52 protein-coding genes, 5 tRNA genes and 1 other RNA gene (1 of these 58 cut by a window edge) are annotated in these 56,647 nt (G+C 61.2%); 37 read left to right on the forward strand and 21 right to left on the reverse strand.

Annotation, left to right across the window (positions count from 1 at the left end; translation table 11 throughout):
• Positions 1 to 526 precede the first annotated feature (526 nt).
• The 8 genes from MOD31_RS17095 (at position 527) to MOD31_RS17130 (ending at position 7,705) form a co-directional block, all read left to right on the forward strand.
• The gene (locus MOD31_RS17095) at positions 527 to 946 is read left to right on the forward strand and encodes a DUF3052 domain-containing protein (RefSeq protein ID WP_024817136.1); all 420 of its coding nucleotides are present in this window, start codon (positions 527 to 529) and stop codon (positions 944 to 946) included.
• Positions 943 to 1,440 (forward strand): peroxiredoxin, encoded by a 498-nt coding sequence (locus tag MOD31_RS17100; RefSeq protein WP_250821191.1) that lies wholly within the window; start codon positions 943 to 945, stop codon positions 1,438 to 1,440. Before MOD31_RS17095 ends, MOD31_RS17100 begins: the two co-directional genes overlap by 4 nt.
• Before the next feature lie 29 nt (positions 1,441 to 1,469).
• Positions 1,470 to 2,399 carry an NAD-dependent protein deacetylase gene (locus MOD31_RS17105; RefSeq protein ID WP_250821192.1) on the forward strand — a complete coding sequence of 310 codons (930 nt, stop codon included), beginning with the start codon at positions 1,470 to 1,472 and terminating at the stop codon, positions 2,397 to 2,399.
• Positions 2,400 to 2,465: 66 nt separating this feature from the next.
• Positions 2,466 to 2,541 (forward strand) — tRNA-Val (locus tag MOD31_RS17110).
• A 124-nt stretch (positions 2,542 to 2,665) separates the two neighbouring features.
• Entirely contained in the window at positions 2,666 to 2,956 is a 291-nt protein-coding gene (locus MOD31_RS17115; protein WP_142938960.1) for a hypothetical protein, read from the forward strand.
• A gap of 221 nt (positions 2,957 to 3,177) precedes the next feature.
• Positions 3,178 to 3,972 (forward strand): IclR family transcriptional regulator, encoded by a 795-nt coding sequence (locus tag MOD31_RS17120; protein WP_142938961.1) that lies wholly within the window; start codon positions 3,178 to 3,180, stop codon positions 3,970 to 3,972.
• 141 nt (positions 3,973 to 4,113) lie between these two features.
• On the forward strand, positions 4,114 to 5,472 hold the full coding sequence (locus tag MOD31_RS17125) for an MFS transporter (protein ID WP_142938962.1): 1,359 nt from the start codon (positions 4,114 to 4,116) through the stop codon (positions 5,470 to 5,472).
• Positions 5,473 to 5,647: 175 nt separating this feature from the next.
• Positions 5,648 to 7,705, forward strand: a complete 2,058-nt coding sequence (locus MOD31_RS17130) for an acyltransferase family protein (RefSeq protein WP_250821193.1) — start codon at positions 5,648 to 5,650, stop codon at positions 7,703 to 7,705.
• 8 nt (positions 7,706 to 7,713) lie between these two features.
• On the opposite strand, the gene MOD31_RS17135 is transcribed toward MOD31_RS17130, so the two are convergent.
• Positions 7,714 to 8,781: a D-2-hydroxyacid dehydrogenase gene (locus MOD31_RS17135; protein ID WP_250821194.1), complete on the reverse strand. Its 1,068-nt coding sequence runs from the start codon at positions 8,779 to 8,781 to the stop codon at positions 7,714 to 7,716.
• Positions 8,782 to 8,849: 68 nt separating this feature from the next.
• On the opposite strand from MOD31_RS17135, the gene MOD31_RS17140 reads away from it, so the two are divergent.
• Genes MOD31_RS17140 through MOD31_RS17150 form a run of 3 tightly spaced genes read left to right on the forward strand, consistent with a single transcriptional unit; the run spans position 8,850 to position 11,617 of the window.
• Positions 8,850 to 9,761, forward strand: a complete 912-nt coding sequence (locus tag MOD31_RS17140; protein ID WP_250821195.1) for an NAD(P)-dependent oxidoreductase — start codon at positions 8,850 to 8,852, stop codon at positions 9,759 to 9,761.
• Between the two features lie 36 nt (positions 9,762 to 9,797).
• Complete coding sequence (locus MOD31_RS17145; protein WP_250821227.1) at positions 9,798 to 10,568, forward strand: SDR family oxidoreductase; 771 nt, start codon at positions 9,798 to 9,800, stop codon at positions 10,566 to 10,568.
• Positions 10,568 to 11,617: an L-idonate 5-dehydrogenase gene (locus MOD31_RS17150; RefSeq protein ID WP_250821196.1), complete on the forward strand. Its 1,050-nt coding sequence runs from the start codon at positions 10,568 to 10,570 to the stop codon at positions 11,615 to 11,617. The genes MOD31_RS17145 and MOD31_RS17150 overlap by 1 nt, the downstream gene beginning before the upstream one ends.
• A gap of 3 nt (positions 11,618 to 11,620) precedes the next feature.
• Here MOD31_RS17150 and MOD31_RS17155 read toward each other — a convergent pair whose 3' ends face one another.
• Entirely contained in the window at positions 11,621 to 12,349 is a 729-nt protein-coding gene (locus tag MOD31_RS17155; RefSeq protein WP_142938967.1) for a FadR/GntR family transcriptional regulator, read from the reverse strand.
• Between the two features lie 233 nt (positions 12,350 to 12,582).
• On the opposite strand from MOD31_RS17155, the gene gndA reads away from it, so the two are divergent.
• Positions 12,583 to 14,019 (forward strand): NADP-dependent phosphogluconate dehydrogenase, encoded by a 1,437-nt coding sequence (gene gndA / locus MOD31_RS17160; protein WP_250821197.1) that lies wholly within the window; start codon positions 12,583 to 12,585, stop codon positions 14,017 to 14,019.
• Positions 14,020 to 14,124: 105 nt separating this feature from the next.
• Entirely contained in the window at positions 14,125 to 14,964 is an 840-nt protein-coding gene (locus MOD31_RS17165; protein ID WP_250821198.1) for an oxidoreductase, read from the forward strand.
• On the opposite strand, the gene epsC is transcribed toward MOD31_RS17165, so the two are convergent.
• From epsC to msrA, 3 genes are all read right to left on the reverse strand, one after another.
• On the reverse strand, positions 14,961 to 15,545 hold the full coding sequence (epsC, locus tag MOD31_RS17170) for a serine O-acetyltransferase EpsC (protein ID WP_062069163.1): 585 nt from the start codon (positions 15,543 to 15,545) through the stop codon (positions 14,961 to 14,963). The two genes, MOD31_RS17165 and epsC, sit on opposite strands and share 4 nt — an antisense overlap.
• Before the next feature lie 41 nt (positions 15,546 to 15,586).
• On the reverse strand, positions 15,587 to 16,522 hold the full coding sequence (gene cysK, locus MOD31_RS17175; protein WP_250821199.1) for a cysteine synthase A: 936 nt from the start codon (positions 16,520 to 16,522) through the stop codon (positions 15,587 to 15,589).
• A gap of 66 nt (positions 16,523 to 16,588) precedes the next feature.
• A complete protein-coding gene (msrA, locus tag MOD31_RS17180; RefSeq protein WP_142938971.1) occupies positions 16,589 to 17,113 on the reverse strand; it encodes a peptide-methionine (S)-S-oxide reductase MsrA in 525 nt (174 codons plus the stop codon).
• A 145-nt stretch (positions 17,114 to 17,258) separates the two neighbouring features.
• Between msrA and MOD31_RS17185 the strand changes: the two genes are divergently transcribed.
• On the forward strand, positions 17,259 to 18,170 hold the full coding sequence (locus MOD31_RS17185; RefSeq protein WP_223940441.1) for a Nif3-like dinuclear metal center hexameric protein: 912 nt from the start codon (positions 17,259 to 17,261) through the stop codon (positions 18,168 to 18,170).
• Positions 18,171 to 18,258: 88 nt separating this feature from the next.
• A complete protein-coding gene (locus MOD31_RS17190; RefSeq protein ID WP_166840484.1) occupies positions 18,259 to 18,996 on the forward strand; it encodes a zinc ribbon domain-containing protein in 738 nt (245 codons plus the stop codon).
• A gap of 24 nt (positions 18,997 to 19,020) precedes the next feature.
• On the opposite strand, the gene MOD31_RS17195 is transcribed toward MOD31_RS17190, so the two are convergent.
• Positions 19,021 to 19,785 (reverse strand): peroxide stress protein YaaA, encoded by a 765-nt coding sequence (locus tag MOD31_RS17195; RefSeq protein ID WP_166840486.1) that lies wholly within the window; start codon positions 19,783 to 19,785, stop codon positions 19,021 to 19,023.
• Positions 19,786 to 19,842: 57 nt separating this feature from the next.
• Between MOD31_RS17195 and rnpB the strand changes: the two genes are divergently transcribed.
• The 4 genes from rnpB to MOD31_RS17215 all read left to right on the forward strand — a co-directional run bounded on the left by rnpB (position 19,843) and on the right by MOD31_RS17215 (position 23,191).
• Positions 19,843 to 20,235, forward strand: an RNA gene (rnpB, locus tag MOD31_RS17200) — RNase P RNA component class A.
• Positions 20,236 to 20,498: 263 nt separating this feature from the next.
• Entirely contained in the window at positions 20,499 to 21,986 is a 1,488-nt protein-coding gene (locus MOD31_RS17205) for a glyceraldehyde-3-phosphate dehydrogenase (RefSeq protein WP_142938975.1), read from the forward strand.
• Positions 21,987 to 22,059: 73 nt separating this feature from the next.
• Entirely contained in the window at positions 22,060 to 22,269 is a 210-nt protein-coding gene (locus MOD31_RS17210) for a hypothetical protein (protein ID WP_142938976.1), read from the forward strand.
• A gap of 121 nt (positions 22,270 to 22,390) precedes the next feature.
• Positions 22,391 to 23,191: an HNH endonuclease family protein gene (locus tag MOD31_RS17215; protein ID WP_250821200.1), complete on the forward strand. Its 801-nt coding sequence runs from the start codon at positions 22,391 to 22,393 to the stop codon at positions 23,189 to 23,191.
• Here MOD31_RS17215 and MOD31_RS22075 read toward each other — a convergent pair.
• From MOD31_RS22075 to orn, 4 genes are all read right to left on the reverse strand, one after another.
• Positions 23,176 to 23,988, reverse strand: coding sequence for an acyltransferase domain-containing protein (locus tag MOD31_RS22075; protein ID WP_250821201.1), 813 nt, complete (start codon positions 23,986 to 23,988; stop codon positions 23,176 to 23,178). The genes MOD31_RS17215 and MOD31_RS22075 overlap by 16 nt on opposite strands.
• Before the next feature lie 3 nt (positions 23,989 to 23,991).
• The gene (def, locus tag MOD31_RS17225; protein WP_142938979.1) at positions 23,992 to 24,564 is read right to left on the reverse strand and encodes a peptide deformylase; all 573 of its coding nucleotides are present in this window, start codon (positions 24,562 to 24,564) and stop codon (positions 23,992 to 23,994) included.
• Positions 24,565 to 24,715: 151 nt separating this feature from the next.
• A tRNA-His gene (locus MOD31_RS17230) sits at positions 24,716 to 24,791 on the reverse strand.
• Positions 24,792 to 24,924: 133 nt separating this feature from the next.
• Positions 24,925 to 25,560: an oligoribonuclease gene (gene orn / locus MOD31_RS17235; RefSeq protein WP_142938980.1), complete on the reverse strand. Its 636-nt coding sequence runs from the start codon at positions 25,558 to 25,560 to the stop codon at positions 24,925 to 24,927.
• A 147-nt stretch (positions 25,561 to 25,707) separates the two neighbouring features.
• Here orn and mptB point away from each other — a divergent pair, with 147 nt between their 5' ends.
• Positions 25,708 to 27,264, forward strand: coding sequence for a polyprenol phosphomannose-dependent alpha 1,6 mannosyltransferase MptB (gene mptB / locus MOD31_RS17240; RefSeq protein WP_374206999.1), 1,557 nt, complete (start codon positions 25,708 to 25,710; stop codon positions 27,262 to 27,264).
• A gap of 33 nt (positions 27,265 to 27,297) precedes the next feature.
• Here mptB and MOD31_RS17245 read toward each other — a convergent pair whose 3' ends face one another.
• Complete coding sequence (locus MOD31_RS17245) at positions 27,298 to 27,984, reverse strand: DNA alkylation repair protein (RefSeq protein ID WP_250821203.1); 687 nt, start codon at positions 27,982 to 27,984, stop codon at positions 27,298 to 27,300.
• A gap of 98 nt (positions 27,985 to 28,082) precedes the next feature.
• Here MOD31_RS17245 and map point away from each other — a divergent pair, with 98 nt between their 5' ends.
• Positions 28,083 to 28,850, forward strand: coding sequence for a type I methionyl aminopeptidase (map, locus tag MOD31_RS17250; RefSeq protein WP_166840495.1), 768 nt, complete (start codon positions 28,083 to 28,085; stop codon positions 28,848 to 28,850).
• Positions 28,851 to 29,118: 268 nt separating this feature from the next.
• Here map and MOD31_RS17255 read toward each other — a convergent pair whose 3' ends face one another.
• Positions 29,119 to 29,673 carry a single-stranded DNA-binding protein gene (locus MOD31_RS17255; RefSeq protein ID WP_142938983.1) on the reverse strand — a complete coding sequence of 185 codons (555 nt, stop codon included), beginning with the start codon at positions 29,671 to 29,673 and terminating at the stop codon, positions 29,119 to 29,121.
• 219 nt (positions 29,674 to 29,892) lie between these two features.
• Between MOD31_RS17255 and MOD31_RS17260 the strand changes: the two genes are divergently transcribed.
• The 3 genes from MOD31_RS17260 (at position 29,893) to ettA (ending at position 32,356) form a co-directional block, all read left to right on the forward strand.
• A tRNA-Arg gene (locus MOD31_RS17260) sits at positions 29,893 to 29,965 on the forward strand.
• 136 nt (positions 29,966 to 30,101) lie between these two features.
• Positions 30,102 to 30,617, forward strand: a complete 516-nt coding sequence (locus tag MOD31_RS17265) for a hypothetical protein (RefSeq protein ID WP_238703414.1) — start codon at positions 30,102 to 30,104, stop codon at positions 30,615 to 30,617.
• 56 nt (positions 30,618 to 30,673) lie between these two features.
• Complete coding sequence (ettA, locus tag MOD31_RS17270) at positions 30,674 to 32,356, forward strand: energy-dependent translational throttle protein EttA (RefSeq protein ID WP_250821204.1); 1,683 nt, start codon at positions 30,674 to 30,676, stop codon at positions 32,354 to 32,356.
• A gap of 96 nt (positions 32,357 to 32,452) precedes the next feature.
• Here ettA and MOD31_RS17275 read toward each other — a convergent pair whose 3' ends face one another.
• Positions 32,453 to 33,358, reverse strand: a complete 906-nt coding sequence (locus MOD31_RS17275) for an acyl-CoA thioesterase II (protein ID WP_166840498.1) — start codon at positions 33,356 to 33,358, stop codon at positions 32,453 to 32,455.
• Between the two features lie 63 nt (positions 33,359 to 33,421).
• On the opposite strand from MOD31_RS17275, the gene MOD31_RS17280 reads away from it, so the two are divergent.
• A complete protein-coding gene (locus tag MOD31_RS17280; protein WP_250821205.1) occupies positions 33,422 to 34,093 on the forward strand; it encodes a hypothetical protein in 672 nt (223 codons plus the stop codon).
• 3 nt (positions 34,094 to 34,096) lie between these two features.
• On the opposite strand, the gene MOD31_RS17285 is transcribed toward MOD31_RS17280, so the two are convergent.
• Together MOD31_RS17285 and MOD31_RS17290 are read right to left on the reverse strand one after the other, a co-directional pair.
• Positions 34,097 to 34,573 (reverse strand): globin, encoded by a 477-nt coding sequence (locus tag MOD31_RS17285; protein ID WP_284705487.1) that lies wholly within the window; start codon positions 34,571 to 34,573, stop codon positions 34,097 to 34,099.
• Entirely contained in the window at positions 34,566 to 35,264 is a 699-nt protein-coding gene (locus MOD31_RS17290; RefSeq protein WP_142938988.1) for a mechanosensitive ion channel family protein, read from the reverse strand. Before MOD31_RS17290 ends, MOD31_RS17285 begins: the two co-directional genes overlap by 8 nt.
• Positions 35,265 to 35,351: 87 nt before the next feature.
• Between MOD31_RS17290 and MOD31_RS17295 the strand changes: the two genes are divergently transcribed.
• Complete coding sequence (locus MOD31_RS17295; protein WP_250821206.1) at positions 35,352 to 36,365, forward strand: NAD-dependent epimerase/dehydratase family protein; 1,014 nt, start codon at positions 35,352 to 35,354, stop codon at positions 36,363 to 36,365.
• On the opposite strand, the gene MOD31_RS17300 is transcribed toward MOD31_RS17295, so the two are convergent.
• On the reverse strand, positions 36,362 to 36,841 hold the full coding sequence (locus tag MOD31_RS17300; RefSeq protein ID WP_142938990.1) for an OsmC family protein: 480 nt from the start codon (positions 36,839 to 36,841) through the stop codon (positions 36,362 to 36,364). The genes MOD31_RS17295 and MOD31_RS17300 overlap by 4 nt on opposite strands.
• Before the next feature lie 58 nt (positions 36,842 to 36,899).
• Positions 36,900 to 39,461 carry an aminopeptidase N gene (gene pepN, locus MOD31_RS17305; protein WP_223940432.1) on the reverse strand — a complete coding sequence of 854 codons (2,562 nt, stop codon included), beginning with the start codon at positions 39,459 to 39,461 and terminating at the stop codon, positions 36,900 to 36,902.
• A 131-nt stretch (positions 39,462 to 39,592) separates the two neighbouring features.
• Between pepN and MOD31_RS17310 the strand changes: the two genes are divergently transcribed.
• From MOD31_RS17310 to MOD31_RS17320, 3 genes are all read left to right on the forward strand, one after another.
• Positions 39,593 to 40,588: a hypothetical protein gene (locus MOD31_RS17310; RefSeq protein ID WP_166840503.1), complete on the forward strand. Its 996-nt coding sequence runs from the start codon at positions 39,593 to 39,595 to the stop codon at positions 40,586 to 40,588.
• An 88-nt stretch (positions 40,589 to 40,676) separates the two neighbouring features.
• The gene (locus MOD31_RS17315; RefSeq protein WP_011775062.1) at positions 40,677 to 41,159 is read left to right on the forward strand and encodes a ribose-5-phosphate isomerase; all 483 of its coding nucleotides are present in this window, start codon (positions 40,677 to 40,679) and stop codon (positions 41,157 to 41,159) included.
• Complete coding sequence (locus MOD31_RS17320; RefSeq protein WP_250821207.1) at positions 41,159 to 42,046, forward strand: DNA glycosylase; 888 nt, start codon at positions 41,159 to 41,161, stop codon at positions 42,044 to 42,046. The genes MOD31_RS17315 and MOD31_RS17320 overlap by 1 nt, the downstream gene beginning before the upstream one ends.
• A gap of 55 nt (positions 42,047 to 42,101) precedes the next feature.
• Here the strand turns inward: MOD31_RS17320 and MOD31_RS17325 are convergent.
• Positions 42,102 to 42,175 (reverse strand) — tRNA-Gly (locus MOD31_RS17325).
• Positions 42,176 to 42,303: 128 nt separating this feature from the next.
• On the opposite strand from MOD31_RS17325, the gene MOD31_RS17330 reads away from it, so the two are divergent.
• The 6 genes from MOD31_RS17330 (at position 42,304) to MOD31_RS17355 (ending at position 47,554) form a co-directional block, all read left to right on the forward strand.
• A tRNA-Pro gene (locus tag MOD31_RS17330) sits at positions 42,304 to 42,378 on the forward strand.
• A gap of 68 nt (positions 42,379 to 42,446) precedes the next feature.
• The gene (gene tig / locus MOD31_RS17335; protein ID WP_250821208.1) at positions 42,447 to 43,829 is read left to right on the forward strand and encodes a trigger factor; all 1,383 of its coding nucleotides are present in this window, start codon (positions 42,447 to 42,449) and stop codon (positions 43,827 to 43,829) included.
• 220 nt (positions 43,830 to 44,049) lie between these two features.
• Positions 44,050 to 44,661: an ATP-dependent Clp protease proteolytic subunit gene (locus MOD31_RS17340; RefSeq protein WP_014922040.1), complete on the forward strand. Its 612-nt coding sequence runs from the start codon at positions 44,050 to 44,052 to the stop codon at positions 44,659 to 44,661.
• A gap of 38 nt (positions 44,662 to 44,699) precedes the next feature.
• Positions 44,700 to 45,359, forward strand: a complete 660-nt coding sequence (locus MOD31_RS17345) for an ATP-dependent Clp protease proteolytic subunit (RefSeq protein ID WP_142938995.1) — start codon at positions 44,700 to 44,702, stop codon at positions 45,357 to 45,359.
• Between the two features lie 182 nt (positions 45,360 to 45,541).
• Complete coding sequence (clpX, locus tag MOD31_RS17350; RefSeq protein WP_024816917.1) at positions 45,542 to 46,831, forward strand: ATP-dependent Clp protease ATP-binding subunit ClpX; 1,290 nt, start codon at positions 45,542 to 45,544, stop codon at positions 46,829 to 46,831.
• Positions 46,832 to 46,909: 78 nt separating this feature from the next.
• Positions 46,910 to 47,554 (forward strand): DsbA family protein, encoded by a 645-nt coding sequence (locus MOD31_RS17355; RefSeq protein ID WP_142938996.1) that lies wholly within the window; start codon positions 46,910 to 46,912, stop codon positions 47,552 to 47,554.
• Positions 47,555 to 47,586: 32 nt separating this feature from the next.
• Here the strand turns inward: MOD31_RS17355 and MOD31_RS17360 are convergent, their stop codons facing one another.
• A complete protein-coding gene (locus MOD31_RS17360) occupies positions 47,587 to 48,462 on the reverse strand; it encodes an Fpg/Nei family DNA glycosylase (protein WP_250821209.1) in 876 nt (291 codons plus the stop codon).
• 343 nt (positions 48,463 to 48,805) lie between these two features.
• Positions 48,806 to 51,427 carry a valine--tRNA ligase gene (valS, locus tag MOD31_RS17365; RefSeq protein WP_250821210.1) on the reverse strand — a complete coding sequence of 874 codons (2,622 nt, stop codon included), beginning with the start codon at positions 51,425 to 51,427 and terminating at the stop codon, positions 48,806 to 48,808.
• A gap of 73 nt (positions 51,428 to 51,500) precedes the next feature.
• Here valS and MOD31_RS17370 point away from each other — a divergent pair, with 73 nt between their 5' ends.
• On the forward strand, positions 51,501 to 52,292 hold the full coding sequence (locus tag MOD31_RS17370) for an SDR family oxidoreductase (RefSeq protein ID WP_142938999.1): 792 nt from the start codon (positions 51,501 to 51,503) through the stop codon (positions 52,290 to 52,292).
• A 61-nt stretch (positions 52,293 to 52,353) separates the two neighbouring features.
• Here the strand turns inward: MOD31_RS17370 and MOD31_RS17375 are convergent, their stop codons facing one another.
• A complete protein-coding gene (locus MOD31_RS17375) occupies positions 52,354 to 53,418 on the reverse strand; it encodes an endonuclease/exonuclease/phosphatase family protein (RefSeq protein ID WP_250821211.1) in 1,065 nt (354 codons plus the stop codon).
• 325 nt (positions 53,419 to 53,743) lie between these two features.
• On the opposite strand from MOD31_RS17375, the gene ileS reads away from it, so the two are divergent.
• A protein-coding gene (gene ileS / locus MOD31_RS17380) for an isoleucine--tRNA ligase (RefSeq protein WP_250821212.1) crosses the window boundary here: on the forward strand, positions 53,744 to 56,647 show its 5' portion. Its footprint extends 393 nt past the window's final position; only the first 2,904 of its 3,297 coding nucleotides appear in the window; it begins with the start codon at positions 53,744 to 53,746; its stop codon lies off the right edge, out of view.

Here is a 56,647-nt window from a genome sequence, read left to right on the forward strand (position 1 = left end):
GCTCCGCGATCAACGCATCAAGGGACTCAATCCACTCCGCGGTCTCTTCCGGATCACGATCAGGCAGCTGGGCAGTCAACCCGCTGAGGATGTGTGAGGTCTCTTCTCCTGCAGCCACGTCCAACCTTCCTTTAGGCGCATGCATCGGCGCCTCAAGTGCGGCAGGGTATCTGCCCGTCGTGAACGCGTCGTGTGCGACATCTCTGTTTCAACAGCCCGGTCGGATGCGCCGGGCAGGTCTTGTGAGCGCGTGGCTGCCTTTGGGAACTTCCCGGGGCGATCGCCCTGCAGCCGTAGCGCTCATGGCCACTCTAGCTTTCGCGGCGTCGCGATGCGTAGCCGCGGGACCTGAGGAGCGTTGTATGTCACAGTCCGGGCCCCTCCGTGACGCAAAGCACGCGATCTTCGAGGACCCAAAACACCGTGTGGAATGCGGAATATGGCCGCTGGCTGGGACAATGGCTTGAAGCACACGCCCAAAGGGTGTTGGCTGTTAGTAATGGAAGTCACTGCAAAAGGAGGAAACGTGAGCGAGGCCGACGCCGCCACATCGGTAAATGTGGCGGAAAGAATGGGTTTCAAAGATGGGGATCTGATTCAGGAACGCGGCTACGACGACGACGTCGATTTCGACTTGCGTGAGGACATCGAAGATGTCACAGGCTCCGAGTTGTTGGATGAAGATGATCATGACGTCGTGGATGCTGTTGTTTTCTGGTGGCGTGACGGCGATGGTGACCTTGTTGATGCCCTCATGGACTCTCTCACCAACCTGAAGGAAGGCGGAGTTGTTTGGGTGCTGACGCCAAAGTCAGGCCGTGACAACTACGTATCTCCGGCAGATATCCAGGATGCCGCACCCACCTCCGGGTTGCACCTAACTACATCGGCAGGGGTTTCTAAGGACTGGAGCGCCACGCGTTTGGTGCCCAAGAAGAACAAGTGACCGAAGTCCAGCAGGCACCTGCCTCCGTGCTCGCTCCCCAAGTAGGGCAGCTCGCACCGGATTTTGAACTGCTGAACCAGTACGGTGAGCCTGTGCGCTTGACCGACTTCCAAGGCCGCAACGTTGTTGTCGTGTTCTTTCCTTTTGCCTTCTCCGGGATTTGCACAGGGGAACTTTGTGAGATTCGCGACAACATCGCTGCCTTCAAGGATTCGAACGCCACGGTATTGGCCATTTCCGTTGACAGTAAGTTCGCCCAGCGGGCTTACGCTGAGCGCGAGCAGTTCGGCTTTGATCTCTTGGCAGACTTTTGGCCACACGGGGCGGTAGCAAGAAACTACGGTGTCTTCGACGAAGCGAGTGGCATGGCGTTGAGGGGGACTTTTATCATCGACGCTTCGGGAATCGTCCAATATGTGGTTATCAACCCACGCGGCCAGGCAAGGGATTTCGCCGAGTACCGTCGGGCGTTGTCGGCGTTGGCAGGGCAGTAGTCGTGAGCCCTCACAGCCCCGGGGTGGGTATGACTGGATTTGCCAGCATGGCCCCTGCACCGGCCGCGCAACTGAGCCCCAAGGAACTGGAAGAACTGAGGGCTGCCTTGGATCTCCTAGGGGGGAAGCGCTTGGCTGTTCTCACGGGGGCCGGGTTGAGTACCGATTCCGGAATTCCTGACTACCGAGGACCGGGTTCTACGCCTCGGAACCCCATGACCTACCAGGAGTTCATAGGGAGTGAGCCGAATCGTCGCCGTTATTGGGCGCGGAACCACCTCGGGTGGTCCCATCTCAGGCACGCCGATCCTAACGCCGGGCATGTGGCCGTCGCCCTTCTGGAGCGGCGAGGTTTGCTGACAGGTCTTATCACCCAAAACGTTGACAGGTTGCACGAGGACGCCGGAAGCCTCAACGTGGTGGATCTGCACGGGCGCTTTGACCAGGTCATTTGTCTGGATAACGGGCACACCTTCAGCAGGCGCTTGATCGCAGCAATCCTTGAAGAAATCAATCCCGGTTTCCTGGAAGCCGCGTTGGAATCCGGAGTGGTGGAAATGGCTCCGGATGCCGATGCCACGGTGGAGGATTCTGAGCTCATCACCTCGTTCGTTATGGCTGTGTGCCCCATCTGCGGCGGGACGTTGAAGCCGGACTTTGTGTACTTCGGAGAGAACGTCCCCAAGGACCGTGTGGCCCGCGCTTACGGGATGGTGGATGATGCGGAGGCACTCCTTGTGGCGGGGTCGTCGCTGACGGTTCAGAGTGGACTACGGTTCGTGCGGCACGCAGCTAAAGCGGAAAAGCCAGTGGTCATCATCAACCGCGGAACTACCCGTGGGGATGACTTTGCACAGCTGAAACTGGAGCTGGGTGTCAGCGGCGCTTTGGACTACCTGGCACGCTCTTTGCCGGATCTTCCCCGGGCTCATGAGCCGATTGGTGTTTCCGGCGGTTGATCATGTAGAGTCATTGTTCGTTGGTTGAAGCGCGGAGGAAGTTGCGAAGCGCGGAAACAGTACATTGGGTCTTTAGCTCAGCTGGTAGAGCGCCACGTTTACACCGTGGATGTCATCGGTTCGATCCCGGTAGGACCCACCAAGGAAAACCCCGCTGTTCAAGTCATAAGGCTTGGACGGCGGGGTTTTTTGTGCCTCCGAATCCCGGCTCGGATCGATAGCTTCCGCAAACCTTTAATGTCAGAGCCGCCCCTTAGGTTCTTTGCATGGAGCAGGTATACATCCCCACAGTTGAGCAAGGTGCCCCGGCAGTAATAGTGCGGGGAGGTAGGGAGTGGCCCATGGTTGTGGAACCTGTCCGCTGGTTTGAGCGGGTTGCCTGGTGGGAGGATTCCCGGCGGATGCCGCGGGGGCAGGGGCGGGTAGATGTTGAAGTCTGGCAGGTTCAGATTCGCTTGGGAGACAACCCGGAGTCTGGCATCGTCACCTGGGAATTGGTGCGGGACGGTTCCGGTGGCAGCTGGTCCGTACGGGGTGAGGAACTCGCTGCTGCGTAGAACTGGTCGGGGAAGTGGATGAGCTCTCCACCACGACTATTGGGGGATGCCGCGGTGGAGAGCTCGAAGATGAATATACAGAGAACTTTTGGGTTTGAAAAGTATGGCCCATGCCCAAGGGTTAGGGCGGTCGGGTTCCAGCCCTTCTCGCGGTCCTCATTCCACTATGATGAGTAATGTTCAGCAGAATGGACACCGAATTGCGATGTTGAAGGAGAATCATGGCCGATTCCCGCTCCTCCCGTTCCGAAGGGCTGGGCGCCTCATCGCCGGCGCCCGCCGTCACTCGTGCCGCTGCGGTGCTGGAGGCGCTTGCGGAGTCGCCTGCAGGCCGCTTGACGCTCAGCGACCTCTCGCGTGAACTCGGCATCCCCAAGTCTTCTACCTCCAATTTGCTGTTGGCGCTCGAAGAGGCCCGCCTCATCACCAGGCAGGGCGCGGATTTTGCCTTGGGTAGAAAGCTCGTTGAACTCGGTGCTGCTTATCTCAGTCGACTCGACGAGGTCCAGGAGTTCTATAAATACTGTGAGCAGGCCCCTACGCTCTCCGGGGAGACCGTAAGGATCGCGATGCTCGACGGTGATCACGTCATCTACCTGGCCCGGTACGAGGGTCACCCGGCCGTTAGGTTAACGTCCAATATCGGCGACAAGATGCCCGTCTCGCTGTGCAGCGTAGGTAAGGCGCTCATTGCGCAGCTGCACGATCACGATATCGACTCCATGTTCCCTGATGGCATGGCGCTCCCCACCATGACTGCCAACTCCCTCAAGACTGCTGAGGAGCTCAAGGCGCAGATTTCCGCTATCCGTAAGCAGGGGTACGCGTTCGAAGACGAAGAGTCCACCGTGGGGGTGGTGTGCCTGGCCGTTCCTGTCCCCACTCATGGAGCCCATGGCCCCAGCCTCGGTCTGTCCGTGACAGCACTGAAGGCTACGTATTCGGACGAGCAAGGCGCGCTCATGGTCAAGGAACTCAAGGAGTTGGCACGGTCATTGGGCAACCCCATGGGCTAGTCTGACCGGCCGAATTAATAAATCTGATTACAACCTTGGCAGCGCGTTCAACAAGCTGTACGCTGTTCATCATAGTGATCTTGGCGGTGATGCCATCACTATCTCACTGGGCCAACGGGGGCCCGGGGTGATTTTGAGGGAGTGCTTGTGATAACTCGTGCAAATGAAAAGCTCGCAGCCGAGGCTGACGACGCCGTAGTTGAGCCGGAACAGCTCCGCAGGGCTACATTGGCCAGCTCTGTGGGATCGGCGCTGGAGTACTACGACTTCTACATTTATGGCTTGGCGTCGGCGCTGATCTTTGGTCCACTGTTCTTTTCGCCGCTGGGCCCCGATGGCGCACTGATTGCTTCCTTCGCAACCTACGGCGTTGGCTTCGCCGCACGGCCGTTTGGTGGTTTGATCTTCGGCTACATCGGGGACAGGTTTGGCAGGAAGATGGTGCTGATCCTGACCATCGCGTTGATGGGGACGGCGAGCTTTGCCATCGGCCTGCTCCCTACGTTCGAGCAGGCCGGAATGCTCGGCGCTGTTCTGCTGGTGACGCTGCGAATCGTTCAGGGACTGGGAGCCGGGGCGGAGCAGGCCGGCGCAACAACTTTGATCTCGGAAGTGGCTCCGCGTCGCCGTCGTGGGTTCTTCGCTTCGCTGCCGTTCGTCGGCATCCAGTTAGGCACGCTCCTCGGTGCCGGAACTTTTGCTCTTATTGCGATGGCGGATAAGTCCGTCCTGCAGGGCTGGTTGTGGCGAGTGCCCTTCCTTGCCAGCTTCATTCTGATCGCAGTAGCCATCTTCATCCGCCTCAAGCTCAAGGAAACCCCGGCCTTCCAGGAGCTGGAGAAGCACAAGAACGTGGTCAAGAATCCGATTGGCGCGCTCTGGAAGCACTCAAAGAAGAATGTCCTGCTGGGCATTGGTCTTCGCATGGGAGAGAACGGCAACTCATCGATCTACTCCGCACTGCTGGTGTCATTCATGAGCATGCCGGCAGGTGTTTTTGCAGGCAACAACTCGATTGGTCCTATTGGGTTGTTGATTGCGGCCGGGTTCGCCGCCGTTCTGGTGGTCACGTTCGGCGCGCTATCCGATAGGTTTGGTCGAGTGCCTGTCTACCGCTATGGAGCTCTCTTCCAGGCGATCATCGCGGTTCCCGCCTTCTATCTGGTCACTCTCGGAAACGTCACTCTGGTCTGGGTAGTCATGGCGGTGGGCATTGCAATCGGTGTCCAGTCGATGCTCGGCCCACAGTGCCCTCTGCTCCCCGAACTCTTCGGATCGCAATACCGTTTCACCGGCGTGGCCATGAGCCGCGAAATTTCAGCGGTTCTGGCTGGTGGCTTGGCGCCGCTGCTTGGCGCGCTCATGTTGGCTGCTACAAACCACTCATGGCTGGTCCTGGCCATCTACTCGCTGGTCCTGGCTCTTATCTCCTTCGTGACCACGTTCTTCACGCCTGAAACTGCAGGCAGGGACCTCGTCAGCACGGAAGACGCTAAGTAGTTCCCCAACGAACAACCGGGCGCAGAGTACCTGAAAACCAACAGAAACAGCGCGGCACCTTCCTTGTGGAGGGTGCCGCGCTGCTTTGTCTTGGACACAAAAACGCGTCCGAGGAGTGTGATGGCAAAACCCCGGTGGCAGTGCAGAATTGGTGCAGCGAATGAGGAGCGTGTCCATGACGGCTACCAAGGGCCTCACATCACCGGAAAGTCCTGGTCAGGTCCGGGCGGGCGGACGGGGTACAAAGTTTAGGCCTGAGATTCAGGGCCTTCGATCTTTGGCCGTGCTCATGGTCGTCACCTACCACATCTGGTTTGGCCGGGTTTCCGGTGGGGTGGATGTCTTCCTGCTGATTTCGGCGTTCCTCATGACCCTGCAATTCGTGAGCCGTTTCGAGGATGCCCGGCCGGTATCACTGGTGCGGCACTGGTTGCACCTGTTCTGGCGACTGCTGCCCGCCGTCGTGGTGGTGCTGCTTGGCACGTTGGCGGCCACGTATGTGGTCATTCCCCGCACGCGATGGATTGAGATAGTCAACCAAGGCTGGGCGTCCCTCTTCTACGTTCAAAATTGGCTGCTTCAGCGCCAGGTGGTCAACTACTACGCAGCAGACCACAGCGTGGCAAGCCCTTTTCAGCACTTCTGGTCCCTGTCCATTCAGGGGCAAGTGTTCATCCTGTGGCCTGCCATTTTTGTTGCTACGGCTTGGGCGTGCCGCCGGTTCAGCTTGCGGTATCGGGCCGTGCTGCTAGGAGTGTTCGGACTGATTTTTGTAGTTTCGCTGGCCTATTCGGTCTATTTCACGGCCGCCCATCAGGAACTTGCATATTTCGATACGTTTGCCCGGCTGTGGGAGTTTGCGTTGGGAACCCTGGTGGCGCTGTTGCTTCCCTATCTTCGGCCCGGCCGCGGGCTGAGGGGCGTGCTGGGGTGGGTGGGCATAGCCGCCATGCTGAGCTGTGGTGCTGTCCTGCAGGTCCAGACCGCGTTTCCGGGTTTCGTGGCGCTGTGGCCGACCTTCGCGGCCGTGGCTGTCATCGTCGCGGGGCAATCTGGAAGCCGCTTCGGAGTTGACAGGATCCTGTCGTCCAAGCTGCTGGTGGGGCTGGGCTCCACCTCATATGCCCTTTACCTGTGGCATTGGCCGCTGTTGGTGATCACCTTGGTGTGGATCGGCCAAGACCACGCAGATGCGATCACCGGCACCTTGATTGTGGGTGCGTCCTTGGTGTTGGCGTTTCTCACCACCAGGTTTGTGGAGCAGCCCCTGCGTGCATGGAGGTGGCCGGAAGCAAGGAAACGTCGTCTGGCTGTGGCTGTGCTGGTTTGCCTGGCAGTGGCTGCAGCCCCGATGGCGCAGTTTGGATTCCAGCAACAGGCGGAGAAGAACCTTATTGCCAAGCAAAGTGATGATGACAACCCCGGAGCGCGGGCCCTGCTACCTGGCTACGTTGACCGGGTTGGCGACGGCGTACGGACACTGCCCACCCCTGAGCAGCTTCCGGAAGATTGGGGAAAGCTCGATGGCCCGTGTACCGGTGAACTCCGCCCCACGGATCCGGTGCTTTTTGCAGAGTGCCAGCAGAACGACGTCGGCGCTGACGCGGAGAAGACCGTCTTTGTGGTGGGTCAGTCCCATTCGCTGCAATGGCTCGGAGCGATCGGTCCGCTGGCCAAGGAGAACCGCTGGCGTGTCCAGGCAGTCACCTTCGGTGCCTGCCCTTTCATGACTGAAACCGATGAGGTAGGGGACGAATGCAATGCGTTCAACAGGAACGTCAGGGAACACATCCGTATCCATCGGCCCGATGCTGTCTTCCTGGTAGGAACAGCGGCAGTTCCCGACTCACCTGACGAGGACCTCACGTGGGGGCTCGACGAGTTGGTGGGTGAAATTACTGATCAGGGCGTGGAAGTCATCGCCATGCGGGACAACCCGCGTTTCTCCTTTAGCCCCAGTGAATGTGCCATGGCCTCCGGAGTGGATGATCCGCGGTGCCGACCTGCCCTGTCTTCGGTGCTCGCCGAGACCAATCCTTTGGATCAGTTGGAAGGGACTTTCACGGGATTGTCCATCCTGGACATGACGGACCTGATCTGTGACGGCACGGCCTGTCCAGGCATTGTGGGCAACGTTTATGTATACCTCGACGACAACCACCTCTCGAGCACTTATGTCAGGACCATGACCGACACGTTGTCCGAGAGGTGGTTTGACGCCACGGGTTGGTAGTTGCCGGCTTAGTAGAAGTGGACCGGATCAACCAGATGGGGGAGTTCGCCGCCGTCCAGGAAGGTGCGCAGGTTGCTGCAGAAGCGTTCGGCGATGAGCCGGTTCTCGGCAGCACTCAATGCAGAAGTGTGCGGGGACACCAGGACCTTGGGGTGGTTCCATAAGGGGCTGTCCTGGGGGAGCGGTTCCACCGCGAAAACGTCCAGGCAGGCGTATGAAAGCTGGCCGTTGTTCAGCGCCTCCAGCAAGGCGTCTTCATCCACCACGGTTCCGCGGCCCACGTTCACAAACACGGTGCCCGGTTTCATGGCGGAGAAAATGTCACTGTTGAAAAGATTCTCCGTGTACGGCGTGCCGGGAAGTGTATTGATCACGGCATCGGCATCAGCCACCAGGCGGGGAAGACCATCATTGTTGGTGACCTCCTCGATTCCCTCGATGGATTCCACAGTGCGCTTGGTTCCGCTGACTTTCATGCCCAGCGCCCGCACGATTCGGGCAGTTTCCATGCCAATTTCACCGAGGCCGGCGATAACCACTTTCGAGCCGTTGGCCAGTTTGGTGGGTGTTCTCAGCTCTGGCCAAACCTTGGCGGCTTGATCCCGCGCCATTTCGGCGCTGCGCTTGAAGCCGTTGAGGATGCCGAAGGCTGAAAACTCTGCCAGCGGCAGCGCGTGGACACCTGCGGACGTGGTCACGCGGAACTTCTGCAGGGTTTCGGTGTCGAGCCCTGAAGCCTTGACCGCGCCACCGGCTCCTGCCGCCATGGCGTGAATCCACTGCAAGTGCGGGTTGCTCGCAGCGATGCGCGCTAATCCGGCTGGACTTTCATTGGGGAAGCCGTACAGGACCTGTGCCCGGTTGAGCATGTCCCAGTAACGTTCCTCCTGCTCGGGTGTGCGCGTGAATTCCGGATCGCCGGCGTGATCGGCCGGGAAGCGTTCCGGCGGCAGGAGCTCGGGTTCGTAGAGAACTGTTATGGAAGGATCTACGGCGCGGATCAGCTCTACATGCTCGGCTTCGAGGGGTACAGCGATGGCGATGGTAAGTTCATCAGTCGTCATAGTGTTCATCATACTGAATGACGGCTAGGATATTGAACAGAATTTCTATAGATGACCACAAAGAAGTGAGGTTACCCACCATGACAAGCAAACGCGTAGGCTTCGTAGGCTTAGGTCTCATGGGAGCCCCCATGGCATCAAAAATCGCCATTGCCGGTTGGGACGTCACTGCCTGGAATCGCTCCGGGGCCGCCTTTGAAGGCCTCTCCGGCGTGCGGCGCGCAGCAGCCGTGGCGGAGCTGCGGGACGAAGACACCATCATCTTTATGCTCCCCGATCTGCCCTTCATCGAGGAAGCCGCCGCGGACCTTCTCGAATCATGGCGGAACAAGGCACCCCGGCCGGGTACCGCCGTCGTCGTCATGAGCAGCGTTTCCCCCACCGCGGTCCAACTATTTGGCGAAACTGTTCATGAGGCATCCGGCGGCAATGCCGTGGTGGTGGATGCGCCGGTCAGCGGCGGTACCGCCGGGGCGCACAGCGGAAGCCTTGCCATCATGGTGGGCGGCACCCAAAGCCAGTTCGAAGCGCTCAAGCCGCTTCTGGAAACCATGGGGACCACGGTCCGGCGCATGGGGCCGCTGGGTTCGGGGTCGCTCGCCAAAGCCTGCAACCAACTCATCGTAGGGACAACGACGGCGGCCCTCGCCGAAGCGGCTGAACTCGCGGAACGCTCCGGCATGGACGTGCAGGCACTCTTTGAGGTCCTTTCCGGAGGGCTGGCCGGAAGCCGGGTGCTGGAGAACGTTGGCCCACGCCTTGCCGCCAAGGACTATGCGCCCACCGGGCCGGCAAAGTTCATGCACAAGGACCTCGGCTTCGTGCTCACCAGCGCACAAGCCGTTGGTTCCGCGGTCCCCGTGGCATCGGCAGCAATCGACCTTTACGCCGAACTCAAACGCCAAGGACTCGGTGATCAAGACCTCGCCGTTGTCCGTCAGGCCATCGCAAACCTCAGCCTTTCACCAGCCGCGACGTCGAACAGCAACTGAACCGGCGCAACACCAGAAGGAATGAAGAACAAAACTATGAATGGACTTTTTGATCTGACCGGGCGGGTTGCCTTGGTCACTGGTTCAAGCCGCGGTATCGGCAATGCCCTGGCCAGGGGCCTTGCCGATGCCGGCGCGACGGTGGTGCTCAATGGCATCAGCACTGAACGCCTGGAGAAAGCCCACCAGGCCATGGCCGCTGACTATCCGGATGAAAGGGTCCATAGCCGGGCTTTCGATGTCACCGATGCAACGGACGCTGCTGAGGGTGTGGCTTGGATTGAACAGAACGTGGGGCCTTTGGACATCCTGGTTAACAACGCTGGAATTCAGCACCGTGTCCCCATGCTGGAGCTCGACGTCAAGGACTGGGACCGCGTCATTACCACGGACCTCACCAGCGCCTTCCTGGTAGGCCGGGAAGCGGCACGGCATATGATCCCCCGGGGTCACGGCAAGATCATCAACATCTGCTCGGTTCAAACGGACCTGGCGCGCCCCACCATCGCCCCCTATGTGGCTGCCAAGGGCGGTCTCCGTAACCTCACCCGCGCCATGACGGCAGAATGGGCCGCCTCCGGTTTGCAGATCAACGGAATCGCGCCGGGGTACATCCACACGGAAATGACCCAAAACCTGGTGGACGATGCTGACTTCAATTCCTGGATCCTTGGCCGGACCCCGGCCAATCGCTGGGGCACTACGGCAGACCTTGCCGGGCCCACCGTATGGCTCGCCTCCCAGGCCTCGAACTTCGTGAACGGCCAGACGATCTTCGTCGACGGTGGAATGACGGTGGTGGTCTGATGAGCATTATTCTCCCGGCCTCAGGCCCCGCCGTGGTTGCCCATGGCAAGGGCGACCTTAGGATTGAAGACATCCCCTTGGCAATACCGGCTACGGATGAAGCGATCGTGGAGATTGCCTACGGCGGGATCTGTGGATCGGACCTTCACTACTGGCTGCACGGAGCAGCAGGGGAGTCGATCCTCAAAGAGCCCATGGTCCTTGGACACGAAATCGTGGGCGTAGTGGTCCAGCAGGCAGCCGACGGTACCGGCCCCGCCGAGGGAACCCCCGTGGCCGTCCACCCGGCAACCCCGGCACCCGGCGACGTCAGATACCCCCAGGAACGGCCCAACCTCTCCCCGGGCTGCACCTACCTTGGCAGTGCTGCCCGGTACCCCCACACAGACGGCGCGTTCAGCCGCTACGCAAACCTTCCCTCAAGGATGCTGCGCCCGCTTCCGGAGAACCTGAATCTCCGTACTGCCGCCCTGGTTGAGCCCGCCAGTGTCGCTTGGCACGCCGTAGGCCGCGCGGGAGACGTCAGGGGAAAGACAGCCCTGGTGATTGGCAGCGGTCCGATCGGTGCACTCGCCGTTGCCGTCCTGAAGCGTGCCGGCGCGGCCCGGATTGTCGCCGTCGACATGCATGACAAGCCTCTGGAAATCGCCGTTGCCGTTGGCGCCGATGAGATCCTCAAGGGCGACGATGCCGCGGCTATTGCGGCGGTGGACGCAGACGTGGTGATTGAATCCTCTGGAAGCCATTTTGGCCTTGCCTCGGCCATCAAGGGCGCTACCCGCGGCGGCAAGGTGGTGATGGTGGGACTCCTGCCGTCCGGACCCCAGCCCGTGTTCATCTCCCTCGCCATCACCCGCGAGCTGGAACTCCTTGGCTCGTTCCGCTTCAACGACGAGATCGATGAGGTCATTGCTGCCCTGGCCGATGGTTCGCTGTTCGTCGACCCCGTGGTGACGCACGAGTTCGGCCTTGCCCAGGGCCTGGAGGCTTTTGAGGTGGCGAAGAACTCCGCTGAATCCGGAAAAGTGCTGCTGAACTTTCAGGGATAAAGACTAGTTCCTGGCGACGGGGACGAACACGCGGGGCTGGTCATTCCAACTGGGTGCCAGCTCCGCAATGGTCTGCTTCATGATTTTTGCAGCGGCTTCGCGCGCGACGGACCCGTCGCCCGCATCAATCGCGTGGGCGACGTCCATGTGCCACTGAAGCGCTTGCTTTTGGGGATGTTCCGGCATAAGTCCGTGCACAGTTCTACCTGTGAGGGTCTCCGTGACCTGGCCAATCAGGTTGGCGAACATTTCGTTGCCGGAGCCGGAGAGGACCAACGCGTGGAACCTGATGTCGAGGTCAAGGAACCGGGCCATGTCACCGGCATCGCCGGCTTCCTTCATGGCAAGGGAGATGCCCACCAGCTCCTTCCGAAGACTTTCCGGGGCGTTCCCGGCGGCCAGTTCCGCTGCTACAGGTTCGACGGCGGAACGCAGCTCAGCGAGCGACCTCAACTGGGCGCCGCGCCCTTCGCCGGCCAGCCGCCAACGAATCACCAGAGGATCGAAAGGGTTCCAACGATGTGCCGGCAAGACCCTGATGCCTACTCGCTTGATGGTCTCCACAAGTCCCAGCGACTGCAGCACACGGACGGCTTCACGGACCACTGAACGCGAAACTTTGAGTTCGTCTTCCAAGTGCTCGGCCAGCATGACATGGCCCGTGGGCAGGGCGCCGCCGACGATTTTGGTGCCCAAGTGCTCTACGGCGCGGTGGTGGAGGCTGGTTGACATAGAGGTAAGCATAGTGGCGCGGCGACCTCAGGTGCGCAGAGGAATCCGGGGCGGCATCATAGACTGTTTATGACGCGGCACCGTTCCAAAACGTGGGCGCCGCTTTCCCGCACTTGGCTTAAATACGTATGGTTTATTACAGCCCCTGGTTTTGAAATCGCTTCCCGCGTGCCCCATTGGGTATCGGGCGACTGTTTGTACACGAACTTGTACAAGAACGAAATGGAGTTTTGATGTCAGCACACATCGGTGTCACCGGCCTTGCGGTGATGGGCGCCAACCTGGCCCGCAACCTTGCCCGCAACGGCTTCACCGTGGCTCTCCACAACCGCTCCGTGGAAAAGACTGACGCCCTGCTGGAAAAGCACGGCACGGACGGCGACTTCATCCGCACGGAAACACTGCAGGATCTCGTCGACTCCCTTGAAAAGCCCCGCCGCGTCCTCATCATGGTCAAGGCAGGCGCTCCCGTTGACAACGTGATCGAGCAGCTCGAGCCGTTGCTTGAAGCCGGGGACATCATCATCGATGCCGGTAACTCGCACTACGAGGACACCCGCCGCCGCGAAGCTGCCCTGGCCAAGAAGGATCTGCACTTTGTCGGCGTCGGTGTCTCCGGTGGCGAAGAAGGCGCCCTGAACGGCCCGTCCATCATGCCCGGCGGCTCCAAGGAGTCCTACGACGCCCTCGGACCCCTGCTGGAGAAAATCTCCGCCAAGGTGGACGGCGAACCGTGCTGTGCATGGATCGGCACCGACGGCGCCGGCCACTTCGTCAAGATGGTCCACAATGGCATCGAGTACGCCGACATGCAGGTTATTGGTGAAGCATTCGACCTCCTCCGCTCCGGTGCAGGCATTGAGCCCGCCGAGCAGTCCAAGATCTTCGCTGAGTGGAACAAGGGCGATCTGTCCTCCTTCCTGATCGAAATCTCCGCAGAGGTCCTGGGCCACGTTGATGCCAAGACCGGCAAGCCGTTTGTTGACGTCGTGGTGGATGCCGCAGGTCAGAAGGGCACCGGACGCTGGACGGTCATCTCCGCTCTGGAACTGGGTTCCCCGGTCTCCGGCATCGCTGAGTCCGTTTTCGCCCGCGCACTGTCCTCCCAGACAGAGCAGCGCAAGCTCGGCCAGGAACTGCTCGCCGGTGAAGAAGCTTCCGTGGAAATCCCCGAAACCTTCGTCGAGGACGTCCGCCAGGCTCTCTACGCCTCCAAGCTGGTCTCCTACGCCCAGGGCCTGGACATGCTGACCTCCGCCGCCAAGGAGTACGGCTGGGACCTCAAGCTGGACGAGATCGCTTCCCTGTGGCGCGCCGGCTGCATCATCCGCGCAGAACTGCTCAAGGACATCACCAAGGCCTACGCTGCCGATGAGAAGCCCGCCAACCTGCTGTTTGCGCCGGCCTTCACCAAGGCCATCGCTGAAGCGCTTCCGGCTTGGCGCCGGGTTGTAGCCACGGCTGTCCAGCTGGGCATCCCCGTTCCGGTGTTCTCGTCCTCCCTGGCGTACTACGACGGCCTGCGCCGCAAGCGCGTTGCCGCCGCCCTGATCCAGGGCCAGCGCGACCTCTTCGGTGCACACACCTACGGTCGTGTGGACACCGAGGGTACGTTCCACACCCTCTGGGGCGAAGACAAGTCCGAGATCTCGGCCGTCGACACCCACTAGCAACACCCTTCCCGCAAGGCCGGTTCCTCCCAGATACTCTGGGATGGACCGGCCTTTGCCGTAGTGAATTGTTTTCCGTTCCTTACCGAACTCAAGGAGACCACCATGGCAGCCCGGACTGCGCTGGTTACCGGAGCCTCCACCGGAATCGGTTTTGACACGGCCCTTGCACTCCAAGCTGCCGGATTCACTGTCTACGCAGGCGCACGTCGTGTGGACAAGATGGAGCCGTTGAAGCAACACGGCATTACTGTTCTGTCTTTGGATGTCACGTCGGAGGAATCGATGGCGTCCGCGGTGGCGCTGATCGAAGCTGCCCATGGACCAATTGACGTGCTGGTCAACAACGCGGGTTACGGTTCCTATGGCTCACTGGAGGAAGTTCCTCTGGCTGAGGGCAGGCGGCAATTTGAGGTCAATGTCATGGGTCTGGCGAGGATGAGCCAACTCGTCATTCCCGGGATGCGCAGGGCCGGATCAGGCCGGATCATCAACATCACCTCAATAGGCGGCAAAATATATGAGCCGTTGGGCGCCTGGTACCACGGCACCAAGTTTGCGGTGGAGGGCATGAGCGATTCGTTGCGGCTTGAGTTGAAGCCACACGGAATCGACGTGGTCATTATTGAACCATCGGGAACAGCCAGTGAGTGGGGCGGCATTGCGGGGGAGGGCCTGCTCATGGCCTCGGGCAGCGGGCCCTACAGGCAACAAGCGCACGTTGTGGCTGCCGCGTTGGCATCCACGTCCGGAACCGGCCATGTGTTGTCTACGCCGGCGGGGGTTGTGGCCAGAACCATTACTCGCGCCGCCACGGCAAAACGCCCAAGAACCCGTTACCCGGTGGGCAGGGGCGCTTGGGGCGTCCTGGCGTTGCGGCGAATTCTTCCGGACCGGGCCTTCGATGCCGTCTTCTGGAATCTTTACCGAAGGCTGGCTGGCTAGATCCGGTATTCGATGTAGTACTCCGCCGGATCCACGGCCGGTTTGGTTTCGGACCGGGCATCACGATGCCGCCACGTGGCGGGGATGCCTGTGATGATGGACTCCGGTGGTGCGTCCTTCACCACCACGGCGTTGGCGCCGATAGCGCTGCCGGCACCGATGGTAATGGGACCCAGGACCTTTGCACCGGCTCCAATGGTGACGCGGTCGCCGATGGTTGGGTGACGCTTGACCTTGGCCAACGATCGTCCGCCGAGCGTTACTCCGTGATAAATCATCACGTCCTCGCCGATCTCGGCTGTTTCACCAATCACCACTCCCATGCCGTGATCAATGAAGAACCGCCGGCCAATGGTCGCGCCGGGATGGATTTCGATGCCGGTGAGGAAGCGAGCCAACTGGGATATCAGGCGCGCAGGAAAACGGAGCGCCGGATTCTGCCAGAGCCGATGAGTTATCCGATGCGCCCAAATGGCGTGCAGTCCGGAGTAGGCGAAAAAGTTCTCAAAAGAGCCTCGAGCCGCCGGGTCGTGGGACCGGGCGGCATCGAGGTCTTCCTTAAGCCTTGCGAAGAAGCTCACAAAGACCTTTCTACAGGAAATGAAGGCGTGCCGGCGTGGTGTTAGCCGCGGATGTCGTCGAACAGCACCGTGGAGATGTAACGCTCCCCGAAGTCGCAGACCACGGCCACGATCAACTTGCCGGAATTCTCAGGGCGCTTGGCCAACTCGAGGGCACCCCACACAATGGCGCCGGAGGAAATGCCGCCGAGGATGCCTTCACGTGCGCCGAGTTCACGGGCTACGCGGACCGAGTCTTCCAGGGTGGCGTCAAGGACTTCGTCGTAGACGTTGGTGTCCAGGATTTCCGGAACAAAGTTGGCGCCGATGCCCTGGATCTTGTGCGGGCCAGGGGCTCCACCGTTGAGGATCGCCGAATCTTTGGGCTCGATGGCCACAATCTGCACACCGGGCTTGCGTTCCTTGAGGACCTGGCCAACACCGGTGATGGTGCCACCGGTGCCTACGCCGGCCACAAAGATGTCTACTTCGCCGTCGGTGTCTTCCCAGACTTCCTCGGCAGTGGTGGCGCGGTGGATAGCTGGGTTGGCCTCGTTGGCAAACTGCTGGGCCCAGATGGAGTTCTCCGTGTTGGCAACGATTTCCTGTGCCTTCTCGACGGCACCTCGCATGCCTTCGGATCCGGGCGTCAGGACGATTTCGGCACCGTAGGCGCGCAACATGACGCGGCGCTCGGTGGACATGGTCTCAGGCATGGTCAGGATGACCTTGTATCCGCGTGCTGCGCCCACCAGCGCAAGTGCGATGCCGGTGTTCCCCGATGTACCTTCGACGATGGTTCCGCCCGGCTTCAGGGCGCCGGACTTCTCGGCAGCATCAATAATGGCCACGCCGATGCGGTCCTTGACGCTGTTGGCCGGGTTGTAGAACTCGAGCTTGACGGCAACCGTGGCGTCGAGGCCTTCGGTGAGCCGGTTCAAACGAACCAGCGGGGTGCGGCCGACCAGCTGCGTGACGTCGTCGTAGATCCTTGCCATGAAAATTACGCCTATCTCTGAAGAGGGATTGCTGAGGTCAGCCTAACCAGCGGGATCGAAACCTCGCTAAGCAGTAAGCCATGCAGAGTAATATTTCCGGGCCTTTGCCAACTTCGGGTTGATGATCACCTGGCAATAGCCCTGATAAGGGAACTTTGCATAGTAATTCTGGTGCACTTCCTCGGCCTCGTGAAACTCGGGAAGTCGGCTGACCTCGGTCACAATCGGATCGGACCACAGGGACTGGGCACGCTCGATGGCTTCCTCGAAGAGGACCTTTTCTTCCGTGGTTGTGTAGAACATTGATGAACGGTACTGGGTGCCGACGTCATACCCCTGGCGATTCAAGGTGGTGGGGTCGTGGAGGGCAAAGAACATGTCCAGGATGACTTCTTCGGGAACTACGGTTTCATCGAAGGTCACCGCAACGACTTCTGCGTGGCCGGTGGTCCCGGAGCATACCTCGTAGTAATCAGGATTGCGGACGTGGCCCCCGGTGTAGCCGGATACCACAGAGCTGACGCCGCGGGTCTTCTGGTAAACGGCATCAAGGCACCAGAAGCAGCCGCCGCCAAGTACGAAAGTTTTCATGTTCTCTTCAATGGATCGGAGGGCCTGATGATTCCCGCTTCACCTTACGGGAGAATTACGGCACCAGGGAGGTGCCACGGAGTGGCGGCTACTTGATGGGGGCTCAGTAGGGAAGAAATCTGGCTCAGTAGGGAAGAATAAGAGCATGGAAGCAGTAAACACCCACATTTCTGATGTGGATTCCGTCGAAGAGGACGAAACAGAGGACGGCAACGCTGATCCTACGCTCGGTCAGGTGTTGCTGGCTGTGGAGGAACTGTGGCCGGAGTCCCTGGCTGAAGACTGGGATGAGGTTGGCCTTGTTGTTGGCCGGCCCAATGTTCCCGTCACCAAAGTTCTCTTTGCCGTGGATCCCACGCTGGCCGTGATCGATGAGGCCGTGGAGTGGGGAGCGGACCTGCTGATCACCCATCACCCGCTTCTTCTCAAAGGCGTGAACTCTGTTGCGGCCACCTCAGCGAAGGGCCTAGCGGTGCACCGGCTGATAGAGGCAGGGACAGGGCTGTTGACCGTGCACACCAATGGAGATTCAGCCGTGGGTGGAGTTTCAGATGTTCTGGCTGATGCCTTCGGCCTGGAAAACGTCACGCCCTTGACGCCGGCAAGCAACGGTTTGCCTGAGGAGGGTATTGGCAGGGTAGGAGACCTCCCTGACCTTGAGACACTCGGTGACTTCGCTGCCCGCGTCTTTGAAATGTTGCCGGCCGTCGCAGGCGGTGTCCGGGTAGCTGGAGACAAAGACGGCCTGATCCGGCGCGTTGCGGTGTGCGGCGGAGCCGGTGACAGCTTGTTCGACGCAGTTCGAGCCGCCAACGCTGATGTGTACGTCACAGCAGACATGCGTCACCATCCAGCATCCGAAGCCCGTGAGGGCGCCACCAATGGCCGGCCCTATTTGATTGACGTTTCGCACTTCGCCAGTGAGTGGCTGTGGCTGCCTGCTGCCGCTGAAGCGTTGGGCAACGTGCTGGCGGACCAGGGCTACGACGTCGAGATCCGCGTCAGCGGCACCAACAGTGATCCCTGGGACTTCATACTCACTCCCGGCGGGGACTAGAGTCTAGAAAGATATGGACAGCCCTGACAGTCAGAGGCGGTCCGGCCGGACCTGATCCCCAGGCCGGCAGCTAATAGCGGAGGTAAGCGTGGCGAAAGCAGCACCGGCAGAACAATTGAAGTTGCTTGAACTGCAGGGACTGGATGCCAAGCTCAGGTCGCTTGCGGGCCGCCGGAAGGTTCTGGAAACGGATCCACGCATCACTGACCTCACGGATGCGCTGAGCGTGGCCAACGGCGAGCTCGGCTCGGCCAAGGTTGCCGTTCACGACGCCGAAGCCGAACTTCGCCGCGCGGAAGCCGATGTGGAACAGGTAGCCACCCGTATCCAACGCGACGAGACCCGGCTGAACAGCGGCACCGGGCTGTCCAAGGATCTTGTGGCGCTGCAGAGTGACATTGCCTCCCTCAACAAGCGTCGCTCGGACCTTGAGGACGTTGAACTCGAAATCCTGGAGCGCCTGGATACTTTGCGCGAGCGGCAGGCAGCCCAGCAGTCGATCGTTGACGACATTCAGGGTTCCTTTGGCAGCATCCGGGCTGAACTGGATGAAGCCATTGCCGAGATCGCCGCCGAGGAAACAGTGGTTCGGGGGCAGCGCGCCGCCTTCGCCGAATCCTTGGACGCGGGCATTCTCGCCATCTACGAGAAGACCATTGCCAAACGTGGAGTCGGGGCAGCACGGCTGTTCCACGGAAAGTCCGAAGGCTCCGGCATGATGCTCAGCCCTGGCGACCTCGCCGAAGTCAAAGCCGCCGCTGAGGACGATATTGTCTTTTGCCCGGATTCAGGTGTCATCCTGGTCCGTTCGGCGGAGTGGAACTGACGCAGCCCAACATCAGTTGGACGCTCAGGTGGTGAGGATGATGTTGAGCGCGTGCGGCTTGCGGGCCGTGCCTTCAACGAGTTCAGCAGTCCAGATCTCCCGGGCAGCCTTCAAGAGCTGATCCGGGGTTGCCGGGGCCTTACCGCGCCGGGTCAGCAGGTGGCGGGCCAGTTCGCCCCGGGTGTGTTTGGCGAAGTGACTGACAACCGTGCGCTTGCCGTTCGCTTCGTTGAAAACGTTGATGTTGACTGTTTGCGTCGCCGGGGGAGCCCAGGCAGCAGCGTAGGTACTGGAGCGGCAGTCCACCAACAGTTCGCCGTCGGCGCGTGAGGCGAGGGCAGCGTTAAGCTGCGGCTTCCAGTACGTGGCGAGGCGGCCGACGTCGGGCAGTGCCGTTCCCATGGACAGGCGATAGGCAGGCACGTGGTCGCCGAAGCCTATGGCGCCCCACAGGGCGGAAACCACCAGGACGGATTCGTTCGCCTTGCGGCGCTGCGTTGGCGTCATGCTGTTGTAGCCCAAGGCGTCGTAGAGGACTCCGGAATAGACCTGATGTGCGGGAGCGGCTGGTTCGGCATGCAGCCGGGTATTGCGTTCGACGTCGTCCCGCAACGAGGCGCCGACCCCCAGCAGCGCCAGTGCATCCTCGTGCGCGCTCACCGTACCCAGTGCTTCGAGTACTTTTGCACGGTAGGGGTTCAGTTCGGGGAAGCTGAGCGATTCCCAGTTAATGGCGGGACCGTTGGCAGCGGGGGTCTTGCCTTCGGAAGGCGGCAGCAGAATCAGCACCAGTCGATATTACCGGGGACTTTGGTAGGCCCCAACGCCGGTAGACTGGACGGCGGATGGGTCGACCAGGCGGTCGCGCGTCACGGAAGTGGCTCGAGGAACGTCCGGGCTCCGAAGAGCAGGGTGGTGGGTAACGCCCACTCGGGGTAACCCGCAGGCCAGTGCCACAGAGAACAGACCGCCTGCGCGCTGTGATGTTTTGCATCGCGGGGCAGCAGGTAAGGGTGAAACGGTGGTGTAAGAGACCACCAGCTCCCTGGGTGACCGGGGAGGCTAGGTAAACCCCACCCGGAGCAAGGCCAGACAGGACACGCTTGAGGGCTGCTCGCCCGAGTGTCCGGGTAGGCTGCTGGAGGGCGTCGGCAACGGCGTTCGTAGATGGATGGCCGCCACTCCCTTGCCGGTAACGGCAGGGGATGACAGAACCCGGCGTATCGGTCGACCCATCCATTTATGACTCCCGGATTTGTGCCGTGTGAGTGATTTCACGCCCCGGGGCGGCCTGCAGCCCTTCCTTCCGCCCTAGAATGGTTACTGAACGTAGATGTTCTGCCGCCGGGACTGCGTTCGCAGCCGGCGGATTTTCTTTGCTCTCGTTCAAGGCGCTGTGGGTGGACCGAAGCCCGCTGGCGCATGTGCCGCAGGACTACTCCGGGCGGCCGCTGCCATCTACATACGAGGACGTATGTGGTTGACCCAAGGAAGGTAGTTCTGTGAGCCAGACGTCAGATTCTTGTCTTGATAAGTGGATGGGCCGGGAGGCTCTCGCCGAGGCCATGATTCCGGTAATCGGCCGGTTGTACCGGGAAAATAATGTGGTCACGAGCATCCACGGCCGGAGCCTGATCAACAAGTCCACCATGAACATCCTCAAGGCCCACCGTTTTGCGCGCCGGATGAGCAACCACGAGCTGCTGCTAGAAGAGACTGCGCCGCTGCTGAACGCGTTGTCTGAGTTGGAGCTCGGCGCAGCCGCCATTGACATTGCACGCTTGACTGAGAAGTTCCGGGCCGAAGGCAATGGTGCCTCCCTGGATGAATACCTGCGCTCCGAGCTCGCGGAGATCGTGGGAAAGCGTGGCGCTGACGACCGCACCAGCACCGACGTCGTTCTCTACGGCTTTGGCCGTATCGGCCGTCTCCTGGCCCGCATCCTCATTGAAAAGGCCGGTGGCGGACACGGCCTGCGGCTCCGCGCCATCGTTGTTCGCAAGGGCGCTGAGAACGATCTTGTGAAGCGTGCCAGCCTGCTGCGCCGCGACTCCGTTCACGGTTCCTTCGAGGGCACCATCCGCGTGGACGAGGAAGCCAACACCATCACCGCCAACGGTGTGCAGGTCCAGGTCATTTACTCGGACAACCCCGCCACTGTGGACTACACCGCATATGGCATCAAGGATGCCTTGGTGGTGGACAACACCGGCCGTTGGCGCGACGCCGATGGCCTCTCCCAGCACCTGCAGAGCAAGGGCGTTGCCCGCGTCCTGTTGACGGCACCAGGCAAGGGCGACCTCAAGAACATCGTCCACGGCATCAACCACAAGGACATCTCCGATGACGACAAGATCGTCACCGCGGCGTCCTGCACCACCAACGCCATTACGCCGGTGCTGAAGGCCATCAACGACAAGTTCGGCATCATTCACGGCCACGTGGAAACGGTTCACTCGTTCACCAACGACCAAAACCTGATCGACAACTTCCACAAGGGTGACCGCCGCGGCCGTTCGGCAGCACTGAACATGGTCATCACGGAGACCGGTGCCGCCAAGGCTGTAGCCAAGGCGCTCCCGGAACTTCAGGGCAAACTCACGGGAAATGCCATCCGCGTGCCCACCCCGGACGTCTCCATGGCCATCCTGAACCTCAACCTTGAGAACGGCACCACGCGCGATGAAGTCAACGACTTCCTCCGCGAAATGTCCCTGCACTCGGATCTTCGCAAGCAGATCGACTACATTGACTCTCCCGATGTGGTGTCCACTGACTTCGTTGGCTCGCGTCGCGCCGGCATTGTTGATGGCCTCGCAACGATTTCCAACGACAAGAACCTGGTTCTTTACGTCTGGTACGACAACGAGTTCGGCTACTCCTGCCAGGTTGTGCGTGTCATGGAAGAAATGGCCGGTGTGAACCCGCCGTCGTTCCCCGCGCGTGACGTGATTGCTCCCATCGCAGTACTTGAAGGGGCAGGAGCCTAGGCGCTCCGAAGTATTCGCGGGTTTCCCGGCTGAGTCACTGGTATCAGCCGGGAAACCTGATCAAAATGGGTTCATGGAAAACGAATCAACGTTGGAACATGAGACCACGCTTGAACACGCCTTGGACGTAGCCAAGGCCAACCACAAACAAGCGCAGAAGCTTCTGGACCAGGCGGTGGCGGGAAACGCCGCAGGTGATGTGCCGGACGAACGTGTAGAACAACTACGAGGACTCCTCGCCCTGGCAACCGAGGACCTGCAACGCGTGACACGGGAGCAATAGACCCGGTCACGCGACACCTCACTGCAGTGTGACTTCTCCTACACACTGTGGATATCGACTCTGATGTCGGGGCTTTGTCCTACGCTCGAAGGACGTCGCCAGTCCCACTGAACGGAGTCTCTTGAGTACCACTTGGTCTGCCTACAAACGCGCCCGGCGGAGGTCACGTCAAGCGTGGGCCATTCTTGGATTGGCAGCTGCAACCGTCGTTGCTGGGCTTTCCTGGTACTTCACCGCCGGTCAATTCAACGCCGCAGAACCGTGGGCGGCCGGCCCTAGCGAAGCACCCGTCTTCAATCCTGGCTGGATGAAACCCCTTCGCGGGGCGGCACTTGTTCCGCCCGAGAAGGCAGGCGATGCTTTGGAACATCTCCCGGTCAAAGGACGTGCGCAGAAGTCGGACTACAACAGAGCCGCCTTCGGCCAAGCCTGGGCAGACGCTGACCGCAATGGATGCGATACCAGAAATGACATTCTGCGGAGGGACCTCTCTGCAGTCGAGTTCACGAAGGGTTCATCGTGCAAGGTCTCCGGAGGTAGCTTCCACGAACCCTACACAGGGGCGCAGGTAACATTCCAAAGAGGCCAGGACACCAGCGCCGCAGTTCAAATCGATCACGTAGTGGCCCTCGCCGACGCCTGGCAGAAGGGAGCCCAGCAGCTCACTGTCCAACAGCGGCAAATGTTTGCGAACGACCCCCTGAACCTGATCGCCGCGGACGGACCCGCCAACGTCAAGAAAGGTGCAGGAGACGCCGCCACGTGGCTGCCGGCCAACAAAAATTTCCGCTGCCACTACGTCGCGCGGCAAGTCTCGGTGAAGGCGGCGTATCAACTGTGGATTACGCAAGCCGAAAAAGACGCCATGAAGCGGGTCCTTTCCTCTTGCCCGGACCAGCAAACCATCTACAGTGCCAGGTGACCGTGCCCCAGCTGCCAGGCGCCGCCGTCGTCGATCCGCTCCAGGACCACGCGCTGAAGTGAGGTTTCCCGCGGAAGCCTATCCAGGTTGTCCAGTCCCCGCTGCCTGAAGGTGAAGTAGATGGCATCCGTAGGAGCATCAGTGCAGCGATCCAAGGTGAAGCGACGAGCAAAGGACGCGATGTTGCTCTTAGGCAGGCGCTCCACGAGGTACGGGTCCAGCATCCAGGAATCGCATGTGGCTTTGTGGGCAGGCTTGTCCGGAAAATACCGGGTGAAGAAAGCCCGGGCCTGCGAGAAGCTGGCATCCACCAATTCGGGGGAGAGCGACCCATCCTCGGGAATGTGGACCCCCAGAACCCACTCTGGGCCTGGATCTGCGGCGGGCACCAAATGGAACTGTAGCCGTCCCAGCCGGAATAGATTTCCTGCCATGTGCAATGTCAGCCAGGCCCAGGTATCCAGTCCAAACCGTCCATGGACCCGTCGGTTGATGCGGAGCTGTAGACCCAGGTCTGCCAAGGAAGCAGCCGAAACCGCCGGACTGATTCCGAGACCCACATGATAAGCGTGAACTGACGGGGCAAAACGGAGCAGGGCTTCGATCCAGACCGCCTCCACGGCGCCTTCTGCCCGGATGCTGTCTACCGGAAAGGCACCAAGCCTCTCCTGCATCGCCTCCATAGCCTGAAGAACAGGCTCATCCGCAGGCGTGTCCAGAAGGTGGGCGCATGCAGCGGCATCTTCGCCGGTGATATCCAGGAGCTCGAAAAGCTCCGTGTGAGGGCTGGCGGCCACGGCTCAGTGCCCGAACGGATCTGGATCGACGCCAGGCATCCAAGTCAGTCCAGGAACACCCCAGCCGTTCTTCTTGGCCTGCTTCAACGCCTTCTTGGAGTACCGGTCCACAAGGCGGTTGACATACAGTTTGCCGTCCAAGTGGTCGAACTCGTGTTGCAGGATTCTGGCGAACCACCCTGTCGCTTCGAAATCCAAGGGGTTGCCGTTGCCGTCAAAACCCTGAACCCGTGCCCATTCTGCGCGTTGCAACGGGTAGTACTCGCCCGGGAAGGACAAGCATCCTTCAACATGTTCGTCGGGATCCGGAAGTGCCCCCGAGACCTTGGAAAGTGTCAGCACCGGGTTGACCACCACGCCCTGCTCCGGCACGTCGTCATCGTTGGCGTACTTGTAGACAAAGAGTCGCTTACCCACGCCGATCTGAGGAGCGGCGAGTCCAACCCCGTTGGCGGCATCATTGGTTTCGAACATGTCCGCGATCAAGCCGCGGAGTTCATCATCGAAAACCTCCACCTCGCTTGCCCGGCGGTGCAACACAGGTTCGCCCCAGATAGTGACTGGCAGGACGGTCATCTCAGCATTTCCTTCGTTTAGCGCGGTAGTCCGGTGGCGGTCCGGCCGCGGCCTCGGACGTGGCCGCGTGACCCGCTCCGGGTTAAAAGCAAAGGCCGCACCGGATAACCGGTGCGGCCTTTGTGGAAACCGGCTCTGGAGCCAATCTCGGTGGGGTGAGCTACGGGGGTTGAACCCGCGACCTCCTGGACCACAACCAGGCGCTCTGCCAACTGAGCTAAGCCCACCATGCGCCTTATCGGGACTGAACCGTTTGACCGGCTTTCCTCCAAGGCAACGACAAATAGCTTACCTGCTGTTTTGGGGTGCAAAGTCCACTTTTGCCGTTTTTGGCGAAAAAACCTTGAAAAATGGTGCAGATCACACCCGTTCGCTGGATCCCAAGGTCTCAGCGGTGGCCATGATCTCCTTGGAAATGCGCTGTGCTGTGGCGGTGTCCGGTCCCGGCGTAGGAACGAAAACAGCCTGGCGGTAGTAACGCAGCTCGTCGATCGAGTCCTTGATGTCGCCCAATGCACGGTGGCCGCCATGCTTGGCGGGGGACTGGAAGTACGCGCGAGGGAACCAGCGGCGTGAGAGCTCCTTGATGGTGCTGACATCGATCACGCGGTAGTGAAGATGTTCCACGATGTTGGGCATATCCCGGGCCAGGAACATCCGGTCAGTTCCCACGGAGTTGCCGCCCAAGGGTGCCTTGCGGGGATCCGGGACCCACTTTTCGATGTATTCGAGGACCTGCGCCTCGGCCTCGGCCATGGTCTTTCCCCGGGGAAGCTCATCCAGGAGCTTGGAGCGGGTGTGCATGTCCCGCACGAAGTCGTTCATTTGCTCCAGCGCGGCATCATCGGGCTTGATAACCACATCCACGCCTTCGCCCAGGATATTGAGTTCGGAATCTGTCACCAGCGCAGCGACCTCAATCAAGGCGTCGTTGATGAGGTCCAAGCCGGTCATTTCGCAGTCGATCCAGACGATGCGTTCATTAGTAATAGGCACTCGCCCAGCCTATCGCTCAGTGGCTTCCAAGTGCTCCGATGGTACGATTTTTGAGCGCGGCAGCGTCGTTTCGTCCTGTTGCCGAACGCCCCCATGACGCAGAACTTTGACCCGACCGCAGCGGGTGAACGATTGGATGACGACCACATGACGGTGCCAATACCCGCCGCCCAGTTGGCAGGGGCAGCAACGCCGTCAGCCGACGCTGTAGGCGGCGAGGTAGATAACGCACGTTCGCCTTTGATCGCCGGCTTCATTGGTTCCATGTTCATGGTGTTCGGCTCCTTGGGCGTTGGCTGGCTTGCCCCCGTTTCGGAACTGCGTAGGTTGCCGCTCTTTATCTGGATGCGCACCGAAGGTGTCGGCGTTGGTCTGTCGATCGTGCTGTTGGCCATCGGTGGCATGCTGCTTGTCCGCGCCTGGCTGCGATTGGGCCAGCGCGTCCGGGTGTGGGGATTGGAAGCCCGAAAGGCGACGCTGCAGGCCGTGGCGGCTTGGGGGCTGCCCATGATGTTCACTGTTCCGCTCTTCAGCAGGGACGTCTACGCCTACATCGGTCAAGGCCGGTTGATGGTGGAAGGCATAAACCCTTATGAGAACGGGATTTCAGCCCTGCCCAACTACTTCCAGCTTGGCGCCGACAAGATGTGGACCGAGGCGCCTGTTCCCTACGGCCAGTTGTTCCTGTGGATAGAGCAGTTCGTGGTGTGGGTGACCAACGTACAGCCCGAAGCAAGCATTATGCTTTTCCGCCTTGTTGCTGCGGCGGGCGTGGTCCTCTGCATCATCTACGTGCCCAAGCTTGCGGAGCTTCACGGAGTGAATCCGCACAGGGCACTGTGGCTGACAGCGGCCAACCCGCTCTTCCTCACCAACTTCATTGCCAGTGTTCACAACGATGCTTTGATGATCGGGCTGGCACTGGCTGGCCTGTACTACTGTGCTACCCGTCGCGTCATTCGAGGGCTGGTGCTTGTCACGCTCTCCATCTCCATCAAGCCGATCACCGTGGTGTTCCTGCCCTTTATCGGACTCCTGTGGGCGGGCAAGCATGCCTCGTGGCCGCGCAAATTCCTTTATTGGTTCCTCACGGCCGCGCTGAGCTTCGGTCTCCTCTACGCCTTGAGTCTGGTCAACGGTTTCGGATTCGGCTGGATCAACGGTCTGTCGGCTCCTGGCAGCGTGTGGATTTGGTACGCGCCTGTCGGTCTCATCGGTATGGTTGTTGCCCTGATCTTCAATGCCTTTGGCTTGGACGGCTGGGCTTTGGCGAAGTGGGTTTACGACGCCGGCAAGGTGCTGATGGTTGCGGCCGTGGCATGGCTGATTTTCCGAGGCGAGTACGATCGCCTGATGCGACGGCTTACCTTGGCTTTTGCTGTTATTGTCATGCTCGCCCCCATGATCCAGTCGTGGTACGTAGTGTGGCTGATACCGCTGTTTGCCGTGACGGGTATCCGCAACGACTGGCAGGTCAAAGCGCTCTATTTCATCGTGTCGTTCTTTATGGTTTACGCGATCTCGGACCAGTTGGACGTGTTCCCTTACCTTCAAAGCGAAGACCTGGGACTGGCCCTCATTCTGGCCCGTTACGGTGCGGCCCTCATTGCGCTCTTGTTCGCGGTCTATCTGATCTTCGTGGATCCGAAGACAAAGGGTTTGTTCCGGGTAAGGGATGAAGCCGGTCTGCGTCCCATCATCTGAGCAGTTCGTGGGTCGAGCCCCGCCGCTACCGGCTTAGCCGTCCGGCAACAGCCGCAGTGCCTCGCGGGTGGAGAGTGGACTCAGAGCACCCGCGTTATTGGAAACGAAAGCCCTGACCCAGGCGGGGTCGGTTTTGCTGTACTCCCGTAGCGCCCATCCGATGGCCTTGCGAATGAAGAACTCGTTGTCGGAGAAGTTCGAGGAGATGACCGCTGCCAGGAGGTCGGTGTCAGTTTTCGCTTTGGCTCCAAGTTGGGCAGTGATAGCGGCCCGCCGGACCCATATGTCGCCGTCTGTGGACCACTGACGAAGGACCGGAGTCAGGGTGGCTGGATTGGCGAGCAGGAGTCCGCCGATCCGATGCGCGACTCCATCGACGAGATCCCACCAAGCGCCGGTACGAATGATCTCCTCGTAAATGGGCAACATCTGCAGGTCGTCCTTGACCATTTGCAGGCCCGTCAGATCGATGGCTGCGTACCGCTCTTCCCGGACCCCAGCTTCGCGCCAGAGCTCAAGAACGGCTTTTCGCAGATCATCCGGAGACGCCACAGGGTACTGCTTCGCCGCTTCTTTCACGATCTTGCGTACCTCGGGAACCCGGACACCCAAAGAAGGCATCTCCGATTTCATATACGCCTGGGCACCAATTCCCCGCTCGGAGTCGGCCGAAGATCGGAGGGTAGACCGGATTGCGTGCACCAGGACATTGTTGGTCATGCCACAACTCTAGAGCGGGTATTGCCGCCCGCAGGGTCCAAGGGTGGCCAGGGACTGTGGGCCTCGCTCCCGCTGTGGGGCCGCCGTAGAGTGGGGAGATGTCAATGCTGAAATCACCGGACCAAATCTCGATGATGCGCGAGGCCGGTCGCGTGGTGGCCAACGCCCTGTCCGCGGTGCGGGAGCGAGCTGATGTGGGCGTTTCACTGAAGGAGCTCGACGACGTCGCAGCATCCGTGATTTACGACGCCGGCGCAAAGCCTGCGTTCCTCGACTACCACCCACGCTGGGCGGCCGTGCCGTTCCCCGGGGTGATCTGTACCAGCGTCAACGACGCCGTGGTCCACGGGATCCCGAATGGATACGTACTTGAGGACGGCGATCTGCTCAGTGTTGACTGTGGCGCCTTCCTGGAAGGTTGGTGCGGTGATTCGGCCGTCAGCTTCGTCGTCGGGACCGGCGACCCGGTGGATCAGGAGCTGGTGGCAGCTACAGAGGCAGCACTGACGCGCGGCATCGAGGCAGCGCGGGTAGGCAGCAAGATGGGCGACCTTGCCTATGCAATCGGCGGTGAGGCGAAACGTGCGGGCTTTGGGTTGTTGGCTGATCACGGTGGGCATGGCATCGGCCGGACAATGCATGCCGAACCTCCCGTTCCCAACCTGGGCCGGCCTGGCCGGGGCATGAAGCTCGAAGAGGGCCTGGTCATTGCCATTGAACCCATGTTGATATTGGGCGGCAAGGACGACTACTACCACGACGAGGACGAATGGACTCTTCGTTCGGCAAACGGCCGACGCGCCGCCCATAGCGAACACACTGTGGCCATCACGGCTGAAGGGCCGGTCATCCTGACGCTGCCTTGATGACGGTTCCGGTTACTGAACCGCATTATTGTTTGCGGAGCCGCACAACTGGCCGGCCTGGAGCAGATTCGGGCACTTTTCCGGCAAGGGCGAACCACCGGCACCAGCACCGGGACGGTTCGCCCTTGGTTCCGAACAATTCCTCAACGGCCGCCCAGGTAGCAGGAGCCGTTTCGATCCTCGAAGGAGCATGGTCGTGTGGCATGGGCCCAGAAGAGGCCCGGCATGCAGGGCTGGTCCCGCTGGCCTCCGGGTCTTGGTGCGCCGATCAAACGCCGGCACCCACCAGTTCCCCCGTTGTGGTGTTGACCAGTAGGGGGCCGGTGCCGTCAGGGTTCTCTACGGTGCTTGAGATGGACTCGTCTTCGGGAGGATCTATCTCCTGGCCTTCGGAGTCCCACTCATTGTTGCGGTCAGGGGTCCCAGGCGCTTCCACAGCAGGTGCGGAGTCAGCAGGGGCTGAGGTGCCATTCATTCGGGTGAAGTTGGCGGAGCCCCACATGAGGTCATGCCCTACTGATTCGGCGTCGATTTCGGCCACATGGTAGACGCGGCCCTCATGTTCCCATTGCCGCAGCCGTAGCCTCCCAATGACGAGCACCCGTTGTCCCTTTTTGATGCTGCATCCAACGTGCCCGGCGAGGAAGCGGAATGACTGAACGGTGTACCAGTTGGTGTTTCCGTCCACCCAGGTGCTGGTAGCGCGATCGTAGCGGCGCTCCGTGGTTCCAAGGCGGAATGATGCGGTGGCAGTGCCCCGCGTAGTAGTGGAACTCTTGACCTCCGAGGCCACGAAGCCCCGGACGCTGATCATGTCATTCATTGGTGGTCCTTCTCGGTGTAGGGAGTGCCTGTCCGGCGCTTTCAGCTTCATCCAGGAAAGACCGGGAGGGGAGGTCTGTAATGGCCTATGTGAATAACCTTGGCTGTACAGCCGTTGTGGAGGAGTAGAAGCTGTAGCGTGGTGGTGGCAAGCTGTGAGGCGATCGCACTGTAAACTCTTTGTGGCGCCAGCGGCCCACGGTGGTCAGGGCGCCAGTGCGCCCCAGTAGCTCAGGGGATAGAGCAGCGGCCTTCTAATCCGCCGGTCGGGGGTTCGATTCCCTCCTGGGGCACATATAAGGGGTCTTGGCCTGCATAAACGCAGGTCAGGACCTCTTCTCCGTTAAGTCTGCCGCGAATTGCCACGGGCCTTGCAGGCTGCACTCTGTGTGAAATGCACTGCTGCGTGGATGGCACAATGGCTACGTGATGAGCAGGCAAACGGCACAGACAAAAAGCAGGGCAGCAGACGCATGGAAAGTCCGCGTCGCAGGACTGACGCTGATAATCGCTGCCGCGTTGACGATGACGGCCTGCACGCCACCGGCCACGTCATCCGCCGATCAGCCCGTGCAGCCTTCCACCCGCCCTGAAGCCTCCACCAACCCGGAAAACTCCGCCAGCCCACAGGCCACAGCCACGGTTGATCCCGCTGTTGCGGCAACCACCTCCGCCGTGGAGTCCACCCTGAAAACCCTGGTGGCCGGCAATCCCAAGCCGGACCGGGAGGCGCTAAGGACTGCCTTGGTTTCAGCGGGCATCCCTGCAGACAATGTGGAGGTGTCTGTGAGCCGCACGCCCACCGGATTGGACGTTGACGCCATGGAGGCCGCAGCCCGGACGGGCGATAGTTGCATCATGGGGCAAATCCGCGATGGTGGGGTAGTGGTCACCGTGCTGCCCGTGTTGGCCACGGGAAAATGCTTCGTGGGAGACGCCCGCTAGTTCCACCGCAGCGCTCGAATGTGAGTTAAGTACGCCTACCCATTAGATTTAAGGGCATGGCGGAATTCATTTACACGATGACCAAGGCTCGCAAGGCCGTTGGCGACAAACTTATTCTGGACGATGTCAGCATGTCGTTCTACCCTGGCGCGAAGATCGGCGTTGTGGGCCCGAACGGTGCTGGTAAGTCCACCATCCTGAAGATCATGGCCGGACTGGACACCCCGTCAAACGGCGAGGCCCGCCTGAGCCCCGGCTACACCGTGGGCATCCTCCTGCAGGAACCGCCGCTGAACGAGGAAAAGACCGTCCTGGGCAACGTCCAGGAAGGCGTTGGCGAGATCTATGGAAAGATCCAGCGCTTCAATGAGATCTCCGAAGAAATGGCCAACCCGGATGCCGACTACGACACACTCCTGGATGAGATGGGCAAGCTTCAGGAAGCCATTGACGCTGCGGATGCATGGGATATTGATTCCCAGCTTGAGCAGGCCATGGACGCGCTGCGCTGCCCGCCTGCCGATTCCGTTGTCACCGTCCTCTCCGGTGGTGAGCGCCGCCGCGTAGCGCTCTGCAAGCTTCTCTTGCAGAAGCCTGACCTTCTGCTCCTTGACGAGCCCACCAACCACTTGGATGCTGAGAGCGTTCTTTGGCTGGAGCAGCACCTCTCCCAGTACCCCGGCGCAGTCCTTGCCGTGACCCACGATCGCTACTTCCTGGATCACGTGGCCGAGTGGATTGCGGAAGTCGACCGCGGGCACCTGTACCCATACGAGGGCAACTACTCCACCTACTTGGAGAAGAAGAAAGCCCGTCTGGAGGTCCAGGGCAAGAAGGACGCGAAGCTCTCCAAGCGCCTTACCGAAGAACTTGAGTGGGTGCGCTCCAACGCCAAGGGCCGCCAGACCAAGTCAAAGGCACGTCTGGCCCGCTATGAAGAGATGGCGGCAGAGGCTGATCGCACCCGCAAGCTGGACTTCGAAGAGATCCAGATTCCGCCGGGACCGCGCTTGGGCTCCTTGGTTATCGAGGCCAAGAACCTGAAGAAGGGCTTCGACGATCGCGTACTGATCGATGGACTCTCCTTCTCGCTTCCCCGTAACGGCATTGTGGGCGTCATCGGCCCCAACGGTGTGGGTAAGTCCACGCTGTTCAAGACGATCGTCGGCATGGAGCCTCTGGATGACGGTGAGCTCAAGATCGGCGAGTCCGTGAAGATCTCCTACGTGGACCAGTCCCGTGGCGGCATCGACCCCAACAAGTCCCTCTGGGAAGTTGTCTCCGAAGGCCATGACTTCCTCCAGGTCGGTCAGGTCGAAATGCCTTCGCGTGCCTACGTTTCGGCGTTCGGTTTCAAGGGCCCGGACCAGCAGAAGAAGGCTGGTGTTCTCTCCGGTGGTGAGCGCAACCGCCTTAACCTGGCACTGACGCTCAAGCAGGGTGGCAACCTTCTCCTCCTTGACGAACCTACCAACGACCTCGACGTCGAAACTCTGGGCAGCCTCGAGAACGCCCTTCTCGAATTCCCCGGCTGCGCTGTGGTGGTCTCGCACGATCGTTGGTTCCTGGACCGGGTAGCGACGCACATCCTCGCCTACGAAGGTGACGACGAGAACCCCTCCAAGTGGTACTGGTTCGAGGGCAACTTCGACTCCTATGAGGAGAACAAGGTGGAGCGCCTCGGCCCCGATGCTGCCAAGCCGCACCGCGTCACGCACCGCCGCCTGACCCGCGACTAGAATCTCATCGCCTCAGGCACGAACGTAGAAAGGCCGGTCCCGTCAGGGACCGGCCTTTCTGTTCCAACGCGTCCCGGGCAGGAGGCTCTTCAGCGCCTACGGAACCCGGACCATTCCCTCTTGGGCAACGGTAGCCACATGCTGTCCGTCACGGTTGAAGATACGGCCTGTGGCGAGTCCCCGGGCACCTTGGGCGCTGGGGGATTCCTGGACGTAGAGCATCCACTCGTCAACGCGCACAGGGCGGTGCCACCACATGGCGTGATCAAGGCTGGCAACGCTCATGCCCGGCGTCATCCAGGCGAGGCCGTGCTTGCGGAGGATCGGCTCCAAAAGCGTGTAGTCGCTCGCGTAGGCCAGTGCTGCCCGGTGGAGGTTGGGGTCATCCGGGAGGGGCCCCATGGTCTTCATCCACACAGCGTTGGTCGCCACGTGATCGGCCGGCGGGGATACGTACAGTGCGGGGTCGATGTGCCGGACATCGAAGGGCCGCTCCGATGACATGTGGCGTGCCATGGGGTGATCGTAGTGGGATAAAAGTTCGGCGGTGCTGGGCAGGGAATCCGGATCCGGGATGCCTTCGGGCATCTCCGCCTGATGGTCCAAGCCGCTGTCTTCCACTTGGAAGGAAGCGATCATGGAGAGAATGGGCACACCGTCCTGGTAGGCATGGACGCGGCGGGCCGAGAAAGATCGGCCGTCGCGCAGTCTTTCCACCCCGAACGTGATCGGTTTGTTGGCGTCACCGGGACGCAGGAAGTAGCCATGCATGGAGTGCGCAGCCCTGTCAGGGTCCACGGTGCGCATGCCGGCCATCATGGATTGCGCCAACACTTGGCCCCCAAAAACACGGTGCCGTGGCTGCTTTTGGGACGGGCCCAGGAAGATGTCCTCATTGGTCCGGGCTCCATCAAAATCACCAAGGTCCAGCAGGCCGATCAGCACTTCCATGGGGTCTTCTACGGGTGCTTCCACCTCGAGGCCAGCATTCGTCTCAGTCATGGTTCGACTTTAGACGCCGCCCCGACCCCTCTCAACCGCGGACATGCCGGTAGAGTCGATGATGTGACAGACGTCTTGACCCAGTCCTTCCGCTTCGCCGATCCCCGTGACCTCGCAGACCTGCGAACGTTCGTCACCAGGGCAAAAAGCATCGACGACGGCGCCATCCGCCTCCAGGGCGCAGGCACCGTCCTGGCCGCATATGTGTGCGTGCTGAGGCCACGCATATTGGGTGAGTCCACCCCAACAATCCTTGGCTTGCGGACCATGGCCCTTGCTGAGCCGGCCCACGCAGACGTCACCGTGACGCTCGCCTCCGTTATGGACCGGTTGGCCAGGTCCGGTGCCGATGACGTGGAGCTGCCCATCCCGCCGTCGACCGTTTCCGAGTCCTGGGCGGGCGTTGGCGCGCCCCGAAGCGGCTGGGAGGCCCATGGCGCCATGCCCGACGCCGACCTCAAGGTGGCAGCCGAAGCCGGCATTGCGGAGGTGGCTGGCGTGATTCCCACAGCAGCGGGTGCCGCCGTGGTCAATAGCGCACGGGCAGCTGTTTGGGGCCGTGAACTTCCCGGCGCGGCCGGGCTGCCGGCAGGCGCCGCCTTCGCTGCCTTCGCGTTGGGTTTCCTGGGCGACGCTGAGCAAAAGGTCTTCCGCAATGGCCGCTGGTTCCGTCTGAGCGGACCCCGCGGCCATGTGCTGGTCAGGACCGGTGCAGGCCTGGGGCTCGGCTTCTAAAGACTAGGCGCCGGCTGAAGGACTGTTGATCATGGTCAGCGCAGCCCGCTCCATGTAGTCCCACAGGGTGCCTTCATGCAGCGGCGACAACTCCAAAGAGTCAACGGCCTTGCGCATGTGGAACAACCAACGCTCTTTGGCTTCGGGTGTCACCCGGAACGGCATATGGCGCATGCGCAGCCGTGGGTGGCCGCGTTCTTCGCCGTAGGTTGTGGGGCCGCCCCAGTATTGCTCCAGGAACATCAGGAAACGGCGTTTGGCAGGTCCGAGGTCTTCCTCCGGGTACATGGGCCGCAGCAAAGGATCCGTGGCAACGCCGTCGTAGAAGACATCGATGAGCTTGACGAACGTTTCATGGCCGCCAACTGCGGCGTAGAAGCTGTCCGTGTAAGCAGGTTGGCTGAACGGATCGTTCTGCATCAGCTGGCGTCGGGGGCCGGTCTGCGGAGTCGGTGGCTGCCCACTTGCAGTGTTACTCATTGGACTTCTCCTCGGCTTTGGTGACGCGCGGTGCGCCTGCTGTGACGGTGGCAGCTGCTGCGCCGGGTTGGTCGCCGGTGTCCGGTGTTTCCAACGGCACGTAGTCGCCCTGTGATCGGTTGCCCACGCGGAGGATTTCGCCGTTGCGCAGATACCAGATGGCTCCGTCCTCAGCACGGACCCGCGTAATGCGCAGTCCCACCGATTCAACGGTACCAATCACTTCACTGGTGACGATGACATCGCCGATCCCGTACTGATCCTCAATGGTGATGAAGATTCCGGCGAGGAAGTCGCGGATCAGCTGCTGGGCACCGAAACCAATGGCGACACCCAGGATTCCCACGCTGGTCAAGAGTGGTGCGACATCAACGTTCATGTACTTGAGGACGTAGATGATGACGATCACCACAACAACCACGCTCACCAAGCTGGTCAACAACGTGCCAATGGTTTCGGCGCGTTGCGATCGGCGTTCGTGGTCCAGCGCGCGGATGGCCGGTTGGACCCACTTGAAATGCGGTTTTTTGAAGAAGGAACTGCCGGCGGACACTCGTCGCGTGATGCGCAGGATGATGAACCGGGCCACGACCCACACAGCCAGGCCCACGCCCAAGGTGATGAGGATGGACATCAGATCGATTTTTTCAGGTTCCAAGGTGATGGTTTCTGCAAGGGGGATGGAGGTCAAGGTGGAATAACTCCCTGTCGTCGGCCCGTGTTCGCCGGGCGCGGAACACTCTGTCCACCTACAACCCTAGCGCCGTAGCGTGACGGTATGCGCATCCTGGTCTTGGGCGGCACCGCCTTCCTGTCAGCAGAAATTGCCCGGCAGGCTGTTGCTGCCGGGCACGACGTCACCTGTTTGGCACGTGGTACTTCGGCTGGACCGCCCGACGGCGTCACGTGGGTCAGGAGCGACCGCGCCTTGGGTGCCGCAGCCTTCGCCGACCTCGAGGGACACTGGGACTCGGTGGTAGAGGTGTCCCGCGATCCGGTCCAGGCCCGTGAGGCCCTCGAAGCGTTGAGTGCAGGAACAGGGCATTGGACGTTCGTCTCCAGCTGCTCGGTCTATGCAGACCATTCCATACCTGGTGCCGATGAGGGCGCTACACTGCTCGAACCCCTGCCGGCGGGTCAGGCAGGGGCCCCGGAAACTTATGGGGAGTCCAAGTCGGCGATTGAGCAGATGACGATTGCTGCCGTGGGGGAGAAGGCGCACATCGTCCGTGCCGGACTCATTGGGGGACCAGGGGACGGGACTGACAGATACGGCTACTGGCCGGCTCGATTCGCTGCGAACACTGACCCTGTCCTGGTCCCGGATATCCCGGACGCCGCCACACAGATCATTGATGTCCGGGACCTCGCGGCGTGGGTTCTACAGTCCGCTGAACAAGGGCTGGCCGGTACCTACAACGCCCTGGGAGACGTGGTGCGGTTCGAGGACTACATCGACGAGTCGCGGCGGGCTGCTGAAACCGCAGTGGGTGATCGTGCCGCTGAGGAGGTCATCCGGGCTGATGAGGACTGGCTGGTGGGCCATGGCGTGGAGTACTGGGCAGGTCCGGATTCCATGCCCCTCTGGCTGCCGGAAGGCCACGATGGCTTTCAATCGCGGACCAACCGCGCCGCACGGGAGCGTGGCATGGCCCTGCGCCCGTGGCAGGAGACCTTGGCAGCCACGCTTGATGATGAACGTCAGCGAGGCTTGGACAGGGATCGTAAAGCCGGGCTGCGCCGTGACTCTGAGCAGAGGCTCGTGGCACTGTGGCGCCGTGAACAGCGTTAGGCGGCGGCCGTCGTCGTGAGCGGTTCGTGGAGAACCGGGAAGTTGACGCTGCGGGCAATGAAGCAAACCTGGTTGGCTTCATGATGAAGCTGCGGGACCACGTCTGCGTGGGCGGGATCGGTAATGGTGACGTGCGGCCTCAACGTGACACTTTCGAACTGCCCGCTGCCGTCCCGGTTGAGCTTCATGAGGCCTTCGGCTTTGTCCTCGTAACCGGTCACCACCACACCGTGTTTGACGGCCACATGCAGGAAGGACAGCATGTGGCACTGGGAGAGTGCTGCGAGTAGCAACTGTTCCGGGTTGTAGCGGGTCCGGTCCCCATGGAAAGTGGGATCTGCTGAACCTTTTAGCGTCGGAAGGCCATTGATTTCAACGTCGTGATCCCGGGAATACGCCCGATACCCGGCAGTGCCTTCACCGAGGTTTCCGGTCCAGCGGACAGTCAGTGCGTAATGGTGTTCGTGGAGGCCCATGCGGACAGTTTAGCTTTGGGGTGCCCACTATCCGCACGGGCCTCACACGGGGCGGGGCTTAGACGTCCGCTGCCCTTGCCCGCAGGGCCCGGGCCACGCTGTCGCGGTTTTCCAGCATCATTCGGCGCAGTGCTGCGCTCTCCTCGGGAAGTCCGGCCAGGAAGGCATCGGTGCGGTCCACCGTAGCTTGTGTTGTGAGCTGTGCCGGGTAGAGACCCACCACGATCTGCTGTGCCAAGGCATGGGTGCGTTCCTCGACGATTCCAGGCACTGCCTCAAAATACTTCTCCGCGAAAGGCTCCAGCAAGGCGGTGTCCGTCACGCGCATGAAGCCGGCCACCGCTGAGGCTTGCAGGGCGTTGGAGAGGTCCCCCTTGACCACGATTGAATCCCAGGCTGCTGCCTTTGCCTCCGGCGTGGGTATGGCCGCCTTGGCCAGTGCTGCCGCGTTGTGGCCGTTGGAAGTGTTGTCGCGGGAGAGTTCTTCGTCTATGCGGGCCTGATCCTTCCGTCCGCCGGCCACCAGCGCCGTGAGGAGCTCCCACCGCATGTCCTGGTCGATAGAGAGGCCCTCGAGTGTCTCCGTGCCATCCAAGAGGGCCTGAATACGGTCAAACTGCCCGCCACTGCGTGCCAGCTGGGCGAATGACTTGGCGAACTGCAGTTGGGCGTCCGAGCCCGCCGCCGCGGACGAAGCGAGGTCCCACAGTTTGTCTGCGGCCGCAATCGTCGAGGCAAGCTTGTGTTCTGCCGCAACGAAGTACGTCAAGGTGGTGGCGAGCTGGCGCAGCTGGACCAGGATCACCGAGGAGTCCGTTTCCGAGGCGATGTTCGCCAGGATCAGATCAACATAGCCGCGGGCGGGGGTTTCCCCGTCACGGGCTGCATCCCATGCCGAGCCCCACACCAGAGTGCGCGGCAGGCTGGCTGCGAAGTCTTTCAGATGGGCTTTGGCGGTGGCGAGGGAGTGTTCGTCCAAGCGGACCTTGGCGTAGGCGAGGTCGTCGTCGTTGAGCAGGATCAAGTCCGGCCGGGCTTTGCCCACCAACGCGGGTACTTCTGTGCGGGGGCCGTCGACGTCGAGTTCCTCGCGATGCGTCCGCTCCAGCTTGCCGTCGTCGGAGAGTGAGTAGAAGCCGACGGCGAGTCGGTGCGGGCGGAGGGTGGGCTGTTCCTCGATGGCAGTCTGGAGGATCGCGAAGCCGGTGATGGTGCTGTCACCGGCAACTTCCAGCTCGGGCGCCAGGGTGTTCACGCCGGCAGTTTCGAGCCACAGCTTGCCCCATGCGTCCAGGTCCCTGCCGCTGGCGGCTTCGAGTTCCACCATGAGGTCGGCGAGCTCGGTGTTCTTCCAGGCGTGCTTGGCGAAGTAGGAGCGGACGCCGGCCATGAACTGTTCCGGACCCACCCAGGCCACCAACTGCCGCAACACCGAGGCGCCCTTGGCGTAGGTGATGCCGTCGAAGTTCACCTCCACGTCTTCAAGGTTGTTGATTTCGGCGAAGATCGGGTGTGTGGTGGGAAGCTGGTCCTGCTTGTAGGCCCATGACTTCTCCACGGAGGCGAAAGTGGTCCAGGCCCGGTCGAATTCCGTGTTTTCCACGGCGGCCAGGTGCGACATGTATTCGGCGAAGGATTCGTTGAGCCAGAGGTCGTTCCACCAGCGCATGGTCACCAGGTCCCCGAACCACATATGCGCCAGTTCATGCAGGACCGTGATGGCGCGACGTTCAATCTGGGCGCCTGTGACTTTTCCGCGGAAGACGTAGCCTTCCAGGATGGTCACGGCACCGGCATTTTCCATGGCTCCGGCGTTGAACTCCGGGACGAACAGCTGGTCGTATTTCTCGAACGGGTACGGGAACCCGAACTGTGCCTCGAAGAATTCGAAGCCTTGGCGGGTCAGCTCGAAGATGTTGTCCGCATCGAGGTACTGCATGAGCGACTTGCGGGCAAAGACTCCCAACGGAATCACCCGGCCGTCGGAGCTGGTGACCTCGGAGCGAACTGATTGGTACGGCCCGGCGATCAAAGCCGTGACGTAGGAGGACAGGCGCGGGGTGGAGGCGAAGTTCCACACGGACCGTGCGGTGCCATCGCCGGCAGCAGGAGCTTCAACGGGAACCGGGGTGGGGGAGTTGGAGATAACGTCCCAGTGCGATGGCGCAGTGACCGTGAACGTGAAGCTGGCTTTCAGGTCCGGCTGCTCGAAGACTGCGAACATGCGGCGGGAGTCGGGAACTTCGAACTGCGTATACAGGTAAACCTCGCCATCCACGGGGTCTACGAAGCGGTGCAGGCCTTCCCCGGTGTTCATGTACGGAGCATCCGCCACCACCACTAATTCGTTGTTCGCGGCCAGGTCAGGGAGCTGGATGCGGACGCCGTCGGAGACCTCAGCCGGGTCCAGTTCCGTCCCGTTCAAGGTCACACTGTGGACTGCCGCCGTGATGGCGTCGATGAACGTCGACGAACCCGGCTCTGCAGAAAACCTAACCACCGTAGTGGAGCCGAAGGTCTCTGAACCTTGAGTCAGGTCCAGGGTGACGTGATAAGACTCGACGTTGAGCAGTTCGGCGCGTTTGGCAGCTTCGTCGCGCGTGAGGTTCAGGCCTGGCAAGTGGTGCCTCCGAAGATTTGGGATGGCCGGCCTGTCGTGGCCGGACGCTGGTGTGAAGCCATTCTTTCACTCCGCGCCGGGAAGGCAAGGAGCGGACACCACAGTGTCGCCCTACGGAGTAGCGTTGGACTATGGCATCGTTCCGGGAAACTCTGGATTTCCGCGCACTGAGGTTTGCGGTTGCCTTTCCGCTGCTTCTTGCCGTCGGGTTTGTGGTGTGCGCCCAGATGTTGCGCAACGAGCTCCCCAATCCTGTTGCGGTGATGTGGAACGCCGACGGCGGCAGTTCTTTCGCGCCGTTCGGCGCCTATGTGGCTGGCGGCGCTGCCCTCATCATTTTCTGCGGCTGGGCAGTCTTTCTTCAAGCAGTGTCAATAACCAGGCCTGTAGTCATGCGGCGGGTCATGATGGGCCTGGGCCTGACGGTAAGCCTCTTCATCACCACCGTGGTGGCGGCCGGACTAGTGGGCCAATCAGGTCTGCCGGACGCGCGCGAGTCCCATGTGGACCCCATTGTGCTGGCCATGGGCAGCGGCGCCGCCGTGGCTTTGGGCGTGGTGATGATGTTCGCGTTCAAGCCGGACCCGCGGTGGACCCGGGAGGATGACGTGGCGCTCGAAGAAGAGCTGCGGCTTCTTGAAGATCCCGATCTTGCCCGCGATACGCTCCGGCTGTGGGTGCATGCCAGGAGTTCCGTCTTCATCATGATCGTTGTCTCGGCATTGTTCCCCGCTGCACTGATAGCGGTGGCTGTCCCATGGCTTGGGGCCCTGGTTGCGGCGGCCGCGTTGGTGGGCGCAGGGTTCCTGTTCGCGAGGGTGCGGGCTGATCGTGGAGGGCTCCAGGTATTCGCCGGCGGGATCGTACGCGTCTTGACCGTACCCGCCGTCGACATCGCCGCAGCCGCCCCCGCAGAGGTCAAGGCCGCAGATTATGGCGGGTGGGGCTGGCGGCACCACGATGATGCCACCGCGATGCTGGTCGGCAGTGGCCCGGCCGTCGTCGTAAGGAAACTTAACGGTGGCCGGGTGGCGCTGAGCGCCGGCACGCAGGCATCCGCGGACAAACTTGCGGGAGTCTTGAACCGGGCGGCGCATCGTGCCCGGGGCGACGGGCCGCCCCTATAACCCCGGTAGCGGTACCCTAGGTAGCGCATCCCTCATCGTCGGGCCCGGCCGCACGCCGCACCCGCGCGCCAGAAAGAATGGACTTCCTGTGACTACACCCCGCGTCCACATTGCTACAGACCACGCCGGCATGGAACTCAGTGCCCACTTGGTCAGCCACCTCACGGCCAAGGGCTACGAAGTGGTGGATCACGGGCCCAAGGAGTACGACGCCCTGGATGACTACCCTTCTTTCTGCATCAATGCCGGCCTTGCCGTTGTTGCAGACCAGAAGGCCGGAGTGCACGCCCTTGGCATTGTGCTGGGCGGCTCGGGCAATGGCGAGCAAATTGCTGCGAATAAGGTCAACGGCGTCCGCGCTGCCCTGGCCTGGAACCTCTCCACTGCAAAGCTGGCCCGCGAACACAACGACGCCAACGTCGTAGCTGTTGGCGGACGCCAGCACACCGTCGAAGAAGCCACCGAGCTCATTGAGGCCTTCCTGCAGGAGCCCTTCAGCAACGACGAACGCCACGTTCGCCGCATCGGAAAAATCGCGGTGTACGAAACCACCGGCGAGATCGTCGAGTAGTGCCTGAGGGGCATTCGGTCCACAGGCTGGCCCGCCAATTCCAGGACGTCTTTGGGGGCCGGCGTCTGGAAGTTTCCAGCCCGCAAGGCAGGTTCACGGCGGGCGCGGAGCTCCTCACCGGGCACATCCTGGTTGACTCCACTGCCCACGGAAAGCAGCTCTTTCTCAGGTTTGACCACGATCTCTTCCTCCACGTCCACCTGGGTCTTTACGGGGCGTGGAGTTTCGGCGGCGACAGTACCTTCACGGGTGCGTCCAGCATCGGCGCCCCGCGGCGCATCGGTGAACGGGAAAGCGCCTCTGTGGCGGACGACGATGCGTACGACGGCCCGCCCCCGCCGGTAGGCGCAGTGCGCGTCCGCCTGGTCTCTGACCACGGTTGGGCCGATCTCCGGGGCGCCACCACGTGTGCAGCCATCACCGCTGCTGAGGCTGCGGCCGTGCTGGCGCGCCTGGGCCCGGATCCGCTGCATAACCGGCCCGGAGACCGTGATGAGTTCATTCGACGCCTGCGTCGGCGTAAGACGGCAGTAGCGCTGCTGATGATGGACCAGTCGGTGCTGGCCGGGGTGGGGAACATCTACCGGGCCGAAGTCTTGTTCCGGCAGGCTGTGGACCCGTGGACGCCGGGAAGCGGCATTGATGCCGAAACGGCTGGTCGGCTCTGGGATGACACCGTGGTCACCATGTCGGACGGCGTCCGTGATGGACGGATTGTTACGACGCCGTCCACGCTGTGGACCGGCGGTGGTGTGATGGCGTCCGACGCCGACGCCCACTTTGTTTATAAGCGCCAGGGCCTGCCCTGCCGCGCCTGCGGGACGCTGGTGGGGGTAACTGAAATTGGCGCCCGCAAACTCTACTGGTGTCCCGGCTGCCAGGTTTAGGAAAGTTCCTGGTCAAAAAAAAGGGCCCCGATCCGTGGATCGGGGCCCTTTTGTATGGAGGGGACGACGGGAATCGAACCCGCGTAATCAGTTTGGAAGACTGAGGCTTTACCATTAAGCTACGTCCCCAGGACGGATATCCTTGTTTTGGACATCTTCCCGGTGGCTGTTCAAGCCGGGTACAACTAAACCTAATTCCGGCCGCAGTGTCAAATGTGCATTCTTGGCCCGCTTGCCCGTAGACTGTCCTGTGCCTTCGGGGTGTAGCTCAGCTTGGCTAGAGCACCTGCTTTGGGAGCAGGAAGTCGCAGGTTCAAATCCTGTCACCCCGACTCTGTGTTTGTGTCTGTTCAGGGGCACAACAGAAACCCATACCCACGAAATCAGGAGTACTTAGACTGTGAAGAGCGCTGTCGAGAACCTCACCGCAACGCGGGTCAAGCTCAACGTTGAGGTTCCCTATGAGGAACTTAAGCCGAGCATCGATGCCGCGTACAAGACCGTTGCTTCGCAGATCCAGGTTCCCGGATTCCGCAAGGGCAAAGTTCCCTCCAAGCTGATCGACCAGCGCGTTGGCCGCGGCTACGTTCTGGAGACCGCCATCAACGATGGCCTCAATGGCTGGTACCAGGCCGCAGTCCAGGAAACCGGTGTTCGGCCCCTGAGCCGTCCCGAAGTTGAAATCACCGAGGTTCCGGATCCGTCCGCAACCGATGGCGAGCTCAAGTTCCAGGTGGAGATCGATGTCCGCCCCGAGATCGAGCTGCCGGACTACGCCGGCATCAAGGTTGAGGTTGCTGCTGCGGAGTCTTCCGAAGCTGATGTCGACAAGGCGCTGGACGAACTTCGCGGCCGCTTCGGCACGCTGAAGTCCGTTGAGCGTCCTGCCAAGAACGACGACTTCCTGACCATCGACATCACCGCCACAATTGACGGCGAAGACATCGATTCCGCTTCCGGCCTTTCGTACCAGGTTGGTGCCGGCACCATGCTCGAAGGCCTTGACGAAGCCGTGACCGGCCTGTCGGCCGACGAGGAAGCAATCTTCGAGACCACGCTGGTTGGCGGCGACCACGCCGGCGAGGCCGCTCAGGTGAAGGTTGTTGTCAAGGCCGTCAAGGAGCGCGAGCTCCCCGAGGCAAACGACGACTTTGCGCAGCTTGCCTCCGAGTTCGACACCCTCGCTGAACTTCGTGAGGACCTCGCCAAGCAGGCTGCTGATTCCAAGGTAGTGGAGCAGGGCGTTGAAGCTCGCGATAAGGTTCTTGACAAGCTCGTTGAGCTGGTTGAGGTTCCTGTTCCCGACTCCGTGGTTGAAGAGCAGATCGAGGCTCACTTCAACCCGGAAAACGCACACGGCGAAGGTGACCACGACACCGAGGAGCACCGCGCCGAAGTCAAGGCCAACACCGAGCGCGCCTTCCAGAACGAGATCATCCTCGACGCCATTGCGGACAAGGAAGAAGTGGACGTCAGCCAGAACGAGCTGATCGACTACATCGTCACCACCGCAAGCCAGTACGGCATGGACCCCAACCAGTTCGCCCAGATCATCGATCAAAGCGGCCAGGTTCCCATGATGGTTTCCGAGGTCCGCCGTCGCAAGGCCCTGGCAGTTGTGCTGGGCCAGGCAGAGGTAGTGGACTCCGAAGGCAACAAGGTTGACCTCACCGACTTCGTCCGCCCTGCAGGCGAAGCAGCAGCCGAAGAGGACGCAGCAATTGAAGCAACCGAAGAAGCTGAGGTTTCCGCAAGCGATGACCCCGCAGCAGTGAAGTTCTAGTCAACGACTCCTACCGGCCCCGGATCACATGATCCGGGGCCGGTTTGCTTTAAGGCTGAACAGCGGTCCTGATCGCCGACGTGCGCCGTCAGCGAACAGTGCGATTTCAGCGAACAAATCGCCCGTGAAAACGGTTAGTGTCCAAGTAGTGAAGTTCAGTGAGGTCACTGGCACCAGCGAGAGGTAAGTACTTATGTCACAGCAATCAGAGGCTCCCCGGATGGCAACTGTCGATCCCGCAGCCCAGGACAACTACATCTACAACCGCCTGCTGAAAGAGCGCATCATCTGGCTCGGCTCTGAAGTCCGTGACGAGAATGCCAATGCCATCTGCTCTCAGCTCCTCCTCCTCTCGGCTGAAGACCCTGAGAAGGACATCTACCTGTACATCAACTCCCCGGGTGGTTCCGTGACCGCCGGCATGGCGATCTACGACACCATGCAGTTCATCCCGAACGACGTCGTCACCGTGGCAACGGGTCTGGCCGCCTCCATGGGCCAGTTCCTCCTGTCCTCCGGAACCAAGGGCAAGCGTTACGCGACGCCCAATGCCCGCATCCTGATGCACCAGCCCTCGGGTGGCATCGGCGGCACCGCCTCGGACATCAAGATCCAGGCAGAACTGATCTTGCACATGAAGAAGGTCATGGCCGAACTCACGGCAGAACAGACCGGGCAGTCCGTGGAGACCATCCTCAAGGACAACGACCGCGACAAGTGGTTCACCGCGACTGAGGCATTGGAGTACGGCTTCTTCGACAAGATCTCGGCGCATGCCGGTTCTGTTGCCGGTGGCGGCGGAACGGCCAACCAGTCGAACTCCGAAAACTAACCGGCACAAGAACCACTGAAACCCCAGGAGTAAAGAACATGAACTACAACTTCGGATGGTCTGCCGGTAATCTCCCGTCCAGCCGTTACGTCCTGCCCCAGTTCGAGGAGCGCACGCCTTACGGCTTCAAGCGCCAGGACCCGTACACCAAGCTGTTCGAGGACCGCATCATCTTCCTCGGTGTACAGGTGGACGACGCTTCCGCTGACGACATCATGGCCCAGCTGCTGGTCCTTGAGTCGACTGATCCGGACCGCGACATCACCCTGTACATCAACTCGCCGGGTGGCTCCTTCACGGCAATGACGGCCATCTACGACACCATGCAGTACATTCGTCCGGAGATCCAGACGGTGTGCTTGGGTCAGGCAGCCAGCGCGGCCGCAGTCCTCCTTGCCGCCGGCACGCCCGGTAAGCGTCTGGCACTGCCGAACGCCCGCGTTTTGATCCACCAGCCGGCGCTTTCCGGCGGTCAAGGTGGACAGGCGTCCGACCTCGAGATCCAGGCGGCGGAAGTCATGCGCATGCGCACCTGGCTTGAAGATACATTGGCACACCACTCGGGCCGTACGTCCGAACAGGTCAACAATGACATCGAGCGAGACAAGATTCTTACCGCTGCGGATGCCCTGAACTACGGTCTCATTGACCAGGTTCTGGACTCCCGGAAGATCAAGCCCCAGGCAATCACCCGGTAGCACACGGATTTGGACGCCGGTGCGGTTCACGAAATATGGACCGCACCGGCGTTCTGTTTCCACCCAAGCAGCCCATTGTGACCTAGAGTGGATCTTGTCACGGTGGTGCCAGCCGCGGCGCAGCCGCACACTTGAGTACGGCGCGGAGCCGCATCACCCGCATGCAACGAAGGGATTCACACATGGCTCGGATTGGCGAGAGCACGGATCTGCTGAAGTGTTCTTTCTGCGGAAAGAGCCAAAAGCAGGTACGGAAGCTGATTGCCGGGCCCGGTGTATACATCTGCGATGAGTGCATCGAGCTTTGCAACGAGATCATCGAGGAAGAGCTCGCGGAAGTTTCCGATCTCGGCAGTTTTGAACTGCCCAAACCTCGTGAGATCTTCGACTTCCTGCAGGAATATGTGATCGGCCAAGAGCCGGCCAAGCGTTCCCTTGCGGTAGCTGTCTATAACCATTACAAGCGCATTCAGGCCGGTCACGCTCCCAAGGCCGGCAGCCTCGGTGAGGGATCCCATCACGAGGATGTGGAGATCGCCAAGTCCAACATCCTTCTGATCGGCCCTACAGGCTGCGGAAAGACCTACCTCGCCCAGACTCTCGCCCGTCGGCTCAACGTGCCGTTCGCCGTGGCCGACGCCACTGCCCTGACGGAAGCAGGCTATGTTGGCGAGGACGTAGAGAACATCCTCCTCAAGCTCATCCAAGCCGCTGACTATGATGTCAAGAAGGCCGAGCAAGGCATCATCTACATCGACGAGATCGACAAAATCTCCCGTAAGAGCGAGAACCCGTCCATCACCCGCGATGTATCCGGCGAAGGCGTGCAGCAGGCTCTGCTCAAGATCCTTGAAGGCACTGTGGCCTCTGTTCCACCCCAGGGTGGAAGGAAGCACCCGCATCAGGAATTCATTCAGATCGATACCACCAATGTCCTGTTCATTGTGGCCGGAGCCTTCGCGGGACTGGAAGACATCATTGGTTCGCGTTCCGGCCGCAAAGGCATCGGATTCGGTGCGCCGCTCAACGAAGCCCGGGACAACGTGGATACTTACGGCGAAGTTATGCCTGAGGACTTGCTCAAGTTCGGGTTGATTCCGGAATTCATCGGCAGGCTCCCGGTCATCACTACGGTCTCCAGCCTGGACCGGCCGGCATTGATTCAGATCCTGTCCACGCCAAAGAACGCCTTGGTGAAGCAATACCAGAAGATGTTCCAACTTGATGGCGTGGAGTTGCAGTTTGACGACGACGCCCTGGATGCCATAGCGGACCAGGCTCTTGAACGTGGCACGGGCGCACGTGGCCTGCGGGCCATCATGGAAGATGTATTGCTCCCCGTCATGTTCGATCTTCCCAGCAGAGACGACATCGCAACCGTGGTGATCACGGCCGACGTCGTTGCCAAGACAGCACAGCCCACCATGATTGCCCACGACGTAGTGGCAAAGCGGCGGAATAAGTCCGCCTAGACTGCCGTTGGAAAAAGGGAGCGGCTTGGTTGCGAGCTGCCTTTAAAGCCACGTTTCCACTCTTCCGAGGAGTTCTCTGTGTCCGAACAGCTTGTGTCTGAAGTGACCGCGTCCCACAAAACCGTCAACAAGGCAGATTTCTGGTTCGATCCCGTCTGCCCCTTCGCGTGGATTACCTCGCGTTGGATCGGTGAAGTGGAGCAGGTGCGGGGCATCGAGACCGAATGGCACGTCATGAGCCTTTCCGTGCTGAACGAAGGCCGCGATCTACCTGCCGACTACAGGGCCATGATGGACGACAGCTGGGGGCCCGTTCGTGTGATCATCGCAGCGCAGGAGCTCCACGGCAGCAGTTACGTCAAGCCCCTCTACGATGCCATGGGTGAACAGATCCACCATGAGGGCAACAAGGACCGCGCATCCGTGATTCAGAAAGCCCTGGCGGACACCGGGCTTCCCGCGGACCTGGCACGTTTTGCCACTTCCGATGAATATGATTCCAAGCTGCGCGCCAGCCACGAGGCCGGAATTTCATTGGTCGGCCAGGATGTAGGAACTCCCGTGGTATCCGTCAACGGCACGGCGTTCTTTGGTCCGGTGCTCACCCGCATTCCGCGTGGCGAGGAAGCCGGGAAGATCTGGGATGCAACCGTGACTCTGGCCGGCTACCCGCACTTCTTCGAGTTGAAGCGCAGCCGCACTGAAAGCCCTGAATTCAACTAACGGCTTGTTGCCCTCCAGAGGACATGACCGGCCTACTTGAGGAACCGTGACGTACGCCGGTCGGCGAGGATCTTCCCGTTGGTCTGGCAGGTGGCGCAATACTGAAGCGAGGTGTCCGCGAAGGACACCTCGCGGACGGTATCCCCGCACACCGGGCAGGGCTGACCGGTTCTGGCATGGACCCGGAAGTTGCTGCGCTTGGTGTCTTTAAGCTCGTTGGAAGGTTTGCCGGCTGCTGCGTTGACGGCGCCGACCAGAACCTCCTGCATGGATTCATAGAGGCGGGCCACCGTTGCCTGGTCGAGGGACTTGGCGGTGGCGAACGGGGAAATCCTGGCGGCGTGGAGAATTTCGTCGCTGTAGGCGTTGCCAATCCCTGCGATCACGCTCTGGCTGCGCAGCAGGCCTTTGATCTGTTGCGAGCTGGAGCCCACAATGCCGGCCAGTGCGTCCAGGTCAAAATCGGGGCTCAGGGGCTCCGGTCCCAGCGTGGCTATTCCCGGAACGTCCTGAGGATCCTTCACCACGTAGATGGCCAGGCTCTTCTTGGTTCCTGCTTCGGTCAGATCCACCCCGATGTGGGCATCGTCGGCAGGCCTGTGGAGCAAGAGCCGTGCCGAGATGTTGCTTTTGCCCATGCGCAGCCCTGCAGATGACGGGTGTTCGGTATACCTGACCCAGCCGGCTTTTGCCAAGTGGAAAATAAAGAACAGTCCATCGGCGTCCAGGCATACGAACTTGCCGATGCGGTGCGCACCAAGGATGGTCCGGCCTTCGAGTGCAGTGGAAGGGGGATCGGCCGTCTTGAGTGCAGAGAAGGAGTTGATGCGGACCTCGGTCAGCACGGCTCCATGGAGTTGGGTGTCCAAGTACATGCACAGGCCGTGCACTTCGGGGAGTTCCGGCATGGTCAATACTCTGCCACAGCTGGCCTTCCAGCGGCACACAAACTACAGGTTTGTAGTTCTCGCGAAAGCCTTGTGCATCAACCCCAACGGGACAACAATGGTTCTTACCCACTTCGAAAGAAGAGGGACACGGAAACCAAAGATTCAGTGATTGCAACCGACGCAGCCTTTGGCAAAGTTGGAAGCAACCTACCAGTGATGAGGTAGGAAGACCTGAAATTCCAAGGATTCCGCCAGACTGTCAAGTCATCACCAGACAGCCGAAAAGTCGAAGCCCCACCAACGGCAAAACGCTGATGGGGCTTCCCCTTTGCCCGAAATCCCTGGATGGGACCGACTCTGGCTACGACGCGGGCTGCTCCTCGACAGGTGCCAGGACAACATCGCTGACTGTCAGTTCGCCTTCGCCGGACTGAAGAGTGATCTCCTGTGCGTTCGCGGCTGCCTTCAAGTCACCCAGGCCGGCCTTCAACTGGGCTACCAGCACTTCCGAAGCGGTAATGGATGCCGAAAGCACCTCGGTGCGCTGCTTGACCTTGGCCTCGGACTTTGCCTTGCGGATACCGCTGAGTGCTACGCCCACGGTGCCGAGCATGGTGGTGTCACCATCGGTGATCTCCAAGGCTGCCGGCCACTGTGCGCGGTGAACTGATCCGGTGCGCCACCAGCCCCAGACCTCTTCGGTGGCGAAGGGCAGGAACGGTGCGAACAGGCGCAGCAGGGAGTCAAGCGTTGTGGCCAAGGCGGCCAGGACGGATGCCTGCTCGGTTTCGCCAGCGGCACCGTAGGCACGGTCCTTGATGAGCTCCACGTAGTCGTCCGTGAACTGCCAGAAGAAGGACTCGGTGATCTGGAGTGCACGGGAGTAGTCGTAGTTCTCGAATGCCTTGGTGGATTGGGCAACGACGTCGGACAGTTGAGCGAGCAGCGCACGGTCCAACGGGTTGGTCAGCACGGAGAGGTCGCTGGACACCACCGAGTTCTCAGTAGCACCGAGGTTCAGCACGAACTTCGAAGCGTTCAGCAGCTTGATGGCCAGGCGGCGGCCGATCTTCATCTGGGCAATCTCGTAGGCCGTGTCCGCACCGAGTTTTGCTGACGCTGCCCAGTAGCGCACGGCATCCGAACCGTACTCGTTCAGCACATCCGTGGGCACCACCACGTTGCCCTTGGACTTGGACATTTTCTTCCGGTCCGGGTCAAGGATCCAGCCGGAGATGGCCGCGTGCTTCCACGGGGCGCTCTTCTGCAGGGCATCGGCGCGAACGGCAGAGGAGAACAACCAGGTGCGGATGATGTCGTGTCCCTGCGGACGGAGGTCGAACGGGTAGACCTTGGAGAACAGGTCCTCGTCGCGGCTCCAGCCACCCACAATCTGCGGGGTCAGGGAGGACGTTGCCCAGGTATCCAGCACGTCAGCGTCGCCTGTGAAGCCGTTGGGCTGATCGCGCTGTGATTCCTCAAAACCAGGTGCGGCATCAGCGGCAGGGTCCACGGGGAGCATCTGGTCCGAAGGCAGGATGGGGTTGTCGTAGTCCGGGTTGCCCTGGGCATCCAAGGGATACCAGACGGGAATCGGCACACCAAAGAAGCGCTGGCGGGATACCAGCCAGTCGCCGTTCAGGCCGGCGATCCAGTTCTCATAGCGTGAGCGCATGAACGCGGGGTGGAAGGTGATTTCCTGACCCCGGCCGATCAGGCGTTCGCGGCGTTCTTCGTCGCGCCCACCGTTGCGGATGTACCACTGCCGGGAGGTCACAACTTCCAGGGGCTTGTCGCCCTTTTCGAAGAAGTTCACCGGGTGGGTGATCTTCTTGGGTTCGCCATCAAGCAGGTCCGCTGCCTTGAGCAGTTCAACCACGGCTTCCTTGGCGGAGAAGGCAGTCTTGCCGGCGATCGCGGCGTAAGCTTCCTTGCCGGCCTCGGTGGTGATCCACTCCGGGGCTTCGGCAATGATGCGGCCGTCGCGGCCCATGATGGCGCGGGTAGGCAGCTGAAGTTCACGCCACCAGGTGACGTCGGTCAGGTCACCGAAGGTACAAACCATGGCGATACCCGAGCCCTTGTCCGCCTTGGCGAGGGGGTGGGCCTTGACCTCGAGCTCCACATCGAACAGGGGGGACGTGACGGTCTTGCCGAACAGCGGCTGGTACCGCTCGTCGTCGGGGTTTGCCACCAGAGCCGCGCACGCCGCGAGTAGTTCCGGGCGCGTGGTTTCGATGAAGATCTTTTCGCCGTCTTCGGTGAAGAACGGGTAGCGGTAGTAGGCGCCGGCAACTTCGCGGTCCTCAAGTTCGGCCTGTGCCACCGCGGTGCGGAATGTCACGTCCCACAGTGTGGGGGCTTCGGCCATGTACGCGTCACCGGCAGAGAGGTTCGCCAGGAAGGCACGCTGGGACACCGCACGGGAAGTGTCGTCAATGGTGCGGTACGTGAGGTCCCAGTCCACCGAAAGGCCGAGCGTCTGGAACAGGTTCTCGAAGACTTTCTCGTCCTCAACGGCGAGTTCTTCACACAGTTCGATGAAGTTCTGGCGCGAAACGACGTCGAAATCGCGTTGGTTCTTGGCCGGCTGTGCCGGGGGCGTGTAGTCGGCCTTGTAGGGGATGGCGGGATCGCAACGCACACCGTAGTAGTTCTGGACTCGGCGCTCGGTGGGCAGTCCGTTGTCGTCCCAACCCATGGGGTAGAAGACGTTCTTGCCGGTCATGCGCATGTAGCGGGCCTGGACGTCAGTCTGGGTGAAGGAGAACATGTGGCCCACGTGGAGCGAGCCGGACGCCGTGGGCGGGGGAGTGTCGATCGAGTAGACCTGCTCCCGGGTGGTGTCCGGGTTGAACTTGTAGGTTCCTTCTTCGAGCCAGCGCTGCGTCAAGGCAGCCTCAAGGCCTTCAAGGGCCGGCTTGTCGGGAACGTTGATGGGGGCGGTGGCGGGCGTGTCTGTACCCTGCGTTGATTCAGCCATGGGTCAATTGTTTCATGGCCTGGCGTTACAGCCCGCCCGTCAAGGGAGCCCACGCCCCGGATAAGGTTGTTCCATGACTTTGCCAGCGCACAGCACGCCTTCCGGACAGAACCCAAGGAACAACAAGACGGCGGTGGTCACCGGTGCCAGCACCGGCATTGGCGAGGCCACAGTGAAGGCGCTCGTATCCGCCGGATGGAAGGTCTTCGCCGTGGCGCGCCGGGCGGACAGGCTCGACGCCTTGAGCGCGGGCACTGGCGCCGTGCCGTTTCCCGCCGACATCACCAACGACGACGACGTCGCCGCCTTGCTCGCGGCCGTCACCGAGGCCGGAGGTGCTGACACCCTCATCAACATCGCCGGCGGCGCACGCGGCGCTGACACCATCGCCAACGCTGACACCGAAGATTGGGATTGGATGTATCAGGTCAATGTCCTGGGCACCATGAAGATCACCCGCGCCTTCCTGCCCATGCTGCGGGAACACGGCGAAGGAACCGTCCTGAACCTCACATCCACCGCAGGGCTGTCCGCCTACGAGGGCGGCGCGGGCTACAACGCCGCCAAGTTCGCCCAGCACGCCATGACCAACGCCCTGCGCCTTGAAGAGGTGGGCAACAACGTCCGGGTCATCGAGGTGGCTCCAGGGCTGGTACAGACCGAAGAGTTCGCGCTGAACCGCCTCGGCGACAAAGACGCAGCGGCCAAGGTCTACGCCGGGGTCGAGAAGCCCCTGACCGCTGATGACGTGGCAGATGTGGTCAACTACGCCGTCTCACTTCCTCACCACATCAACCTCGACCAGATCGTGGTCCGCCCGGTGGCGCAGGCCGCCAACCATAAGCTGGTCCGCAAAGAAGGCTAAAGACGTTGCCAAGCCGCTGTGACGTCGTTGGCCCACGACGGTTTAGCGGCTTGGCGACGAGCTAATCGGCCGGAATGATCAGCCGGGCCATGATGGCTGCGTGATCGCTCCCGGGAACCTGGTGGACGGAGTAGTCGCTGCTGCTGATTCCGGGCGAGGTGACCATATGGTCGATCACGATGCCCGGAAGCGGTAACCCTTCCATGGGCCATGTGGGAGAAAGCCGTCCCCCGGAGGCTGTTCCGACGTCCACTAGCTTCGTGCCTCCCTGTTGACCTGCCAGGGTTCCTTGCCGACCCAGTGCAGTATCCAGCATGGCCCGGAACTCGGAGTGATCGTACGTGGCGTTGTAGTCGCCCATCAGCAGGTGACGTCCTGGGCGGGATGCTTGGCGGGCCACTTTGTCCAAGTCGCTTCGCCACTGACCGATTCGCTCATCAACGGGCGGAAGGGCGTGGACATTGGTGAGGTTCAAGGTGGCCGTTGTACCGGCCCCCGCATCCGTGACCAGTACCCGCGTGACGTCCATCCGGAACGGGGTATCAGGCAAAAGTCCCATGGCCTCGAGTGGAAACACCGAATACACGGCCCCACCGGAGGCGTCCTCACTGGGCTCACTGAGCCGGTTGGGCAGCAGTTGATCCAAGCCCTCGGACTGCAGGCGGTCCTCAAGTCCCTGAGTGTGTTCCTGGATAGCCAGCAGTTGAATGCCGTTCTCACGGACAAGCCGCACGATGCTCGCGGCATCCGCTTCCCCGTATTCAGAGTTCAGGCTCATCACTTCCACCGGGACGGATACAGTGCCTGCAGGTAATGCTTCCGGCTTTCCAGCGTCCAATGGGAACAGCCACAACAGCTGGACTGCCAACAGCGCCGTCGTCGTGAAGATGACCCAAAGCCTGCGCCCCACCACAGCAAGCGCCACGGCAAACGCTGCCGGAAGCACCATCCAAGGTGTGAAGGACAGCAATTGCACCACGATGAGGGGCCATTCCACAGGGATTGCCCGGAACATTGATACCCCCGCCACCGGCATCACCATCAGCAGAGCCAGCACGGACCATGCCACCGAAGGCTGGCGTCGAGCCGGTCTGGTTGCTGGAGGGGCGGGGGATGGGTGCGTCATGACCTCGAGTCTATGCACCGCCACACGTACCGCACTCCATCTACGGGATGAACCTCGGGTAGAGCAGTTGCCCCACTGACGCTAGACTTGAAGGACCAGCTTTGACCCGGCCATCACCGGTGAGCTTCCGGAAGAACAGCACTGCCCATCAACACGGTGGAATGCGCCCAGTAGAACCGGACGGGTAAGCCCGTCACAGCAGTAATGAGAGGCCGGAAAATTCTTTCCGGTAAGTGAGGTGGTACCGCGGTACCTGCGCAGCCGACAGGCAGCACAGACGCCGTCCTCGCATCCTGACAGTCAACCAGCTATCACAGGATATGAGATGACCCACTACCCCAAGGCCTCAGCGTCTTCGTCCGGCACGCACGGCGTGTCCGCTTCCGTGAAATTCCCGGAAATCGAAGAGCGCATCCTCAAATACTGGGACGAAGACGGCACCTTCCAGGCCAGCATCGACCAACGCGATGCGGGCAAGGACGGCAGCAACGAGTTCGTCTTCTACGATGGCCCTCCCTTCGCCAACGGCCTTCCGCACTACGGCCACCTCCTCACCGGCTACGCCAAGGACCTCGTAGGCCGCTACCAGACCCAGCGCGGCAAGCGGGTTGAGCGACGCTTCGGCTGGGACACTCACGGACTTCCGGCAGAGCTCGAAGCCATGAAGCAGCTGGGCATGACGGACAAGACCCAGATCGAAGCCATGGGCATCGACAAATTCAACGACGCCTGCCGCGCCTCCGTGATGAAGTACGCCAACGAGTGGAAGGCCTACGTCACCCGCCAGGCCCGCTGGGTGGACTTCGAGAACGACTACAAGACCCTCAACGTTGAGTACATGGAGTCCGTGCTCTGGGCCTTCAAGCAACTGCACGAGAAGGGCCTGACCTACAACGGCTACCGTGTACTGCCGTATTGCTGGAAGGACGAGACCCCTCTGTCCAACCACGAACTCCGCATGGACGACGACGTCTACAAGAACCGCCAGGACCAGACGGTCACCGTGACGTTCCCCATCAAAGCAGGGGACACTGAACTCTCCAAGGCTCTGGAAGGTGTCCAAGCGCTCGCATGGACCACCACGCCCTGGACATTGCCCACCAACCTGGCGCTCGCCGTCGGGCCTGACATCTCTTACGCTGTCCTGCCCGCAGGACCCAACGGCGTCAAGGCTGCTTCCGCTGAGGCACCGGTAACGGGCAGCTTCCTGCTCGCGGCTGACCTGCTGGGGTCCTACGCCAAGGATTTGGGGTACGACGACGCCGATGCCGCAACTGCCGCTGTGGTGTCCACCCACACGGGTGCCGAGCTGGCGGGCTTGGAGTACGAACCGCTCTGGAACGACTTCGCTGATGCTGAAAAGTACTGCACGCAGAATGCTTGGCGCTTCCTCGTGGCCGATTACGTCACCACCACCGACGGTACGGGCATCGTCCACCAGGCTCCGGCCTATGGCGAGGATGACCAGAAGGTCTGTGAAGACGCAGGGATCCCCGTGGTCCTGTCCGTGGACGAGGGCGCCAAGTTCCTGCCGTTGTTCGCCAATGGCGAGCTTGCTTCGATCGTCGGTCTTCAGGTTTTCGATGCCAACAAGCCCATCACCCAGGTGCTCCGCGCCGATGGCCGCTTGGTCCGCCAGGCCAGCTACGAGCACAGCTACCCGCACTGCTGGCGCTGCCGGAACCCGCTGATCTACCGTGCTGTGTCCTCCTGGTACGTGGAGGTCACCAAGTTCAAGGACCGCATGTCCGAGCTGAACCAGGAGATCAACTGGATCCCCGGCAACGTCAAGGACGGCCAGTTCGGTAAGTGGTTGGACAACGCCCGCGACTGGTCCATCAGCCGTAACCGCTACTGGGGTTCGCCCATCCCGGTGTGGCAGTCGGACGACCCCGAGTACCCGCGCACGGACGTTTACGGTTCGCTGGCCGAGATGGAAGCCGACTTCGGCCGTCTGCCCGTCAACAACGAAGGACAGGTGGACCTGCACCGCCCGTTCATCGATGAGCTGACGCGTCCCAACCCGGACGACCCCACAGGCAAGTCCACCATGCGCCGTGTGGAAGACGTGTTGGATGTCTGGTTCGACTCCGGTTCCATGCCCTACGGACAGGTCCACTACCCGTTCCAGAACGAGGAGTGGTTCGACACCCACAACCCCGCGGACTTCATCGTGGAGTACATCGGCCAGACCCGTGGCTGGTTCTACATGCTCCACATCCTGTCCACTGCATTGTTCGACAGGCCGGCGTTCCGCAACGTAATCAGCCACGGCATCGTGCTGGGCTCTGATGGGCAGAAGATGTCCAAGAGCCTGCGCAACTACCCGGACGTATCTGAGGTCCTGGATCGCGACGGTTCCGATGCCATGCGCTGGTTCCTCATGTCCAGCCCCATCCTCCGCGGCGGCAACTTGGTGGTCACTGAGCAGGGCATCCGCGACGGCGTGCGTCAGGTCATCCTGCCGCTGTGGAACGTGTACAGCTTCTTCACGCTGTACACGAATGCCGCGAACGGTGGTTCCGGCTACGAAGCCCAGCTCCGCTATGACGGCTACGCCGACACGCTGGATCAGTACCTCCTGGCCAACACCGGGGACTTGGTCCGCAACGTCACTACCAGCTTGGACAGCTACGACATCTCCGGCGCCTGCGATGAGCTGCGTAGCTACTTGGACATGCTCACCAACTGGTACGTCCGCCGCAGCCGCCAGCGCTTCTTCGACGAGAACGTTGACGCCTTCGATGCCCTGTACACAGCCCTCGAAGCGGTGTGCCGTGTCTCTGCTTCCTTGCTGCCCTTGGTCACGGAAGAGATCTGGCGCGGGCTGACGGGTGGCCGTTCCGTGCACTTGGCGGACTGGCCGGACGCTGCGTTGTTCCCGTCCAACCCTAAGCTGGTCGAGGCGATGGACCGGGTCCAGCAGATCTGCTCCACTGGTTCCAGCCTGCGCAAGGCCGCGAACCTGCGCGTTCGCCTGCCGCTGCAGGAACTGACTGTGGTGGCACCCGGTGCGGATGCGCTGGAAGGCTTCGCCGCCGTCGTCGCTGATGAACTGAACCTCCGTTCGGTCCGTTTGCTCGACGCCGCTACTGCGTCACCGGAGGAGTTCGGGATTGAGCAGAAGCTCGTGGTGAATGCCCGGGCTGCTGGCCCGCGCCTCGGAAAGAACGTGCAGCAGGCCATCAAGGGATCCAAGTCCGGCGACTGGTCTGTCAGTGACGCCGGG

The sequence above is a fragment of the Paenarthrobacter sp. TYUT067 genome (assembly GCF_023656375.1).
Taxonomy (GTDB): domain Bacteria; phylum Actinomycetota; class Actinomycetes; order Actinomycetales; family Micrococcaceae; genus Arthrobacter.

What these genes read in the sequence shown, in the direction of transcription:
- MOD31_RS17105 (WP_250821192.1), top strand. Translation starts at nt 1,470, where the DNA reads ATGACTGGATTTGCCAGCATGGCCCCTGCACCGGCCGCGCAACTGAGC.
- MOD31_RS17115 (WP_142938960.1), top strand. Translation starts at nt 2,666, where the DNA reads ATGGAGCAGGTATACATCCCCACAGTTGAGCAAGGTGCCCCGGCAGTA.
- MOD31_RS17120 (WP_142938961.1), top strand. Translation starts at nt 3,178, where the DNA reads ATGGCCGATTCCCGCTCCTCCCGTTCCGAAGGGCTGGGCGCCTCATCG.
- MOD31_RS17130 (WP_250821193.1), top strand. Translation starts at nt 5,648, where the DNA reads ATGACGGCTACCAAGGGCCTCACATCACCGGAAAGTCCTGGTCAGGTC.
- MOD31_RS17135 (WP_250821194.1), bottom strand. Translation starts at nt 8,781, where the DNA reads ATGATGAACACTATGACGACTGATGAACTTACCATCGCCATCGCTGTA.
- MOD31_RS17140 (WP_250821195.1), top strand. Translation starts at nt 8,850, where the DNA reads ATGACAAGCAAACGCGTAGGCTTCGTAGGCTTAGGTCTCATGGGAGCC.
- MOD31_RS17145 (WP_250821227.1), top strand. Translation starts at nt 9,798, where the DNA reads ATGAATGGACTTTTTGATCTGACCGGGCGGGTTGCCTTGGTCACTGGT.
- MOD31_RS17150 (WP_250821196.1), top strand. Translation starts at nt 10,568, where the DNA reads ATGAGCATTATTCTCCCGGCCTCAGGCCCCGCCGTGGTTGCCCATGGC.
- MOD31_RS17155 (WP_142938967.1), bottom strand. Translation starts at nt 12,349, where the DNA reads ATGTCAACCAGCCTCCACCACCGCGCCGTAGAGCACTTGGGCACCAAA.
- gndA (WP_250821197.1), top strand. Translation starts at nt 12,583, where the DNA reads ATGTCAGCACACATCGGTGTCACCGGCCTTGCGGTGATGGGCGCCAAC.
- MOD31_RS17165 (WP_250821198.1), top strand. Translation starts at nt 14,125, where the DNA reads ATGGCAGCCCGGACTGCGCTGGTTACCGGAGCCTCCACCGGAATCGGT.
- cysK (WP_250821199.1), bottom strand. Translation starts at nt 16,522, where the DNA reads ATGGCAAGGATCTACGACGACGTCACGCAGCTGGTCGGCCGCACCCCG.
- msrA (WP_142938971.1), bottom strand. Translation starts at nt 17,113, where the DNA reads ATGAAAACTTTCGTACTTGGCGGCGGCTGCTTCTGGTGCCTTGATGCC.
- MOD31_RS17185 (WP_223940441.1), top strand. Translation starts at nt 17,259, where the DNA reads ATGGAAGCAGTAAACACCCACATTTCTGATGTGGATTCCGTCGAAGAG.
- MOD31_RS17210 (WP_142938976.1), top strand. Translation starts at nt 22,060, where the DNA reads ATGGAAAACGAATCAACGTTGGAACATGAGACCACGCTTGAACACGCC.
- def (WP_142938979.1), bottom strand. Translation starts at nt 24,564, where the DNA reads ATGACCGTCCTGCCAGTCACTATCTGGGGCGAACCTGTGTTGCACCGC.
- mptB (WP_374206999.1), top strand. Translation starts at nt 25,708, where the DNA reads ATGACGGTGCCAATACCCGCCGCCCAGTTGGCAGGGGCAGCAACGCCG.
- MOD31_RS17245 (WP_250821203.1), bottom strand. Translation starts at nt 27,984, where the DNA reads ATGACCAACAATGTCCTGGTGCACGCAATCCGGTCTACCCTCCGATCT.
- map (WP_166840495.1), top strand. Translation starts at nt 28,083, where the DNA reads ATGTCAATGCTGAAATCACCGGACCAAATCTCGATGATGCGCGAGGCC.
- MOD31_RS17255 (WP_142938983.1), bottom strand. Translation starts at nt 29,673, where the DNA reads ATGAATGACATGATCAGCGTCCGGGGCTTCGTGGCCTCGGAGGTCAAG.
- MOD31_RS17265 (WP_238703414.1), top strand. Translation starts at nt 30,102, where the DNA reads ATGAGCAGGCAAACGGCACAGACAAAAAGCAGGGCAGCAGACGCATGG.
- ettA (WP_250821204.1), top strand. Translation starts at nt 30,674, where the DNA reads ATGGCGGAATTCATTTACACGATGACCAAGGCTCGCAAGGCCGTTGGC.
- MOD31_RS17275 (WP_166840498.1), bottom strand. Translation starts at nt 33,358, where the DNA reads ATGACTGAGACGAATGCTGGCCTCGAGGTGGAAGCACCCGTAGAAGAC.
- MOD31_RS17285 (WP_284705487.1), bottom strand. Translation starts at nt 34,573, where the DNA reads ATGAGTAACACTGCAAGTGGGCAGCCACCGACTCCGCAGACCGGCCCC.
- MOD31_RS17295 (WP_250821206.1), top strand. Translation starts at nt 35,352, where the DNA reads ATGCGCATCCTGGTCTTGGGCGGCACCGCCTTCCTGTCAGCAGAAATT.
- MOD31_RS17300 (WP_142938990.1), bottom strand. Translation starts at nt 36,841, where the DNA reads ATGGGCCTCCACGAACACCATTACGCACTGACTGTCCGCTGGACCGGA.
- MOD31_RS17310 (WP_166840503.1), top strand. Translation starts at nt 39,593, where the DNA reads ATGGCATCGTTCCGGGAAACTCTGGATTTCCGCGCACTGAGGTTTGCG.
- MOD31_RS17340 (WP_014922040.1), top strand. Translation starts at nt 44,050, where the DNA reads ATGGCAACTGTCGATCCCGCAGCCCAGGACAACTACATCTACAACCGC.
- MOD31_RS17345 (WP_142938995.1), top strand. Translation starts at nt 44,700, where the DNA reads ATGAACTACAACTTCGGATGGTCTGCCGGTAATCTCCCGTCCAGCCGT.
- clpX (WP_024816917.1), top strand. Translation starts at nt 45,542, where the DNA reads ATGGCTCGGATTGGCGAGAGCACGGATCTGCTGAAGTGTTCTTTCTGC.
- MOD31_RS17360 (WP_250821209.1), bottom strand. Translation starts at nt 48,462, where the DNA reads ATGCCGGAACTCCCCGAAGTGCACGGCCTGTGCATGTACTTGGACACC.
- valS (WP_250821210.1), bottom strand. Translation starts at nt 51,427, where the DNA reads ATGGCTGAATCAACGCAGGGTACAGACACGCCCGCCACCGCCCCCATC.
- MOD31_RS17370 (WP_142938999.1), top strand. Translation starts at nt 51,501, where the DNA reads ATGACTTTGCCAGCGCACAGCACGCCTTCCGGACAGAACCCAAGGAAC.
- MOD31_RS17375 (WP_250821211.1), bottom strand. Translation starts at nt 53,418, where the DNA reads ATGACGCACCCATCCCCCGCCCCTCCAGCAACCAGACCGGCTCGACGC.